We start from the raw sequence: 52,461 nt of genomic DNA on the forward strand, positions 1-52,461 counted from the left end.
AGCGCAAGCGTGGCCGCGCCATCTATCAGCATGAGCACCAGCGAGGCTAGAACATGCCACCTCAACGGCTGGACGGGTGGAGGCACGTTCTCCCCATCGAAGCGCTAGATTAACCTTTTCCCCTCAAGTCGGCGCTGGGGCAGATCTTGCTGAGCGGGCACACCGGGCATTGCGGGCTCCTGGCCTTGCACAGCTCCCTGCCCAGCTTAATGAGCAGGAGATGGGCCTCCAACCTGTACTCCTCCCTGAAAACCCTGTGGAGCGATTCTCGAACGGCCTCGTAACTGGAGCCTGTAGCAATGCCGAGCCTTTTCGCAACCCTTCTAACGTGAGTGTCGACGGGGACTACGGGGAAGCCCGAGAAGGCTAGGAGAACGTCCACCGTCTTCTCGCCGATACCCCTGATCCCCCCAAGTACCGTCCTCACCCTCTCCTCGCCCTCTTTGAGAAGCTTCCCCAGATCCCCACCGTAATCCCTCAGGACGAGCTCGGCTGCGGCCACTATGGCTTCAGCCTTCTGCTTCTGCAGACCCGCTACCCTTATCGCCTCCTCCACCCTTTTAACCCCAGCCGCTACAATCGATGCGGGGTCGACGCCTATCTCCCTCTCCAACCTTTCGAAGGCGAGGAAGGTGTTCCTCTCGTTCGTGTTCTGGGAGATTATCGTGGCGACGAGAACTCTAAACGGGTCTCCGCTCCTACCTGCCTTCAGCGCGGCGAACTCGCTTTCGTCGATCTGAAACCTCGCTCTGAGCAGTCTGAGGATCTCGTCGCCGAAGTCGTACTGCTCGGCACGCGCCGCCATCAGAAACCCCACCCATCACCTTTATTATCGCTACCTGTCGATGCTTTACCTGCAAGCTGAGGGAAAGGAGCCGCATGGGAGACTGCCCGAGCGCTTTTTAAATGGATGCTGCCAACCCCGGGGCGTGATTCCGCGGCTGGACTTGCACGTCCACAGCCAGTTTTCACCCTGCGCTAACGATGTGAGCATCGAGCGTGACGTAGAGACGGCTTTGGCTAAGGGGGTTCGCGTCATCGCCATCACGGATCACGGCACAGTCCCCTTCCCGCCATGGTTTGAGAACTACCTTCGAGAGGTGGAGTGGGCGCAGAAGAAGGTGGAGGGAAGATTAACTCTTCTGAAGGGCATGGAGGTCGACATAGTGGAGGGCGGTAGGCTGGCTGTTAGCGCGAGCCTGCTCAAGCAGCTAGACGTCGTTGTCGCCTCGCTTCATTCTATACCGGAGGGTACTGACGCGGTGGGCTACTGGAGGAGGAGCGTCATCAGAGCTATCGAGAGCGGCTTCGCGACGGTGATCGGGCATCCCACAGATGTGGGTTGGCGCAAGTTGAAGCCCGATCTTGAGGACGCGCTTGAGGTGCTCGACGTTGCGCGCTCGCACGGGGTCGCTGTAGAGCTCAACTACCACCATCGAGATCCCGAACCCTGGTTCCTGCGCTTAGCGATCGAACGGAGCGTCCTACTCGTGCCGACATCCGACGCGCACAGCTTGCACGAGATAGGCAACTTCTGGTGGCACGAGGAGAGGATTAGGTCTGCCGGGTACGATCCATCTCACGTAAAGTGGCTGGATGAGGGCAGCTTAGCGCGTGCGCAGGTGCGCGTATGAGGAACCCTGGTACGAGCGATAGTCACACTGAAGATCGGGGAAGGGAGGTTTACGCGAGTATCGCCGCGCTCTACCTTGCCTACTTCTTCTCCTTCTTCCACAGAACAGTTACCGGTATACTTTCAGACGAAATGAGAGAGATCGCTGAACGATCAGGGTGGGACCCGGCTCTCCTCAGCATCACCGTCTCCTCCGCCTACTTCTACACCTACGCTGCCATGCAGATCCCGGCCGGTATCCTAGCCGACGCGCTTGGGGCGAGGAGGTACGCCGCGCTCAGTACATCACTAATGGCCCTAGGTTCACTGCTATCCTCCATTGCTTCACCGCTGCCCTTAATCGTTGGCCGCCTCCTCGTCGGCCTTGGTGCAGCCGCGATCTGGATCTCGATGCAGAGGGTCATCGGAGTGAACGTGGGGAAGGCTCGCGGCGGCCTGCTTACGGGTCTGGGTCTGATGGTGGGCGGTTTGGGTAACATTGCAGCAACGCTGCCGGCTCGACTCTTGCTCGTGAGGTTCGGTCTAAGCGGCCTATTCCTTTCGACGGGGCTTGCCTCGCTCCTCGCGTCGATAGCGATCCTGCTCGCGGTGAATGATGAGGGGCTAGGGCTAGGTAGCGTGAAAGCTGGCCTTTCAGCCACGCTCAAGCAGTTGGGAAGCGTAGCGCGAACCCCCCATTCGCTCGCTCTAGCGGTAGCAGGCTTAGCCACGTACTCCGCTTACCTCGCTTTCATGTCGTACTGGGCGCCCTTGTACTTTGAGGAGTACACCCCTGTTACAGGGGATGCGGTGGCCAGCCTACTGCTTCTCGCGTCAATCTCCTTCACGGCTGCCGTCCCGTTCGTCGGCTACGTCAGCGACGCAAGGGGTAGAAGGAAGCCGATCCTGGTGGCGAGCTGCATCCTACACGGCGCAGCTTGGGCGTCGGCTATTGTGCTGGCCAACGCTCCCCCGGAGCGCCTCGCCCCGTACATGGTTCTACTCGGCATAATCGCCGCCACCCACTCGATCATTTCACCCATGGCTAGGGAGCTATACAGGCCGGAGTTCTCGGGAACAACTCTCTCCTTCGTGAACGGCGTAACGTTCGCGGGGGTAGCCGTGTACCAGGCAGCAGGGTACGTTATCCGCGACCCTCTCCAAGCGTTGATGGTGTTCTCAATGATCGCCGCCGTTGCTACGGTGCTGACCCACTTCGTGTGGGAGACGATGGATTAGCCTGCTGAGAGCAGACCGGGCAGTCCAACCTCTTCCTCAAGTTAAACGTCTCTACGGTCGCTTCGGCCAAGTCCAAGTAGAGTAGGCGACCTAGGAGGGGTTTTCCGAAGCCTGTCAACAGCTTCAACGCTTCGAAAGCCTCTGCCGCACCTAGCACACCGGGGAGAGGCCCAATGACCGGAATAGCGGATTTCTCAGGGGGTGCTCGGGGGAAGATGCATCTCAGGCAGGGCCCTTCGCCGGGTTTCACGACCGTCAACCACCCCGCAGCTCCCTCGACAGCCGCGTGGACGAGGGGTTTCGCAGCTCGAACGCACGCTTCGTTGAGCAGGAACCTGCTCGGCCAATTGTCCAGGCAGTCAACAACCACGTCAACACCGCTCACGAGCCTCACTGTTTGTTCCACCGAGCTGAGCTTCTCTGCGATGGGTTCCACCTCCACCTCAGGGTTCAGCATGCGCAGCTTCTCCGCGGCCGACTCCACCTTCAGCCTTCCCACATCCCGATCCCAGTGGAGCACCTGCCTGTTCAAGTCGCTCTTCTCCACCCGGTCGTGATCGACGAGCACGAGCTTACCCACTCCTGCGGCCGTGAGGTAGAGGGAGGCGGCTGAACCCAAACCACCAAGCCCGGCAACGAGCACTCTCGACGACGCAAGCGCTTCCTGAGCCTCTCCGCCCCAAACCATTATCTGCCTCAGGTACCGGCTAGCCGGCAACCTGTCACACCCGCTGCCCGCGCCTCCTCATGGTCTCAAAGAGCTTTCCCATGTAGCCCCAAGCGCCAGAGGAGTCGAGCCCCCCGTCCCAGAAGACGATCAAGTCGTCGCCTCCTAGCCTCCTGACGATCAGCGCCTGCCGCACCCAATCGACAGCAGGATGCCCCCTGAGCTCCCACCCGATGATCATCACGGGCTTGGTCTTCGAGCCCCGAAGCTCCTCGAAAACTCCCTTGACCCAATGCTCGAGAGTGCGGTCGTCTGCAGTGTAGGCCATGAAGGTGAAGCAGTCGAACACCCCCCTTCTTCCCAGCTCTACCCAGTCGATGCCGTGAACCCTCCTGTTCCTCTCCCTGCTGACCTCCGTCGCCAGCGAGACTTCCAAGCCCGGCTTAACCGATTTTACCGCTTTCACGAGTTCGCAAGCCACTTCAGCGACAACCTCGCACTTGTACTCGATCCAGTAGCTGTAGTACCTACCGCCCTCCACGGCGTCGCTGGGCCACTCCAGATCCGTGATGCCGCGCTCCTCTAGGAAGCGCGTGAAGCGCCGGTGGTTCAGCTCATCGTAGCTGAACCACTCGCCGCAGTAACCGTAGCCGAAGTCGTCCTCGAAGTTAACCCCGTCCACACTGTACCGCGCCACTAAATCGATCAGCGCCCGCCTCCAGAAGTCGACGACTTCGGGGTGGGCAGGGTTCATCACGTAGAACCTCTCGCCGCCGGGGCTGCACGGCCTCTCGAGCGTACTCCTACCGTCAGGCCAGACTGCAGCCCAATCCCGATGCTTCTCCAGCAGGGACTTGTAGCCCATGAAGCCGAACCAGGCCCAAACCTTTAACCCCGCCTCGCGAGCCTTCTCGATGAGGTAGGCGAGGAGATCCTCCTCGCAGGCCTGTCCGCAGGGGAAGAACTCGGTCCTATACGAAGCTGTAACACCTTCAGGCCCCCGCCGCGGGTTTACAAACCAGATCAGCAGGTTGAAGCCCGAGCCGGCAGCCTTCTCGACGAGCGCATCCACGGCACGCTTCGTATCAACGGAGCTGTAGACCCCGCGAATACCGAACAGCTCATGCTCAGACGCTTCACGAAGCAGTTGAAGTAGCTCCCCCATGCAGCCTCCCGATCGGGTGGAGGGGCGGCCATTAAGCCTTACGTGCTCAACGGGGTTTTTGAGCGCCACGCTGGTGACCACGCGCCTCGTCGAGGCGATCCCGCGTAGAGGCAGGTTAAAAGGCTTCGCGGCGGGCGGAGTCGCGTGGCGTTAATTGTCCTCGTTGCTGGGCTTCTCCCCTACGATTCGGGTAAAACCTGGTTCACCACAGGTGCCGCGCTCGCAGCTAGAGAGAGGGGGCTTAGGGTTAGCGTCTTTAAACCGGTAGCCGCTCACAACCTCTGGTACAGCCCGAGAACCGTGAAGAAGAGCCTTGAGCTGGGCATGCTGGTAGGCAACGATGTTCTGCTCTACTACGAGAAGGGTTTGGTTGGCGATTTAGGCGTCTCAAACCCCGTAGCCATAGCGACGGTACCACCCGATCCCTCCAAGTACTCCTCGATCGATAGTTACATGGATGATTTTGGGGATGTTGGGAGGATAGCGGTGATCTCTAGAGTCTACGACTGTGGGAGGGGGCAGCATACCCATTATGTTCACGCGGAGAATCTCAGCAAAGCCGGTCGATGGGCCAGCCGCGTCATCGGGAGGATGCTCGCAACCTTTAAGGCTGAGCAGCGCAGCTTTGCGGACTTAGCCGGCTATCTCTACTCGAGCAGCGCGGTTGACAACCTCGACCTTTGCTTGAAGAAGCTTGAGAGAGGGAGTGAAGTGGTGTTCGTTGAGAGCTTCAGCGACGCCTTCACACCCTACGGTGCTCTGCTGCGGTCGGTGGGTTTAATCGTGCTTGTCGCGCCCGGAGCTGTCTACGTCTACACGGACGTAGAAGGGCTGAGGGCTGCTGCAGAAGAAGCTGTAAGACGGATTGGGTTGGGGGGTTACAGCAGCAGGTACGTTTTACGTCTCGCTCGACCAGTACTCTTCCTCGAAACCGGTCTCTCTCGGAAGCCGGCACCGAGGAGAACGCACAGGGAATTCGTAGAAAAGGTTTTAATGCCGAACCTTACATAACTGATAGCTTAAGAGCGCCCCAGCGTTAACGATGAACAGCGCTGAACCGCAGATACCGGAGTAGCAATCGTTTTTAACCCCGCGCCCCGCAACGGCGCGTGGAAAAGCTCAAGATTGCTTTCATTGGAGCTGGAAGCGCTGTTTGGTCCAGCACGATCGTTATCGACCTTCTGATCAACGAGGGGTTGAGGAGTAGGAAGCTGGACATCTGGTTAATGGACATAAGCGATGAGAGGCTCGACATAATCTACGGTTTCGCGAAGAGGTACGTTGAGGAAATGAAGTCGAACGCAGACGTGCACAGGACAAAGGATAGGCGTGAAGCCATCAGGGACGCGGACTTCGTTATCAACTCGGCGATGGCCGGTGGCCACGGCTACTACGAGCGCATGCGCGAAGTATCGGAGGAGCACGGCTACTACCGTGGTATTAACAGCGTTGAGTGGAACATGGTGAGCGACTACCACACGATCTGGGGGTACTACCAGTTCAAACTGGCCATGGAGATCGCGAGGGACATCGAGGAGCTAGCACCAGACGCCTGGTTCATCAATGTTGCGAACCCCGTCTTCGAGCTGACGACGCTTATAACGAGGGAGACAAAAGTTAAGCACATAGGGCTGTGTCACGGCCACCTAGGCTTCCTTAAGGCTGTGGAGGTTCTAGGTATCAGGTTGGCTGAGGACAAGCTCGGAGAAAGAGTGAACGCGCTCTGTGCAGCTGGTGATCCAAGGGGTTACGCGGCCCTCATGAAGGTGGTTGACCCAAGCGAGCTCGAAGTCGAAATGTCCGGTTTCAACCACGTTATCTGGCTGACCAAGTTCAAGTACGCGGGTGAGGACGCGTACCACTACATCGACGAGTGGATCGAAGAGAACGCTGAGGAGTACTGGAGCGTGTGGCGCGAACACGTAACCAACCCCTTCGACATAGACCTGTCGCCAGCAGCTGTGGACATGTACAGGACCTACGGTCTCTTCCCCGTCGGCGACACAGTGAGGGGCGGGACTTGGAAGTACCATTGGAACCTGAAGACGAAGCAGAGGTGGTACGGGCCGATCGGTGGGCCGGACTCTGAGATCGGATGGACGATGTACCTGACGGGATTGAGGATGCGGCTTGAATCTTTCAAACGCGCGGTTGCAGATACTTCAACACCCTTGACCAGAAGGTTTCCACCGAGACCCAGCGGCGAGTCCCTGGTGGAGATCATCGAAGCGATCGTCAACGACAGGCCGAAGGAGTACTACACCCTCACGCCACCCTTCCCTGGAGCCCCCTCGATACCGGTGCCGATTCAGGTGAACGTGCCCAACATGGGCGCTCTACCGGGGATACCCGACAACGTTGCGGTTGAAATGCCCGTGAAAATCGATGGTAAAGGGGTTCACAGAAGGCCGCTAACCCCGCTTTCCAGGAGGGTGATGAACTACGTGATGCTGCCCAGGCTGATGCGCGCCGAGTGGGCGATCGAAGCTTTCCTTGAGGGTGGTAGGGACCACCTCTTCAACTGGCTGATAGTCGACCCCAGGACCAAGAGCAGCAAGCAGGTTGAGGAAACGATCGACGCCCTGCTAAAGCTGCCCGGAAACGAGGAGATGGCCAAGCACTACAGCTAGTTTGACCCTAGGGTTTCGGGTAAAACGTCCATAGGGTAGCATTTTTCTCGAGCCGTAAAATCGGCACCCCAGCTCAAGCTCTGATGCTGTCGCATTCACGTTAACCATTTTTGCCTACTGAGCACTAGACGAGCGTGAGGGTTCTCGATTGCCACGTGCATGCGACTGGGGGAGAGACTTCTGAGGAGCTGGTGAGGGAAATGGACCGTTACGGCATTGATGCGATCGTTCTCTTCTCCCCCTACCCTGGTGTACGCCGGGACGAGTACAGGGGGGCATTCGAGTACAGCTCCAGTATGCAGCGGGCTTCGGCAGAGCACGTAGCGATGCTGCAGAGGGATCACCCCGATCGTATCATAGGCTTCCTCTGGCTTGAACCTAGGCTGGCTGAAGCACTCGAAATCCTCGAGTGGGCGATCTGCAGCTTAGAGCTCCGTGGAATCAAGATGATACCCTACCACTGGTACCCCTACGATGAGAAGCTGTTGAGGATCTACGAGAAGATAGAGGAGCTAAGGGTGCCGATAATCTTCCACTCCGGATCCTCTTTGGTTTTGAAGACTCGTCCCGCTACTGCAGGCCTGTCAACTATGAGGTGCTCATCAACTTTCCGCGCCTGAAGTTCGCCCTAGCCCACGTGAGCTGGCCGTGGATCGATGAGTGCATAGCCCTCTGGGGCCGCTTCAGGTACTCGGCCGAGAGGGCTGGGAGGGATGTGCAAATGTTCATCGATGCGACACCAGGCACTCCGCAAGCCTACAGGAGAGAGGCTTTCGCCAAGTTGATGGCATACGGTGCCTACGCTCACGTGATGTTTGGCAGCGATAGTACAGCGCGGAGTCTGGCTTACTCGGCTTCGGTCAGAGAGAGGGATGTGAGGATGCTTAGAGAAGAACTGGGTATGCCCAACAGCGTTATAGAAGCTTACTTGTACTCTAACGCAGCCCGCTTCCTAGGGTTAAAGTAGCCCGCCCGATGCAACGATGGAGGGTCCAGTGTTTAACCTCGAGTACTGAGAGAATTCCGATTAATCTTTTATACATGCAAGGTAGCTGATGACCGTGGATTCAAGGGAGAGAGTCTACAGGCTTTTGAGCTTCGAGGAGGCCGACAGGGTGGCTCTTATCGACTTCCCGTGGCCGGAGACCATCGACAGGTGGAGGGTTGAGGGTTTACCCAGAACGGCTTCGATACACAGGTTCTTCGGCTTCGACATCTACCTCGTGGGCATCGACGTCTCCCCCAAGTTCGACCCTATCGTGCTCGAGGAAGCTGATGAGTGGGTGGTTTACCGGGACTCCTACGGGGTTGTCACCAAGTCGTGGAGGGGGAGGAGTGGGACGCCGATGCCGGTCGAGCCTGCAATCAGAACTTTGGAGGACTTCAAGGAGTACATCGAACCCATGCTGGACCCCGAGCTCCCCTTCCGCGCCACGAGCAGCCGCTACCCCTTCCGGGGAGACCTGGAGAAGGCTATCAAGAGGCTCCAGCAGGAGTTCTTCGTCGCAGCCAGCATCTTCGGCCCCTTCGAGTACGTGAGGCACATCGTGGGCGAGGGGGTGAACAGCGTTCTACGCCTCGTCTACCGCGATCCGGCTATGCTCGACTACATATTCGATAGGGTCGGCAGGTTCCTAGCCCGGGTGGCTGATACGTTTGAGGAGTTAGGGGCGGATGGAGTGTGGGTATGGGATGATCTGGCCTACAGGAGTGGCCCCTTCATCTCCCCCCAGCACTACAGGCGCTTCGTAAAGCCCCAGCACGAACGCATCCTGCACCCGTTTAGAAGGAGGAATAAGCCGGCAATCCTCCACACCGATGGTAACGTGAAGCTGCTGATACCTGAATTCATTGATGCTGGCTTCACAGCCCTTCAACCCTTGGAGGTGAAAGCCGGGATGGACGTGAGGGAGCTAAAGGAACTCTACGGCGATAAACTCGCGTTTATCGGCAACATCGACGCTCGGGTACTATCGAAGGATAAGGAGAGCATCAGGAGGGAGGTTGAGTCGAAGATTCCCATGGCCGCCAAGGGTGGGGGCTACATCGCGGGCTCTGACCACTCCGTCCCGCCAGACGTCCCACTAAGTAATTACCTCTATTTCGTCCAGCTCGTGAAAGAGGTAGGGCGCTACCACTAGAATAGCTGATCGCTTCGAATGGTAAGGTGGATACGTTCAGTACGTGCATCCCCCATCCGGTGAAAACCATTGTCCGGATGCTAAGCGAAATGGGAGGACGCCCCCTCCTTCACTTAAGCCGTAGATGCTTCTCGGTAAACAGGCTAATGTTTAAATAGATCCATGTATCGTGCATTATGCATGAAAACTATTACGATCAGCGATGAAGTCTACTACAAGCTTGTAGCGCTAAAAGGGGATCGGAGCTTCACCGAGGTGATTGACGAGCTGATAAGATCAAACGTTAAGGGTAGGATCCAGATGATTATCGCACTTTCGCGCAAAGCGGCCCCCGAGGGGCTCGAGGAGGTGGTAAGGTTGGTGAGGGAGGGCTTCAAGGCGAGGCTCGTTGAAGCTGCTCCTTGATACGTCCTTCATAATCGAGCTGAGAAGAGGTAGTAAAACCGCGGAGAGTAAGCTCAGGGAGCTTGCCGACACAGCCTCGGATGTGGGAATATCGGCTCTTTCCTTATACGAACTGCACTTGGGAGCCTCTCTGTACTTTCTAAGGACAGGGAGCACTAGTGAGCTAGCTTGGCTTGAAAGTTTCTTAAGTTGGGTCAGCGTGTACCCTGTCACTCGATCTTCGGCTGAAGCTGCGGCTCGAATCAAAGCAGAAGCCATGACGAAGGGATTAAATCTCCCCGATATCGACCTCTTGATTGCGACATCGGCGGGCCCTGGGACGCTCCTTCTTACGTTCGACAGCGACCATGAAGCAGCTAGGCAGTACCTATCCCGCTACGACGTGAAGGTTGTGTACCTCGAGAAGCGCTAGCCTTTTTCAACGCCAAATGCGTACCATCGCATGATACGCCGCGATCGATCAGATCACGGAAGCCTTCCCTGCATGGTGAAAAGGTTAAGCCGTACTTGTGCGCATTTTCTCTTACCATTTTCATCAAACGGTACCTGCTGCTTTTGGGCGCGTACATGTAACCGTGTATGCGCTCACCCCCTTCAACGTACATACCCCTCAGCCTTGGAATCGTGTCTGGGAATGCCTCTGAAAGCCTCCTCAGACTGTCCGGCTTGGCCTTGTAAGTGCTGCTTACAACGTGCTGAGCGCCTGCAGCTGCAGCAGCCTCCAAAACCTCCCTTATCGCCTCGGGGTGATCGTTTAAGCCGGGGAGAAGAGGATCGAGTCTTACAACGACCGGTATCCCCCTTTTCGATAGCTCCTCGATCGCTCTCAGCCTCCGATCAGGCGAGGGAGCGTGCGGCTCTAACCTGGCTGCTAAGGCTCTGTCAAGGGTCGTGATCGTTATTGAGACTATGCTGGGACCCCTAGCCAGCAGGTCCGCATCCCGCACGACGAGGTCGGACTTCGTGACGATCTCAACGACGTAATCGCCCGCGATGAGCTCCAACAGCCTCCTGGTGTAGCCGTACTCCGCCTCGAGGGGTCCGTACGGGTCGCTACTGCTGGAGATGTTGATGAGAGATCCTGCTGGCACTCTTCTGAGATCCCTCGCTACCACCTTAATGAAGTCCGCTTTAGGCCTCGGCTCGAAGAACCTCCTGATGTAGCTGCTAGCGTAGCAGTAGAGGCAGCCGTGAGCACAACCTGTGTAGGGGTTTACCGTGTACTTGAAGGGGCAAGTACACAGGCTGGTTGCGCGCCAGGGATCGAAGGGCTTCAGGTAGCTCATCTCTAACTATCTGAGCAGCAGAGGTTTTAAGTGCGTAGCTTCGCTGTACCACAGTGCTGCTCGATTTACCCCCAGCAGTGGAGGGAAGGATCATTAGAAGGGTGAACAGGTTCGTAGTGGAAGTGGTTGTAGGAGGGCTTGTTGAACGGGCGTACATCAACAACACCGGTCGGCTGTCCGAACTTCTAGTAACGGGGAGGAAGTGCTACTGCCTGCCTAAAAGCGGGGGTTTGACAAGCCTGAGGTTGATCGCCGTCGACGACGGAGTTGGAGCGGCTCTCATCGACACGGCGATTCAGATGAAGGCCTTCGAAAAGGCCCTTCAAGCGAGAGCGCTGCCGTGGGCCCCCTGCAGCATTATCTCTAGGAACCCGAGGCTGGGGCGTTCTGTTCTAGACTACCTCCTGGACTGCCGCGGCGAACCGGTATACGTCGAGCTTAAGAGCGCGGTGCTCCGAGACGGTTTTTACGCAGCCTACCCCGACTGTCCAACGGCGCGGGGGAGGAGGCACGTGATCGAGCTGGCAGAGTACGCTGAGAGGGGCGGCAAGTCGCTCATCGTCTTTATCGCGGCTCTGCGGGGGGTGAGAGCGTTTAGACCCTACGAGAAGGGCGACCCTGAGATGCCGAATCTGTTGAGGAGAGCCGCGTCCGCTGGTGTCGAGATCAGGGCATTATCAATGCACTACGATCCCGCTTCCTCCCTCGTCGTGCTCGACAACCCGGATCTGCCAGTGATCCTCTAGCTCTGCTGTGGTACATAGGTTTAGCAAGAACTAGATAACAAATGCTGAAAAGGGCTCTCAATGCAACCCGAAAAATGCGAGGATCATGCTAAAAATTTATAAGTGAGGCATCGGTAGGCCTGTGTGAACGCCACATCGGGAACCGTTGTTAAACCTACTTCTGGCGGGGGAGCGAAGGTTTTGATGATCATAGCCGTCCTGGCCGGTGTACTGCTGGCCGCAGCACTGATTTACGCGTTCTGGCTAGCACTCCAGGAGAGCCCCGACAACCCGTGGGCTGCTTTCGTGGTCTCGCAGCTGTTCTTAGGCTACCACAGTGCCGTATTCGCTGTGGGGGCTATCGTGTGGGTGCTCGGTACAGCGATCTTCGCTCTCGAGCTCTACGGTCTCACGCCGACTAGGCAAGGTCTGAAGCGCTCAGGCATGGGGATAGCAAGCTGGAGCGTCCTCGACGTAGCCCTAGCAGCGCTGAGCGCGGCAGTCTACGGTGGACTTCTCACTGCCACGGCACCCATAGTTCTGGTTCCTGGTTTCACGTGGCTTAGGCCAGCAAACGCCCTAGCACCCCTCTTCGGAATGTTCTTCGGGATCCCAGGCTGCGTTGGCGTTGCCTTCGGAAACCTCCTCGCCGACATCTTCGGAGGCTTCTTCGGCGTAGGCTCCTTCGGCGGTTTCATCGGGAACTTCCTAATCGCCTATCTCCCCTACAAGCTGGTGCGGGATCACAGCTTCTCCACCGCAACGTCCATCGGCGAGTTCTACGTCTGGGGCGTTATAACACAAGCCTTCGTCAGCGCGATCTACATATGCTGGTGGCTTGACGTGGCTCAGACGCTCGTCGGGCTCCCCCTCTTCGTGATCTGGGGCATCATAGCGCCCATCATCCTCACCAATAACATCGTCGTCAACGCCGTGCTATCGCCAGTGCTGGGAAGAGTCCTATACCCCCTGATCAAGGGTAGGGGGCTTTACTGGAAAGACCGGGTGAGAACAACCTAGACCGAAACATAAAACCCCCTTTTTCTCTCTAGCAGCACCGTGATGCTGTATGTCCTCTGGGCTTTACATCGAGAAGAGGACGTTCTTTCATAGCTTAGACCCTAGAGCGAAGCTGATCTGGGCTCTTCTCGTGCTCGCGGCTAGCGCGGCTGCCCAGTACAACGGCTTGAAGAGTCTTCCCGTCTTCGCTTCGACGTTGGCAGCTCTGAGCCTATCTGGGCTTAGCGCCGGCTTGGCCCTCCTCCTCATCGTGAACGCCTCCGTTTTCCTGGCCGTTGTGACTCTGATCTGGGCGGGGATGTACAGCACTGAGGGTGCGTTGCTGCTGGCCTGGGGCTTCTTCCGCATCACCGATGTGGGGCTTCTCGTAGCGCTCGGTAAGTTCCTCCTCATCATGAACCCCGTCCTGGCTTTCGTAGCCTTCTTCGCATCGACGAAACCCTACCACATTACCTGGAGCTTGGAGAAGCTGGGGGTGCCCTCCAAGCTCGCGATGACCTTCACTCTAGCTCTAAACATGATGCCGCAGACGGTAAGGATCGTGAGGGAGGTAACCGAGGCTCAAATCGCCAGAGGCCTCGCCCTCGACAGCGGTGGTCTAATCCAGCGCTTGAGAAACTACGCGCCGATCATCATACCCGTGATCTCGCGTTTTATCACGGATGTATGGGATCTCAGCATGGTTCTTGCATCCAGGTACACCGGCTACGCGAGGAGGACGTACCTGTTTGAACCAAGATGGAAGCTAAGGGATACGGGCTTTATGCTAGTATCAGTACTGGTCTACGGTGGGGTGATCGTGTGGAGCATGCTTCCGTGATCGTTAACAAGCTGAGGGCAAAGTACGCCGTCTCGAGTGAATGGATTCTGAAGGGCGTGAACCTAACCGTAGGGAGGGGGGAGATGTTAGTGCTCATGGGACCCAGCGGCTGCGGTAAGAGTACGCTGCTGTACGTGCTAGCGGGGCTTCTCCCATGGGTGATACCGGGTCAGGTGGAGGGCACCGTTGTTATCGAGGGTAGGGATGTCGTAAAAACTGGCTACAGGGGCTTGGCCGGGGTCGTTGGCATCGTGTACCAGAACCCGGAGATGCAGGTTGTGACGCGCTCGGTTTATGAGGAGCTCGCAATGACGCCTGAGAACCTAGGCCTGCCCAAGGAGGAGATCGTTCAGCGCGTGGAGTGGGTGGTCGAAGCCCTAGATTTGCGCAGGTACCTCGACAAGGATCCTCAGTCGCTCTCGGGCGGTGAAAAGCAGCTCATAGCGATAGCTAGCGCTCTAACGATGAAGCCGAGAGTGCTGCTCCTCGACGAGCCAACTTCCATGCTGGATCATAAGGGGACGGCCATGGTTCTCGAAACCGTGGCGCAGCTGAAAAGCGAGTACGGGCTCACAATCATAGCCGCTGAGCACCGGGTGGAGTGGGCGGTTGAAGTGGCCGATAAAATAGCGATCATGCAGGATGGGCAAGTAGTCCTCGAGGGAACCCCTGACGAGGTGTACAGCATGGTGGAGGAAGTCAAGAAGTACGGCATCAGACCGCCAGGGGCCAGTGAGGTTGCTTACGAGCTTCTCAAGAGGGGCGTCCGCCTGCGGGTACCCGTCCGCCTCAAGGACGCCTTCGAGGTGTTCGCCCAATGATTAAGCTGGAAAACGTTCACTTCAGGTACCCCAATGGCCCCGACGCTATAAGAGGTATCACGCTAGGGATCGGCAGGGGAGAGTTCATCGGGATTATCGGGCATTCGGGCGCTGGTAAGACGACACTGGCGAAGCTCATAGCCGGCCTCTTGAAACCGACTCAGGGGCGTGTTCTCATCGACGGCCTCGATACGCGGCGCGTGCCTGCCTCGACCCTCGCTAGAAAGGTCGGTTATGTTTTCCAGAATCCAGAGATGATGATTTTCTCGGCCACAATCTATGACGAGGTCGCTTTCGCTCTCAGGAACATGGGCCTGCCCAACGATGAGGTAACAATGAGGGTTCAGGAAGCGTTGAAGGTCGTTGACCTGAACAAGCCCCTTGATCACTCGCCGCACACCTTGAGCTTCGGCGAGAAGCGCAGACTGGCAATCGCCTGCATTCTCGCGATGAAGCCTGAAGTATTGATACTCGATGAGCCGACGACAGGCCTTGACTACTCTAGGAGTATAGCGCTCTTCGAGGCTCTTTCCCAACTCCACAAGTCGGGGAGGACGGTAATAGTGATCACGCACGATACGGATCTGCTAGCTCGTTTCGCCTCGCGAATCCTGGTCTTGAGGGAGGGGGTCGTTGTTAGCGATTCGGCGGCTGAGGATGTGCTTAGCGACGTCGAGTTCCTCAAGTCTCAGGGGTTCATTCCCACGCAGCTTCAATTTCTCGCTTCGAAGCTGAGGGTCGGGCGCCCGACGGTAGAAGCTGTAGCTGAGGCCATCGTCAGCCGTTTCAAGGTAAGGGTATAAACTCCAAGCCCGAAGCAGATCCGCTGTGAGAAAGGTTGGTGGCCCACACCCGATAGAGGCGATCGTCGCGGAGGTAATAGCGACCACTGAGACGAGGAGGGAGAGCTTGAGAGCGGTCATGGAGGAGTACTTCAAGAGGAGACCGTACCTCTCTGACGCTAAAGGCTTAGCGAGAGCCTACGCCGCAGGCGTCCTTCGCACTTACAGGCTGCTCGACGAGATTGCCCGCCAGCTGCTCGGCGTCGAGCCAAGCCACATGAAGCCGTTCGAGAGGAACCTGCTGCGCGCTCTTCTATACGAGGCAAAGTTCAGGCCTGCGAGCCCGAGCAGAGTTGCCGGCTTAGCAGCGCGCTTCGGCTTACCCCTAGGGCCGAGCGACGTATCGAGGGTTAGGGAGGTCGAACCCGAAGATCTAGCGCGAGGAAGGGGCGAAATCGCCTCGCTGGCTCTCGTGTACTCCCAGCCGGAATGGGTCGTCGAGTACCTCGTGAAACTGCTGGGGAAGCGCGAAGCCGAGCTGCTGCTGAAGGCCTTCAACAGGAACCCCGTTGTGTGGCTGCGCGCCAACACGCTGAAGATTAGGGTGGAGGAGCTCGTGAAGCGTCTTTCGAGAAGAGGGCTTGTAACCGAAATCGATAGAGATCTACCCTTCATGCTCAAGGTGGTAAAAGGGAGTGTAAGCCCCTCCCGAGTACCGGAGCACGCGAGCGGCCTCTTCTACGTTCAGGACAAGGCGTCAGCTCTCGCCGTCTATGCCCTGGGAGGCTCAGAGCAGGCCGTCGATCTAACTGCGGCACCCGGTGGCAAGGCAAGCCTCTACCACCAATTGTACGGCGCTGAAGTTCTGGCTCTCGATCTCCGCGCGAAGAGGCTCGCCGTGATGAAGGGGCTCCTGGAGAGGCTCGGGGCTTGGGGAGTCTACGCTATCAACGCTGACTCCACGATGCCACCGCTCCGTGCGAAGTTCAAGCGCTTGATCGTCGACCCGGATTGCTCGAGCCTCGGAAGGCTGGGGCACAGCCCCGAGATCAGGCTGTGGATCAGGCCTGAGCACGTGATGACCTACTCGGCTGAACAGAGGAGGCTTCTGAAAGCTGCCAGCGAGCTCCTCGAAAGGGGAGGAGAGCTCGTGTACTCCACGTGCACACTGACTCTTGAGGAGAATGAGGAGAACGTGCTCTGGGCCCAAGAAGCACTGGGGTTCGAGCTGATCGAGTTTGAGCCCTACCTGGGTTTGCCGGGAAAGCTCGGAGCAGCCAAAGCGCGAAGGCTTTACCCCCATCTTCACGAAACGGTGGGTTTCTTCCTCGCGAAGCTGAGGAAAGAGTGAAGCAAAACTGTTCGTATGCATTGAAGTGTTTAAACAGCAACCTCAAAAATACCGACTGGAGGGACGGCCGATGGCTCTGCCCAGGAGCTACGCGATAGCCGTGACTGCGGCTATGTCGGCTCTCGCAATAGTCCTCGCGTTGTTCAGGATTGAGTTCCCATTCTACCCGCTCACTTTCCTCAAGTTCGACCTCGCCGAGCTACCCTCAGTCCTCACTCTCGCGCTAGTTGGGCCTAAGTGGAGCTACCTGTGCGCGGCGATGCACGCTTTTGGGCTCCTGGCTAGGGGGAGCGACCCGCTGGGAGTCTCAATGAAGTTCCTTGCCGTTACCTCCATGCTGGCCGGCCTCCACGCTGCAAAGCGACGCTGGAGGTACGCGGTAGCCGTGGCCACCGCTGCTAGGGTGGCAGCCATGTCCCTGGCCAACTTCGCTGTGCTCGGTTTCCTCTTTCCGCACTGGTTGACATTCGCCCAGCGGTTGCTGAATGCTGCGGGAATCCCGGTGAAGGGTTGGACGGATACTCTCCTGGTCACGCTCGCGCTCGTAGCAGTCTTCAACACGCTCCACGTTTTGCTCTCCACGATACCTTCGGTAGCAATAGCAAGCAGGGTTCAGCGCGTCCTAGGCTCCAAAGGTCAAGGGGGTCAGTAAACCCCGGGCCTTTTCCGCACTGGTCGGTTTCGCCCTCGTTCATCACGCGAGATAACCGTGAGGTATGAACTTTAAGCTTTTTTACGGATTTCCGACGTAGGTCCGTGGAAGCCGAGATCCTCATCGACGCTACCTCGAGAGTCGCGGCTCTCAACAAAGGTATCTACGGTCAGTTTATCGAACATCTCGGCCGCTGCATCTACGGCGGCGTTTGGGTAGGCCCCACCTCGAGAATCCCCAACGTGAAAGGCTTCAGACTCGATGTCCTTAACGCGGTTCGGGAGATCAGACCGCCCATAGTTCGCTGGCCTGGAGGGAACTTCGCATCGTCCTACCACTGGGAGGACGGCATTGGCCCTCGAGAACGGAGGCCGAGAAGGTTCGAGCTCGCGTGGGAGGCAGAGGAGCCGAATGAGTTTGGTACGTGCGAGTTCATCGAGTGGGCTCGAATGGTGGGCGCGGAGCCCTTCATCGTCGTGAACGCGGGCAACGGTACGCCTGAGGAAGCAGCGCGCTGGGTGGAGTTCTGCAACTCGACGCGTAACACGCACTACGCGAACCTCCGGAGGCAGCTCGGGTACTCGGAGCCCTTCAAAGTGAAGCTCTGGGGGGTGGGCAACGAGCTTTACGGCAGCTGGCAGGTCGGGTTCTGCGAGGATGGTGAGGAGTGTGCTAGGAGGACGATCGAGTTCGTAAACGAGATGAAGCGCGTGGATCGAACCATCGAGATCGTAGCCGTGGGCTGCGACTACGACCCCCAGTGGAACATCGATATGGTGAGGGTCGCGGGCAACTACTTCGACTACCTATCCGTCCACAGGTACATCTTCACCGAGCATCAAGGCAGGAGCTACGAGGAGCTCGTCGCGTGGCCGGTTGAGATCGAGGAGTGGCTCAAGGCCACCTACCACACAGTTCAAGCGGCCAAGCGCAGGTACGGCATCAGGAAGGACATCAAGCTGGCCTTCGACGAGTGGAACGTGTGGTACCCTGAAGCTAGGCCGCCGCTGCTGAGCCAGAACACAGCCGTGCGCGACGCGATCTTCACCGCGCTCGTCCTGAACGCCCTCCAGCGGTTAAGCAGGATCGTGCCCATAGCCTGCTTCGCCCAGACTGTCAACGTACTTCCGCTCATCCTGACCGACGATGAGGGGCGGATCCTGCTAACACCGCAGTACTTCGTCTTCAAGCTCTACTCGAGCGTCCAAGAAGGTGACGTGGTTAGGACGGTTTGCTTCTCTCCATCCTACACTTCGAAGGAGGTGGGCACCGAAGTGCAGTACGTCGACGCGTCGGCTGTGCTATCGGGTGGCAAGCTGCACCTCTTCGTTGTCAACCGGCACCCCGATGAAAGGGTCAAAGCCAGAGTCTTCATCAGGGGCTTCGAGCCTTCAGCCGTTCACCACAGGTGGATCTCGGGGGCCTCCGTGGATGATAGGAATACGTTCGAGGAACCGTCGAGAGTTTCGATAAGCGAGACTAGCTACGCCTTCAAGGGCTTCGTCGAGCTGCCGCCTCACTCAGTAAACGTCCTAACGCTAAGCCCTACGGCCTAACCGCCTTTCTCTACAGCTGGCGCGACTACGCGTAGAACCCTTTTCCTCCTCCATTGAGCGTACTCGTAGGCGATTACGAACAGCACGAGCGGTATCAGCGCGAGCAGCGCAATCATCAGCATAAACTCCCCAGTCGAAATCGGCAACCCCCCGATTTCGCCGAAAATATCCAGCTGAAGTGTAACCTCCGTTGGGCCAACGACTTCAACCCTCTGCTCACCTGCTCTTCCGCCGTACTCGGCCACTACGGTGTAACTGGCTGCGGGGAGCAGCGTCTTGTACGTGCCCGAGGCGTCTGTTACACCCCTTTCAATCTCCCGGCCCTCATGAAGGATCCTGACGGTTGCGTCGGCGAGCCCCTGCCTTCTAGCTCCAACAACGTTTACAGTGAAGCGGTGGATCGCTGGCACCCTGATCGTCGTGTTCAGCGTCGTCACTAGGCAGCGGTAATCGATCGGAACGCCCTTCCAGCTGATAACTCTCACCCTGAGGATCCCCAGCGGGACTTCTCGCACTACTATTACTCCCTCAGGCCCGACCGTAAACACCTGGCGCTCACCGTCTAGCTTCTCAACTTCAACGACAGCCCCGGTCAGCGTCTCCCCGCTTGAAGCCACCAGCATTATAGGCTGGGCAAGTACGAGCTGCGCTAGCATGATCACCAGCACGACGGGCCAGGCTCTCACGTGGTTACAGTAGGCAGTGCCGCTTTAAACCTTCGCTGAAGACACCAGCTTAAGCAAGCCCTTAACGCACGGGTAGATGTGCTCACCCAGAACCACGACGTACGTTGGAGCGAGAGGGAGCTGCACCAGGGCATCGTGTAACTGGGGGACATTCGATTTCAAGTCGTAGCTCTCAACCAGCGGCAGAGTAAAACCCCTCTCACCCCTCTCGATTATCAACGCCATGTAAGCCCCGGCTCTCACAGCCTCATCACGCGCTTCCACAACGTTCCTGATTCTACCATCCAGCGCCGCAGCTACGCCTCGAAACTTCCTCCCCCAAGCTTCCACGTCCTCAAGCAGAATAGCTTCCACCAGGTGCCACTTGTCGAGGAGCCTGCGCAGCTCTTCCAAACCCTCGCGCGTCAGCCAGGTACCACCTCTGCCGACCTGCACGTAGCCCCTCTTTGCCGCTTCAGCGGTAAGGCCGCGGAGCACGCCCTCGCCTAATCCAAGCTCTCTGCTGAGGGTGTACCTACCCTTTGCCCCGCTCCTCAAAGCTAAAAGAAACGCTAGTATCCGGGCTTCGCGCTCCTCCCTCATCTAGAACTTCCAGTGCTCGAACCTCCACATAACTGTGTCCCCGTCCTTCAGAACCTGCTGGTCGGCAGCTACGGGACCTAGCACCCACTTCCGCTGCCCAGTTTCGTAGATGTACCAGAGCCAGGAGTAGCCCTCGTTTGCCGCAAGGATCTTCTCAGCTACCCCATCGATGGACGTTACGTAGGCCCCCCATGCTCCATAGGTGTACTCGACTCTGGAAGCTACCGCTAAGAGGGCTTTAAGCACAGTCGACCCTGTGGGAAGGGGTGTCGAGTTGAACCACCTTACAGTCCCGTTACCGTAATCGATGGCAATGTTCACAAGGACTACGCGTGCGCGAAGAGCACGCAGCTCCGACTCTGTCTCCGTGAGGGCAGCACGTAGTGCGGTGAGCTCTGACGAGAGGTTTTCTGCCCTCATGTAAGCAAAGGCGGCCAGCGCGCTTGCTAAAACAGCCCATGCGAGGAGTACGACAAGTAGGACATCCCCTAAGGTTCTGCGCTTACCCGAGCTCTGAGCTTGTGAGGCCACGAATCTTACTGGTTATTCATCCTAAGCTTAAGCTTTTCTCAAGAATAGCTGATAAGCCGTCCAAGGAGGTAGGCACGTGAAATGCAGGATTTGCGGCAGTGAAGCTGTAGTTAAACTTGAATACGCCAACCTGAAGTTGTGCGAGGAAGACTTCATCAGATTCTTCGAAAACAGGGTGGAGCGGACCGTTAAGAGATACAAGATGCTGCCGCGAGGCTCGAAGGTCGTCGTTGGGCTCTCAGGAGGAAAGGACAGCTCCTCGCTCTTGCACGCGCTCTGGAGGCTGAGAGATCGGCTCGGCATCGAGGTAGAAGCACTCACGATCGACTTAGGGATCGCCGGCTACAGCGAAGCTTGCCTGGATGCGGCTAAAGAGCTCTGCAGGCGGTTAGGTGTTCCTCTCAAGGTTGTAAGCCTGGAGTCCGAGTACGGCTTTACTGTGGACGATGCTGCCAAATCATTGAGGAGCAACGCATGCTCCGCCTGTGGCACCATCAAGAGGTACCTGCTGAATAGGGTAGCGAGGGAGATGAAGGCGTACGCCATCGCGACCGGCCATAACCTCGACGATACCCTTGCAGCGGTACTCCAAGCCCTCGTAAGGGGCGACGTCGATTCGCTCGCGAGGATCGGACCCGTCCTCCCGCCGACGGGCAAGTTTGTAGCAAGAGTGAAACCCTTGATCGAGACTCCTGAGAGCGACAGCAAGCTCTACGCGGACTTTCTCGATCTCGGCTACGTAGCGGCAAAGTGCCCCTACTCGCGAGGGGCTACGAGCTTCGCGTATAAGGCCGCGATCGAGTTGCTGGAGCATGAGTTCCCCAGCGTGAAGCTCCAGATGCTGAGATCCTTTCTCGATAAGGTTCAACCATCGTTAGGGGGTATCGAAGAAGGCAGGCTCACCGAATGCGTGGAGTGCGGTGAGCCCACTTCGAGGCAGCTCTGTCGATTCTGCCGAGTGAGAATTGAAGTTTTGAGGAAAAAGGTATCATCCCAGCCGACAGCGTTTATGAGCGATTCTTGATGGCAACGGTGTTAGCAGAGCTGTAGGAGTGCTAGCGCTCGGGGAAGAGGGGGCTGGCGCCCTTAAGGCGGAAGTGCTCGACAACCTTCGCCTGCTCCTCATCGCTCAGCCTCCTGAACCTCTCACCAGCGCCAACTATCTTGTCCCACAGCCTGACCTCGGCTGCCATGGAGTACGTCGTTACACCGGGCTGAGATAGCGTGTACCATACTGCGAGGTCGATATCCTCCTGGCTGTCGAAGGGCTCATACCATGTCGTAAAGGGTCTATCTCCGATCATCCTCCGCTCACCGGGCCACCTCCTCTTAGCGATAGCCTTGATCGCGATGACACCGATGTCCCTGTCCATGGCCGCCTTAAGCACCGGGCGATAATCGTTCTCAGGGCTGGGGGCGATCATGCTGGCCGCGTTAACCGGAATTAGGACTGTGTCGAAGTCGAAGCGTTCGAGCGCCTTCAAAACGATGCGCATATCGTTGTGAACCGTGATGCCGATAAACTTGATCAACCCCGTATCCCTAGCCTCCAGGAAAGCTTCGATGGCGCCGCCCCTGTCGAAGATCCTATCGAGCTCCTCCAGCGAACTGACAGCGTGGAACTGGTAGATGTCGAAGTACTTAACGTTCAGCCTAGAGAGCGACTGCTTCAGTTCCCTAAATGCGCCCTCCCTGGTTCTCTCAAGGGTCTTCTCCGCGATTACAAGCTTGTCCCTGTACCTGCTTATCAGAGGTCCCAGCCTAACCTCTGCTTCACCGTAGCTCGGCGCGATGTCGACCATGTTCAACCCCCTCTCGATTGTCATCTCGAACGCTCTGACGCCCTCCTCGGCGAAGGGGGTGAAGCCGGGGCCAGCTCCACCGACAGTCAAGATGGTAACTCTGTAACCCGTCCTCCCGAGGATCCTTTTCTCCATGTGGTACCGTGCCGTATGCTCGGATTTAACCCTGCTGGCCTAAATCGCCGCGTCCGCGTAAATCGTAGATGCTGTGCGGAGGCTGCTTCTCATCAAGCCACAAACAGCATTACAATCGAGGAGCACGTTGCTTGGGCGGCAGGTTGATTTTCGCGCCTCTCGCGCTCTGCATGTGAGACCCAGAGAGAGGGTTCTCAGAGCGGTTCTCCGGGAGGAGGTTGACGCCGTGCCGATCAGCATATGGGTGGAGTGGCCGCAGCCAGCTCGCAGCCTGATGGACGCGCTCCACGCAGATGCCGTGGAACGCATGCTGGAGAAGCTGGAGGTGGAGTACCGGGGCTTCCTCCCAAATATCAGCTGGCTGGGCGTGGGTTTGGTGGGGGGCTACGAAGAGCGATGGTTCACCGACGAGCAGGGGAGGCGCTGCCACCGGAACATGCTCGGTGTCGTTACCGCCTTCTCGAGCGATGGGCGGACGAGCATGTACGTGGAGCACCCGCTTCAGAGGATCGACGTGAGGGAGTACGCGTTCCCGGAGGTGCGGGAGGAGGACTTCGGCAGTGTTGAAAAGTTCCGGAGGCTTCACGAGGACTACTGCGTGATCGCTGCAACGCTCCAGCCTTTCGAGACGGCGTGCGCCCTCTTCGGCTACAACCTGATCTACAGGCTAATGCTACGCGAGCCCTGGAAGGTGGAGTACGTGCTGGATAGGCTCTTCGCGATCGCCGAGCAGCAGGCTAAGCTTCTGGCTGAAGCGGGTGTCGACCAGGTCTACGGGGGCGACGACGTGGGGGCTCAAACCACGATGCTGATCTCCCCCCAGCTATGGCGCCGCTTCCTGAAGCCCCGGTACAGGCGCCTCGCCGACGCGATTCACAAGCGTGGAGCCTTCTTCCACTTCCACAGCGACGGCTGGATCGAACCCATCATCCCCGATCTAATCGAAGTGGGGGTCGACGTCCTCGAGCCCCTCCAGCCCGAGTGCATGAACTTAAAGCAGATTAAGGAGCGATACGGCGACGAATTGAGCTTCGAGGGAGGCATCGGCGTTCAACGCCTACCCCTCATGAAGACCCACGAAGTCGCAGAGGAGGTTAGGCGCGTGCTTGAGGCGATGGGACCCACGGGCTTCACCCTCAGACCCAGCCACACAATTCTTCCCGAAACACCGCTGGAGAACATCCTCGCCCTCTACGAAAGCGCCAACAAACTCAGAAGACTCTCAAAGCACTAATCCCGAGTCCACCAGCAGGCTCCTTAAAGGACTCTGCAGGCATTCTAAAATCAACGCCCCGCATCTGCTCTCCAGCCTAGATCGTAATGCAGAACCAAAACGGGCTGCCGATGCTTCCACCAAGCTGCACGCGTGAAGCCCATCAAACCCTGTAACTAAAGCCAAAGCGTCGATCCCTGTACAAACGCATCCAGCATCGTCCTACTCATCGGGTTACGCAGACCCTATCGCTAAACCGAGACTTTTACTGTTTACCGAAAATCCCTCCTGCTACCCTCAGCCTAGCTGCTCGGGATATGTGCGAATTCCTCCCTAATCAAGGTAGTTTTTTATTATGTTATTTGGCTGATAGTTAAGGGGGGTAGGATAATGGCTGATGTATCTGGAAAGCCTTCGAAGTTAATTGCGTGGTTTTCTGGGGTAATGCTCGTTATGGCACTTGGTTTCTTGATCGCAGAAATTCCAGTAAGAATTAAGTCAGGACGTTTAGACATCACCTTTCTCACGGATACTACAACTGTGTTTTCCCTCATGCTTTTCAGCTACGGCCTTTCATCGCTCGTTGAACTAAAGAAACCGGAGTGGAAGCCCTACCCGTCCCTTTATGCAGCAATTTCAGTATTCGTTGTGACAACGCTGTGGTTAGGGGTTCAGGCTTACTACGCGCTAACAGGAAAGCAAGCTCACTTACTCGGAATACCTACCATCGGGTTATTTTGGCTCTTTTCGCTTCTAAGCATTATCGTGAAAGGGTACACACTAAGGTCTTCTTCTAGGGTTCAGTAGATTTTGGTCTTCCCGCTCTGTGGAGAATCCAGTGGGCGTGGGGCGAAGCGTGGATAGCGGCTTCTCTAGGGTGCTCTGGGGCTGCTGCCAATGAGAGTTGCATCTCGTTCTCCAAGTAGCTTGCAGAAGGCTTCCCCGATCACGGTTTCCTCGGTTACCGTCTTTACCAGTCGAGTTCCATTCGTGATTCAGCCTCGTTATCTGCGGATACCCTTGTGGAGTCCCGGAGGTGTGGAAGGAAGACTTCGGCTATGCCGAGAAGTTCCGGAGGATACCTTAGATGCTTAGGAATTAAAAACTTAAAATGGTCTAAAATTACATAAGCTGGTGCATCTGTATGCCTCGGTCGCGGGGCGATTATGGAAGTCTTTTCTTCACAGTGCTCTTCGTCACACTCGTAGCTGTAAATATTTTTCTTTACGTGGAAAAGGTGACTCGAACTGGGCTTTGGTTTCACCCCGGCGCTTTCACGTACCTTAGATGGGCCTTCCTGTTGTCCCTCTCAACTGTTTGGGATTTCGCGGGCTTTCTAGCTGGTGGGGATCCGCAAAGGAGAAAGTACCTGACCATTCGTACATCTTTCGCAATTCTCGTCGCTTTGACGCTGTGGGCGTTCATTGAGGGCGCCCTAGTGCGCTCTTACGGCTGGGTACTACTCCCCGACCCACCCCAAATCGTCTTTTTTCATCTTGCTGGCGCGCTCCCTCTGGTTTTCGATGCGATTCCTCGCGCCCCAAGCGCACGGCTTTTCACACTTCAAACCGTAGTGCTCGCGTGAACTAGTCACTTCCCCCTCGGTAAGGGACCGTTTTCCTTATATTGTCGATTCCTCAGCTCGCAGGCTGTATGTCGATTGTGGAGAGCACCGTAGAGGCTGCCCTCACGCTCCTTTCGAGTATGGGGCTCGCGGGGTTGTACGTGCTGGCAGTGCTAGAGCTGCTCCTCGCCCCGATACCGGGGGAAGTGGTGATGGCTCTCGCCGGCCTCCTGGCGAGCAGAGGCGATGTAGCTCTCTGGCAGGTGGTCACAGTGGGCACTTTGGGCAACCTGACTGGCTCTTTCATCCAGTATCTGCTGGGCTGGAAGATTGCCCGCCCCGTCTTAATCAAGCTGTTAAAACGCTTCTTTATAGACGAGCGGGACCTTGAGAAGGCGGAAAGGTTCTTCAGCCAGCGGAGCGGCTTCGCGGCCGTTGCCGGAGGAAGGCTGGTGCCGGGCGTGAGGTCCGTCATCAGCCTGCCGGCTGGCATGGCTAGGATGAGCCTACCGGCGTTTACCGCTGCGACACTGATTGGGAGTCTCCCTTGGAACGCGATTTTCGCTTACCTCGGCTTCGTGCTGGGGGAGAACTGGCACGTGGTACGAACGTACTCCACCTACCTGGACATCGCGGGTGCCGCGGTGCTGGCCGCGTTAACCGTCTACATTGCCCTTAAGCTGGCTGAGCGTAGTCGAAGAGCGCGCGCCAACCGCACACAGAGTACTCCTCCAGCACCCTCCGGTACACGTGAAGTAGGTACCTGACGATCTTATCCCACCTGTACAGCTCCTCCACCCTCCTCCTCCCCCTGAACCCCATCTCCCTCGCAAGCTCAGGGTTGTTCAAGAGGTGCTCGATCGCTGCAGCCAGCGCTCCAGGGTCTTCGGGTGGCACTAGCAGACCCGTAACGCCGTCCTCAACGATCTCTGCTAGCCCGCCGACTCTTGAGGCTACGACCGGCTTGGCGGCCGCCATGGCTTCGAGCGCGACTATGCCGAAAGGTTCGTAGCGGGAGGGGATGACGACGATGTCCGCCAGCCTCATGGCCTTGTACAGCTCGCTGTCGCTGATCCTGCCAGTGAACAGGACTTTGCTGCCCAACCCGTAGCTCCTGGCCATCCACTCCAGGTGCATGCGCATAGGTCCATCGCCCGCGATCACGAACTTCGCGTCCCCCCTCCTCGATAGGACCATTCGCGCAGCCTCGATGAGAACGTCCACCCCCTTATCGTAAACGTGCCGGCCGGCGAAGAAAACTATCCTCTCCCAGGGCAGCGCGTACCTGTCCCTCTCCCCGGGTGCGGGCACATGCGCATCGACCTCTTCCAGGTCGATCCCGTTGGGGAGCACCGTCAACTTGTCGGAGGGCAGGGAGAAAGCGGCCATTACTTCGCCCTTCATCGAGTGGCTGCAGACGAAGACTCTCCAAGCTTCGTAAGTGAGCCTCCACTCCCAGTAGTGTATCTGACTCTGCATCGGCGTGGATATGCTCCCTCTGCTCCTCCCATACTCCGTGGCGTGCATCGTGGCGATGAGCGGAACCTTCAGCAGGTGCTTGAGCGCTACGGATGCCGGCGCGCTGAGCCAGTCGTGGGCGTGGATGATCTTCGGCCTGAAGCCGCTTTCCAGGACTTTCGCGATCATCAGCAGGTTGAATGCGTAGACCCACGATACGAGCCCCGTGCTCCTCAGGCGGAACGGGTCGACTCTAAGCACCATCAGATTATCATTGGTCTCGTCGTAAACCCTACCAGGCAAACCGAGCGTCAGCACACAAGTAGTAGTGTGGGCAGCCATCTTCCTAGCGATGCTGGTTACCGCGCGACCAAGACCCCCAACTACGTGTGGGGGGTACTCCCAGGAAACGTGGAGAACTCCAGAGGACTTGGCTGGTGAGGGGGCTCCCGCGGCTCGCCTTCGCGATACACGGCCCTTCAGCTTCTCCACTACCTCGTCAGCCTCAGCCTCTAGGAAGGATTCGATACTTTTGACAGTTTCCGACACAAGGCCGGAGCCTCCCCGTTCCTCCTCCCGCGTGTAGATGGAGTAGCGGAAGGGAAGGTTTAGTCGCTTCGATAGGATGTACGCGACGAGGGCGCCCATCCATTCGTGCCCTTCAACAACCTTGAGCCCGCGCGGGTCAAGCCTGTAGGGAGCCTCCGCCAGGGTCGTGAACAGCTCTATAAAGGTCCACTCCACGATGTCGGATGTAGCGACGCGCGGCGCGCTCCCCCCACCGATAACCTCCACGCCGTCGATAACCGTACGCCCCTCGTAGCCGATGAGTAGGACCTTTCCCCCCTCCCTCCTCACGCTATCCCAGACCCAGCTGGCCAGCAGACCGGAACGCTTCAGCGGCTCTAGCTCTGACGTTACGTGTAGAATCGACATCGTCAGCAGAAGAAGCTGCTGACCTTGAGGATTCCTAGCTCGGACAGGAACACCCGGTTCCCCACGAGTACGACATAATTCATCTCGCGAAGAGACTTCAAAGTCTCGTTCAGTTCCTCGGGGGGTACTCCGATGATTCCGCAGAGCTTTGCCACCTCGATAGCCCTAGCCTCGTCGACGGCTGCCAACGCGTGAAGAGCCTTCAAGAGCTCAAAGGGGTCCACGGTTTTAGGTGAACACACGAACTAAAATTTTTAGCCTCAGCCTTGCGCTGCCCACGAAATATGGCAAGGGTTTTCTCAGAGTACGCGGCTTACCTTCCAGGCGAACGCGTTGTACTACGCGTAGAGAGTGGAAGGGGGGGTAAGCTGCTGTTGAAGCGTGGCGGCGAACTGGTCGCATCCTGGGAGGTCAAGCCCGGGAGGGACGTTTTCGAGTTCTCGGTCGCAGAAGAGGGTCTGTACGAAGCGACGCTAGAGCCTGAAGGTGCGCACTCCATGTTTGCGGTTCTGACGCGCCAAGATCCTCCGCCGATGCTTGCGGTGGTGTTCCACAACCACCAAGCCCCCAACTACTCCCCTGATGGGGCGGTACGCGAGCCTTGGGCCTACAAGCACGTTTGGGAGGACGAGTTTGCCCCCTACTACGATGGGGGAGCCTACCTCGTCCAAGCACGTCTGCTGGAGAAGTGGGGGGTTCGCTGGAATGCGAATCTCTCGCCCAGCCTCCTGCACCAGTGGGCGAGGCTGCTCGAGCGGGGTGCGGTCATCAGCCAAGATGGAGCCTACCTATGCGTCGAACCGGATAGCTGGAGGAGCAGGAGGGTCGCTGAGAGCTTGGAGATCTTCAAGCGGCTGGCGAGGAATCAGCTGGAGGTGCTCACCAGCTTCTACTCGCACCCTATAGCCGGCTACATAGCCGAGGTGTACGGTTGGGCGGATCTGCTGAAGGAGGAGCTGAGGCTGGGGAAAGAGATCACCGAGAGAGTGCTTGAGGTGGAGCCGCTGGGCGCCTGGCTCCCCGAGATGTCGTTCTCGACGAGGCTTGTCCCCATCCTGATCGAGCACGGAATCCGCTACACGGTTTTAGACGCTCTCAACCACTTCTCGGGCGCGGTGGGCGACAAGGGGGGAATCTACGAGCCATACAGCCTCGGAGAGCTGGTCATCTTCTTCCGCCACACGGGCCTCTCAGACCTCTGGAGCTTCAAGTACAGCAACGTTCCCAGCCCAGAGGCAGCGGAGGTGGCTGCGAGAGACTTCACCCTGCGCCTTGTTCTGGAAGCCTACACGAACAAGGCGAAGCCGCTCACCGTCGCGTTGGACGGAGAGAACTGGATGATCCTGCCCCATCCGAAGCCTCCGGCGGCCGTGTTCTTTGATAGGATGCTCGAGCAGCTGAGGGCTGCCGTCGATCGGGGGTTGATTAGGCTAGTCAAGTTGAGCGAGGTACTGGAGGAGGTGGAGCCGAGGAGGCTGATCTCCGTGCCGGCGAGGAGCTGGATGGGGGGTTACGCCAAGTGGACGAGCGAGAAGCGGCAGGAGCAGGAGAAGATATGGGCGAACATCATAGAAGCCTACGAAGTGTATAAAGCGCTTGAAAACAGCGTGGGCGCTGGTGAGGAGGATCTGCTCGCTCTGTTTCACGCCGTCAACAGCGACCACATCTGGGCTGAGTTCGCGGACGAGGGTTTCTCGCGCGAGTGGCTCGAATACCTCCGCAGCAGGTTAGCAACGATCCTAAGCTCAATAAAGCTCGAGGGCTTCGCCGACAGCAAGCTAAAGATCCGGAACACGCTCGACAGGGAGGTTAAAGTTTTGGTAACCGAGAACGGACATGCAACAGAGGTGACACTACCACCGGGCGTGAGCGAGATACCCGTTCAGGGCTCAGTCGTCGAGATCTCTATTAAAGGCTGGACGAGCGTGTTTAGGCTTGGGAAACCTCTTGTGAGGGAGCGCAGGAGCAGCGATTAACGCGCGTCGACGTGCAGCTAAGACAGGCATCGGTGAGAGGAGGGGGTGATCGGGACCGCATCGAGCACATCTATCCATCGTGTTTCGCCCCCCTAGCTGCGAGGGGGAGCAGTTGGGCATGAGGCACGTCCCTAAGCCCCTTTCCCCTGCTCGCACGGATAGGACTTGGGGTGGTGAAGCATCGTGCTCGGCCCTATCGCGCTACGGATAAAAGCCGCCGGGTCTTGAGGAGATGATTACTGTGGATTTCGTGCTTTACCTCGAGATGCATCAGCCGCTTGTCTTGAGGAGGGAGCCCCCCGCTAAGGTGGAGTCCTGGTGGGATTTAACGGACGTTGAAGCCAGCAAGGCCGCCTTCGAGCGGGCTCTGGGCTCATGCTACTTGCCGCTCCTCAGGACGTTTGAGGAGCTTGCCCCATCCGGCTTGAAGGTGGGGTTGCGCGTCAGTGGCGTCCTTCTCGAGTCGGCGGAGCTGTGGGGTAAGAGCCTCCTGGAGAGCTTGGCCTCCCTAGTCTCCATCGAAGCGGTGGAGCTTGTAGCCGGTCCTTACTTCAACTTGCCCCCTCTCATCTTTCCGGCTGACGAGCTGGTGGAGCAGGTGAAGCTGCACAGAGCAAAGCTGAAGGAGCTCTTCGGAGTCGAAGCCGAAGTCTTCGCTGCGCCCTATCTCGCTTACTCGGATGAGATTGGCAGACTAGTGAAGGACGAGCTGAACCTGAGGGTTGTGCTGGCTGAGGGGGCGACGCACGTGCTAGCCTGGAGGACGCCGCACTTCGTTTACAAGCATCCCTCGAGGGATCTTTCGATCCTCGTGAGGGATCAGGAGATCAGCAACCAGGTGGCCTTCGGGCTTGGGAAGTGGCTGACGGCCGCCTACATCGCTGAGAGGGCTTCAAGGATCGAGGGGACGACGTTGGTCGTCGCGGTACCAGCCGAAACATTTGGGCTCTCCGTACCCGCAAGCGCCGGTGCTTTCGAGTTCCTGCGCTGGCTGCCAAAGGAGCTCGCGAAGCACCCGTGGATTCGCTTCGCCACACCCAGCGACGCGGCAGGTAAGGAGTATGTGGATGTGCTAAACGTCCCCCAGCCCGTAACGTGGCTCGAATCGAAGGACTTGCGCCCGTTGACGGAGAGCGCGGCTCAGCAGATGCTGCTGGCGCTACTGACGGAGCTGAAGGGAAGGGTGCAGTGCGAGCTGCTCGGGGCCTGGCGCTTCCTAGCGCAAGCTGACCTGCTGCTGGCTTCGAGAAGCATGGATGCCGCGCTCCGGTTAGCGAAGGCCCTCTGCGCACTGAGAGCCTCGGTGGGCAGTTGAGAAGGATTCCAATAACCTCTCGCACAACGCCTTGTACAGCCTCTCTCTCAGTTCCTCGCCCCTCAACCCTCGCATGCCCTCCACCTTCTCGGCTGCAATCACGTCACCCACTACGGATCGCAGCCACTCGGCCAAATGCCCGTTCTCGACGTGGAACTCCAAGCTCTGCGCAGGCACCCTCTTGACGATCTCGATCAGGTCGAGCCCGCTCCTGGCTACGTACGGGAGGGGCTCGCCCTCGCGTGCGAAGAAGCGGAACGCCTCCGACTCCGGAAGCGGCTTCACCCACCTCGCTACCTCCTCCTGCCGTGCAAGTCTGCTGAAGAGCTCCGCCTCGAGGCAGGCGATGGCTTCGGTGAAGGCGGCGAAGGCGTGGTAGGGGCTCGGGTAGGGGCTAAAGTAGCTGTGTACCTCGCCTGGACCCCCGCCCTTCGTACTCATGTAGTAGTAGTGGTCGCTTATCGAGAGGAGCCTCCACAGCCTGAGGGCGGCTGGGTCGCCGAGAGCTTTCACCAAGGGCTCGAGCCGAGCCTCCCTGGCGAGCGACATCTGCTGCATCATGTTGCCCAGCCAAGCTGAAGCATCCCTCTCCACGTCCGCCCAGGATATCGTCTCCGGGACATCTATCTCGTCAACAGGTGCATGCATCTCGATCGCCTCGCTTGGAGTCGCGAAGCGGAGCCCTCGCTTCTCAGCCTCGACGGGCAGCCACTCGAAGAAATCGAATATGCCGGTCTCCCTGGGGTAGTGCTCGCCCACCGTCTCGTAGTCGATGAAGATGCAGATGAGCTGGCCGGGTGTCGCGGCGAGCCACGTTGCGTACTTCTCAGCGGTGAGCGGGTACTCCTCCCACTTGACCGAGGCGAAGCGGAAGCCTACGTCGTCGCTCAACCTGTAGTTCCTGAGGAGCACCTTAATGTCAACACCCTTCGCCATGTACACGTAATTGGGCGACCTCCACCCCAACACCCTCTCAACGCCCTCTGTCACTACGGCACGGAACCCCAGCTCCCTGGCGATTCTGGCTACGTTGTTGTCGTAGATCAGCTCCGTGTTCTCGAAGACTCGCGGCTCGACGCCCAGCAGGTCCCGCACTCTCCGCCTGTGCATTTCGACCTGTTCTATGAACTCTATACGGGAGATGAAGTAGGCGAGCGAGTGGAAGTACGTCTGGCACAGCACCTCGCACTGCTTATGTCTGGCAGCCTGCTTGAACAGCTCGAGAAGATCCGGATCCCAGCGCTCAGCCTGCTCCAGCAGGACACCGGAGATGCTGTACGAGACCCTGAACCCCGGGTGTTCGTCGAGCAGCCTGAGGAACATCGACGTGGCGGGCTTGTAGCACCGCGACGAAACCCTCTCGAAGATCCTCTTCGTCAGCTCCTTGTCAAAGAATGCCTCTTCCAGCGCCTCGAACGTCTCTACCTTACCGAAAGTCCTCCTCAGTAGAGGCTGCTGGGCCAGCCTGTAGGGCTGGTGCACTTCGAAGATGAGAACGATGTCGGGGCGCCCGGTCTGCATCCCAACCATGATGAATTACGGGTTGTCGTTATATTAGGGTTGTCTCCACAAGCTCCCGTGAGAGTCTGGGTCATCAGCTTCGAGTGCGGGGGCGTCGCAAAGGCTGGCGGCTTGGGGGAGGCTGTGAGGGGCTACGCCTCGCGGCTGGCGGAGAGGGGCCACGCGACTAGGATCCTGATGCCCAGCCACGGATTGCGAAGCGAGAGCAGCGTAAGGCTGGGGGAGTTCACCTTCTACAGGAGGACTGTGGATGGCGCCGAAGTCATAATGGCTTCAAATCCCGTTTTAGACGAACCATCGATCTACGCTGGCGGGCTGACCGAGGCCAAGGCCGCCGCTCTTGCTAGAGCCGCTAAAGCCCTGGTTGAAGCGGAAGGACCCCCCGACGTTATCCACGCGAACGACTGGCACGCGGTTCCAGCTGCGCTATCCGTGCTCTCCTCCGCTCCAGGGACGGCCTTCATCTTCCACGTTCACCTGTACCTGGGCTGGTGGGTGAGCTGGGATTACCTCTTTCGAGACTGCGGCCTGGACCCCGGGAGCAGGTTGAGGGGCCTCAGCTTGGGTGAGGCTTACGGGAGGGCAAACGGCGTCATCGAGGTGCTGGCCGCGCAGCTCGCCGATTCAGTCGTGACGGTTAGCCGCGCGTACATGGAGGAGGTTTTGAGGCCGGCGGTCTGGTGGGCTGTCGGCGACCGGCTGACTTTCGTATATAACGGGACGGACTGGAGCTTCGGGAAGCTCGTTGAGGAGGCGAAACGGCACCACGCTCTACCGGAGCTGGGCGACGTCCGCTGCAGCCGGAGGGAGCTCCGGAGGTACCTTTTAACAGAGGCGATCGCTCGCGCGATCCCTAGGGTGAGCGACCCCAGCATGGCTTGGGCCGCCAGGGGTGCGCAAGCGTTCCCCTCGGACGGGCCTCTCGTGCTAGCCACGGGCAGGGCTAGCTGGCAGAAGGGCTTCGACGTCCTGCTTCAGGCGTCCGATCTTCTGGCCAGCGTCGTGCCGGGCGTGAGGTTCCTGCTCCTCCTGCTTCCAGCGAGGGGCGAGGAGGGCCACCTCTCCTGGCTGATTGGGGAGGCTGAGCGGAGGCCGCACGTGAGGCTCATCGTCGGCCACGCGGCGGAAATCTACGCTCTGGCCCACCTGGCTGCCGATGCCTTTGCCGTCCCCAGCCGTTGGGAACCCTTCGGCCTCTCAGCGGTCGAAGCTATGGCCGCCGGCGTACCGGTGGCCGCAAGCGGTGTGGGTGGATTGAAGGAGACCATCGTCGACCTGAGGAGCGACCCCTCGGGAGGGACGGGCTACCTCGTCCCCCCGGAAAACCCGGCCGAGCTGGCGCGAGCTCTCGCATCCTTACTGGCTGTAACTGCGCGCGAGGATCTGGCAGCCTCCGGGGTGCTGGAGAGGGCGGAGTCGTTCGGCCTGCCCAAACCCTCCCTCTCAGATAGCGAGCTTAGAGCGCGGTGCGCAGCGAGAGCCGCGGAGTTCAGCTGGGCTAAGGCGGCTGAGCGGCTAGAAGAGATCTACCGTGACGCGTTGATCAGGGCTAGGGGCGCTTAACCTGCAGGTGGCCCCCTACCTGGAAGCGCTCGAATCCGGGCTTTACTTCAACTCTCATATTTTTCTCCCCCAAAGTCTGGCAGAGGACCCAGACGTAGCAGATCCTGCTACCGGGTGAGGCGACGTTCGGGTGGTACCCCCTCAAGATGACCACGGCGTCTCCGTCTCTGACGATGTAGGAGTCGGCGCCCCCCTCGTCCTCTACGATCTGGACGCCGAAGCCATCCCCCAAGCCGTAGTACACGTAGACCTCAACCTTGTCATCGTGCTTGTGAGGCGGGAAGCTCGTCCACTCGCCCGGGAAACCTTCGGTGAACCCCGCTAGCAGGCTCGTGCCTGGATCGTTCACCCCCAACAGCGTGTAAACAAACCGCCTATAGCCCTCACCACCCACTAAGATGGGTTGAGCATCACCTGCGCGCTTTACCATCCACAAACCACTCAGCCTTGAGGGGGCCTCGGCTGCGACCAGCAGGCACCCCCGCCCCGCAAGCTGTACTTCGGTAGGACCTGCGACGTACAGTAGATCCCGCGCCCCCAGCTCAGTGGAGCCGAGCTCGCTCTCAACCCCGCACGATCCGAACGCGCACACGATTGCCGCTTCTCTCCCTTTGCCAACGCATACTTGGCCCTCCCCCTCCAGCAGCCCCCACGAGAAGGTGCGAGTCCCATCGCTCCACAGCACTTCGAACCAGCCAGGCTGCCTTAATGCTCGGCGGAAGATCGACCGTACCACAACCCTGCCGAAGCGTCCATCTCTAAAAATGGTTGCTGGTATAGTGTTGGCTGTGTATTCGCTCTCTCAAGTAGATCACGCCTTTTCAGGTTCGAACCTGGCTTTCTTGCGCTGTAATGGGCGACTGTCGCCGGAAGTCACGGGTACCCGATTATGCGCATGGTCAGTTCGATCTCCGCTGTACTTCAGTTAGGGGTTCGTAGCGTTACACTTTCATATGCGCGGAGTAGGGGAAGTCCTATGGATGAACATTTGAAGAGTTTCAAGTACAGGTACGCTGGCATCGAGCTCTACTTCGGCCCCGGTGCGATCAGTGGGCTGGAGGATTGGTTAAAGAGGCACGAGAGGGTTCTAATTGTGACGGGGAGGAGGTCGGCGAAGGAGAGCGGGGCTCTTGACGATGCGCTCAAGATCCTCTCTCGGCACGGTGTAGCGTACGAAGTCTTCAGCGACGTTACCCCGAACCCGTGGGCCAGCCAGGCTGACAGGATGGCAGAGCGCGCCTGGTCGATGGGTGCTGAAGCTATACTGGCCATTGGAGGGGGCAGCGTGATTGACGCGGCGAAGGTCGCCGCGATGATCGCGGTGAGCGGCGGTAGAGCATCCGACTACGTTTACGGGCGGAGGAGGGCGAGGGGGTGCCTCCCGGTTTACGCGATCAACCTTACTCACGGCACGGGTACTGAGGTCGACCGTTACAGCGTCCTGACGGTCGATGAGACGAGGGAGAAGCGGGGGATGGTTTCGATCTACCCGACAGCCTCTGTCGACGACCCGCTCTACACTCTGACGCTTCCGAGGGACCAGACCATCTACGTTTCGCTCGACGTGTTCTACCACGCCTACGAGTCTGCCACGCAGCGCGATTCGCCGCCAATCGTTGAGCTCCTGAGCGCTGAAGCCGTCAGGTTGCTCGGCATGTGGCTGCCTCGAGCCGTTGAGAACCTCAACGATCTTGAGGCGAGGTACTGGCTCCTCTACGCTTCGATGCTGGCCGGCGTGGCGATAGACATTTCGGGAACCCACGTCAACCACTTGCTGGAGCACGAGCTGAGCGGGGCTAACCCCAGGCTGGCGCACGGCTGCGGCCTGGCTCTCCTCGGGCCGCGGGTGGTTTACTACACTCACAAGCTTGCGCCGCAAGCCTCTGCTGCTGTGCTCAGGGCTCTGGAACCATCGATAAGGCCCGTGCCTGACGACGCGGAGAAGGCCATGAGGGTTGTGAAGGAGTTCCAGGAAAGCGTGGGGTTCCGAGAGAGGTTGAGCGATTACGGATTCTCGGAGAGCGACCTCAGAGCGATCGCTCGCAAGCACGCTGGCCTCATGGGCTTCAGCGAGGAGCAGCTGTTCGACATCCTCAAGTCAGCCGCTTGACAAGTGCCTTTCAACCATAGCTTCCAGGAACCTTTTCGCCTCCAGTACCTCTTCGTCCAGCCGCCCTCTTAGATCCGGGCCTCCCACGTCAACCGCCATTGGGCCGCTGAACCGGTGCTTTCTCAGCGCCTCGAATAGGCCATCCCAGTCTACCGTGCCGCGGCCAGGAGCCCAGTGGTAGTTGTCGCGCCCATCGTTGTCGGAGGCGTGGACGTAGAAGATCCTGTCCGCGAGCTTCTCGACCGATAGGGGTATCAGCTCCTTGGCAGCGTGGAGGTGTCCCACGTCCAGCACCGCGCCGAAGTTGGCTTCGCCAACCTCGTCGATGAGGCGGAGCATCGCGTCGCTGTTGCTGATGGTCTCCCCGATGCGGGGCTCGACGGCTAGCTTCAGCCCCCTATCAGCCGCCACCTTCGCAGCCCTTCTCATACCATCTACAACAATTGACCAGAACCGGCGCCAGGAGAAGCTTGGGTCAACCTTGACCCTGTATCGCTCGCCGAACACTACCGCGCTGGAGTAAGGGCGTGGGCCGACAAACTCGAGCGGCGGGGTGAAGGTGTCGGTCTGCATCAGCTCAGCGCCAAAGTAGACGGCCAAGTCTGCCGCTCGCGCGAGTAGTTCAATCGCTTTCGCCCTCTCAGCCTCGACCGGCGATACGAGCTCGCGGAAGATCCCAGCGAAGTTGACAACCTCCAAACCCAGCGCATCCAGCGTTTTCCGCAGCTCGCTCCGCCTACTCTCGATCTCCTGCAGGTTTGCCTCCCCGACTGCTTCGATCTCAACGTACTTGAAGCCCAGTCGTGCTGCGTCCTCGAAGGCTTTCACCATACCATCGACGGGGGTCGGGTAACCGTACTTCGTGATCGCGTAAAGCCAGGCGAGGCAGATTTTCGCGTGCCGCACACGATCAAGCCTGCGGGGTTTCTTATAAGCTCGCTCCACCGCGAAGGGCTACTTAAGGGAGAGACCGCGGTTGGACGCGGTCCAATGGAAGAGGTCGATGCAACGGAGCGCAACCGGGCTCCGCGGTCAAAATCGCGTTTCGAGGATCTCAAGGAGAGGGTTGGGCAACCACTGAGCGAGCGATTCTTTCCGCGCAGAGTACCACCTCAACTGCGCTCGCGCCGAAGATGTAAGTCACAGGCTCAATCCCACGGCCCCCTGTATCGGCGACGACCCTCGGCAGTGTCCCTTTCCGCCTCCTTTCGTGTACTGCAGCAGCCGCCGGGTTTGGGGAGGGGTAGTCCTCGCTGGAGAACCAGGTCCACTCTAAACCTAGCTCTTCGAGAGCTCTTTCCACGCGTTCGTCAAACCTGATGTCGATGCAGGCTGAGTAGCCGGAGGCTAAAAGCACCTCTGCAAGGTGTTTCGAAGCCCCGAACGCTGGTTTGCGTCTCGCAATCAGCCTTCCACCAACCTTAGCCAACCTCCCCGGTACGGCTGCAACATCCCTCACGCTCACTGCCCCCGGCACCGCTCGAGCTATGTTCACCATCACTTCGGGAGCCACCGATGCCAAGCGCGTCGACGATTCGGCCAGAACGATTGCCCTCTCGAGGTCCGCGAGAGCCATCCCCCTGTGCGCCGTCAACCTCGGGTACAAGGCAAGGGTGCAGGCGGTGCAGCTCATGAGGGACCAGTTGTTGCGCTTATGCAGCCGGCAGGCGCCACCCGACGCGGCTACAAGCAGCCAATACCTGTGCGCGAGAGCGGATGCTTCCACTACCCTGCCTGAAGCGAGAAGCTCGAGGAGCCTACCGACCAGAAGCTCCGCCTCCAGCTCGTCGATTCCCAGCTCAGCGAGCTTCAAACCTCTCTCCTCGTTCAGCAGCTTACTGACAGCCGCCTGGCTGACGCCAAGAACCCTCGAGATCGCCCTCTGCCCCCACCCTTTCCCTCTCAGTTCCTTCGCGAGCATGGCCCGCAGGGGTGAAAGGTAGTACTCCTTGAGCTCGTCCGCAGGTATCATGGTATAACCAGGTTATAAATTTGCTTAAAAGTTTTTCTATCAATGGCGGTCTGCTTCAGGTAATATTTAAAACCTGGTTATAGATAGGGGCGCGTGGCCAGCTCGACGGTGGCCCGGGAAAAGAGAGTGGAAGCCGGAAGAGTCAGAATCCTCGCCGAAGCAGCCGTCATGCTGGCGCTAGCCACCGTGCTGAGCCTCTTCAAGATCTTCCGGATGCCGCAGGGAGGCTCAGTGACTCCAGCCTCGATGGTCCCGATCATCCTTTTCGCGATGCGAAGGGGCCTTAAGTACGGGATCGCGGCCGGCGTCGTCTTCGGCTTAATCCGGTTATACTTAGGTTTCTACGTCGTTCACCCGGTACAGATGCTCCTGGACTACCCCCTGGCCTTCGGGGCTCTAGGCCTTGCCGGCCTCCTCAGGGGGAGGGAAAGCCCTCAAGCAGCCGCTGCGGGCTCTGCGCTCGGGATCGGTGGGCGCTTCTTCTGCCACTGGCTCTCGGGCGTCATCTTCTTCGCCGAGTACGCGCCAGCTGGCCAGCACCCGGCCCTTTACTCGCTGATCTACAACGGCGGCTACCTTGGTGTCGAGCTAGTGGTCAGCGCTCTCATAATGGCTCTGCTCGCGAAGGCCGGTGTGATGAAGGTCTTCCTCTAGGTCTGGCTGGGCCTCAATACGACCTTGACTACATCCTCTTTCTTCTCGTCAACCATCCTGAACGCTTCGACACCCCTTTCGAGTGGGAGTACGTGGCTGATGATGGGGCGCAGCATGACCCTGCCCGAGGAAGCGATCCTCACGGCACGCTGGAAGGTGTAGGGGCTCCTGTAGGAGGCTACCATCATCAACTCCTTGTCGTAGAGCTCGAAGGGCCTCAACTGGAGCACATCGCTTTCGGGCGCCACTCCGAAGATCAGCACTCTACCGCCCCTTCTCGCCATCTTCACGGCCAACTCGATGGCCTTAGAGCTGCCCACGGCCTCTATCGCGACGTCCACGCCGATGCCCTCGGTGTCGCCGCGCAAGACCTCGACGGGATCCTCCCTACCAGCGTTGATGGCTACGTCGGCCCCCAGCTGCCTCGCTAGACTCAGCCTGCGGTCGATCAGGTCCACCGCGTAGACGCGGGAGGCCCCCCACATCTTAGCCAGTTGCACCATCAGGAGGCCGATCGGCCCCGCTCCCACGACTGCCACAGTGTCGCCCGGCTCCAGCCCCACGTTGTAGAGCCCTCTCACGCAGCAGGCTATGGGCTCAACGAGAGCCGCTTCCTCGAAGCTCATCCAGCGCGGCACGCTGTACACGTTAGCGGCCGGTACTTTCACGTACTCGGCGAAGGCTCCGGCCACGTCGACACCCACCGCCCTGATGTTGGGGCAGTAGAAGTTCCGCCTCTCCATCCTGCAGTAGTAGCAGTGGCCGCACGTGACGTTCGGCTCCGCGACTACGTGCTCGCCCTCCTCTATCCAGTCCACACCCGGCCCGACCTCCTCGACGACGCCTGAGAACTCGTGACCCGGGATGAGCGGGGTCTTGACTCTCCACTCACCCCTGTAGAAGTGGATATCGGTACCGCAGATCCCGCAGGCGCCCACCCTGAGGAGAACTTCACCCTCGCCCACTTCCGGGGTGGGGACTTCCTCGAACCTCAGATCCCTCACGCCGTGCAGTACTAGGGCTTTCACGCCGCAGCCGGTTAAAGTGGTGCTAATATCTCCGCTCCGGGCTTAATCTGAGCAGTCGATCGCAGAAGCCGAGGCCATCCGATCCAGCTGCGAGACTGGAGATGAGCCTCCATAGGGCCGAAGTGTTCATCAGCGCGTACTCGATCTGCTTCACGTTCCTGGCCAGGAAGGGGCCGTAATCGGCAGTTAGCGTTAGCAGTACCTCATTCCCGTTGATGGGGAGGAGCGCAGCTTCCACCCTTAATCTCCACCTCACCGCGGCTGCGGGGTTCTCCTGAGCCACTGAGCCGATGACGGCCGCGATCTCGCTCGGCGTAGCCGACGAGGAGATGCGCCTAAGCAGCTCAACCCGCAGAGACTTAACCGCCTCCTCGCTCGCCCCCTTCACCTTCAAGTCCTTTAGAGGGTCGAGGCAGAGCGGAGACGGGGAGAAGCTCTCCGGGTGATTGCGGACAGCCTCCTCCGCTTCATCCTTCGCAACGTACCTCCTGTTCGAAGCCCCCAGCCGGATGTAGATCTCTCGCATCCCGGCCTCAATCTGGCTCTGCAGCTGTGCGTAGGCTTCGTCGAGGTCGTAGAAGTAGTATATCGCCCCAACCCTCGCCCCCTCCTCCAGCTCTCTCAAAACCCTCCTTCTAACCCGTGCGCTCTGGGCAAGGGTGCCCAGAAGGAGCTCGCCCGTAACCCCGCTGACGCCGATGGCTTGCGCCACCTCCTTCACCTTCCTCGCCATGAGCAGCCCCTCGCCGAGGACCTGCGAGCCCACATCGTCGAAGATTCCTGAGACGTCAATGCCCTCACGAGCCAGAGCTACGAGGCTCTCGGGAAGCGCGTCGTAGTCCCTGGTGCCGGGCGTCACTATGAAGACCGCGTACTTTATCCGGTCAGGCGATGGGCGCAGCGCCCTACCCAATCTCTGGTAGAGGCGGAGGGGTGACGAGACGTGTGACCAGAACACGAGCAGGTCGACCTCGGGAATGTCGATTCCCTCGTCCCCCGCCGACGTGGCGATTATCAGCTTCGTCTCCGGCTTCCTCGCCTCCTCCAGCAGCCCCCTCCTCGCCTCAGGGTCGGCTGCCTCACGCCCCCCTATGATCTTCACAGGCCGCAGGTGCTGGAAGTGCTCCTCGAGCAAGTCTGCCGTGCAGCGGCGGTTGACGAAGACGAGGGCCTTCTCGAAATTCCCCTCGTAGTCCTTGAGCACGCTCTCCAGCACTGGTAGCTTGTGGGGAGTGGGCGGGATAGGGGTCCACGGGATCGCCGTCTGTAGGAAGGAAGCGAACGCGGTCGGCCTCGACGCCGAGTCGAGGAGCGCGTTGCTGCCGTCCCTGCTGAGCGTCGTAAGAGCGAGAGCGGCGAAGTGGGAGTAATGGCTGCCCTCCAGCCAGAGGCTGTAGAGGCGGGCGTAGAGCTCCTCCTCCTCAGGCCTGAAGGGTGCCTCGTACACCTCAGCTATCATGTAGGGCTTCACGTAACCCTTCCCCTGGAGCTCCGAGAAGTCCCACCTCCTGATCGGTCCGATGTAGCGCTCGATCTCCACCATCCTGCCCCTGGGGATGAGGGCGGAAAGCCCGAGCTTGATGGAGTCGGCCAGGAAGGCCATCGCTTGGGCGAAGGGGTCTCTACCTACGGTGTGGTGGCACTCGTCTATAATGACTACGGGGAACTCGCGCGAAGCCTGCTCCGCAGAGCTGGGGGTTTCGCCGTAACGCTGCTGGAGGTAGCTGAGGGCGGACTCAGGCGTCGCGACGACGATTTGGCGGCTCCAGTCCCTCTCCTTCACGCCGGAGTGGATCATGGCAGCGTCGAAACCCTCGTAGCGGAATCTCTTTGCGGTCTGCTCGACGAGGAAGCGTGTGGGCTCGAGCACTAGCACTCTCAACCCCTTCCTGAGGTAGTGCTCCGCGAAGGCAACGCCGACGAGGGTCTTCCCTGTGCCTGTCGGTAGGCTCACTACGCAGCCGCCGCGTAGCTCCGCTACCCTCAGGGCCCAGTCGAGGGCCTCGCGCTGGTAGGGTCTCAGCTTCGTTTTCATGCGCTCCTTCTCCTCTGTTCCGGGGCTCTTATACCACTCGCTTGCCTCACTCTACGTACAGTTCGTTCAACCTTCGCACGGCTGCAACGAGGTTCCTGAGCTTGCCAACCGCGATCTCGTAAGCACCCTCTTTGCCCCTTAAGCCGCCCAAGCCGCAATCTCCACTGAACAGGTTTACGTACTCGAACCCTACGGCCTTGAGCACCCTGGTAGCAAGCTCGAGGATCTCATCACTGCTCTCGATGCTAGCGCTCTTCGTGCTAAACACTCCTGGGCTCAGGAACTTGTCTCCCTTCTCTAGCATCCTCCGCCACGGGAGGGAGAGGTTGGCTGGCGTGTCGTGAAACTCGTGGTTGAGGAAGCCGAGGCTCTCCGATTCGCAGAGGAGCGATGCGAGTCTCTCACTTACCTGGCCGCAGACGTGAGTTCCTCGGAGCAGTCCCTTCGCCGGCTTCAGCTCCCTAGCGTAGACCTCAAGGACATCCTCCTCCCTGTAGCCGAAGAGCGTCACTCTCGCCCCCACCACCGTGCCGAGCACAGGCTCGTCCACAACCACGATTGCTCCGGGCAGCTCGGACGCGGCTCTCACCACCTTTGAAACGTACTCCGCCAGCGGTCCCACCACGAGCTCCCTCTCCGCCAGTGCTGTGCTACGCATCCCCCGAGCGGGGTCGCCGACGTACACCCTAGAAGCTAGCGTGAACGCCCCCGTGACGGGTACGCGAACCCGCTCGATCTTGAGGCTCCTAGCAATCTCGCCGGCTAGGGAGAACTCGGGTACGAGCGGAGTTACTCGTACAGCCTCCTCGAGAGCCTCGGGAGACCCCCTGTAGAGCGTTCCGACACGTTCCAACAGCCCAGCTTCAGCTAGCGGCTGCAGGTACATTGAGATGAAGTCCCTCATCTGGGGGACTGGTGGAACATCGAGGCCGAGCTCCACCAGATCGTTGAAGGCTTTACGGAAGTTCTCTTCGCTGTAGTCCAGCGGCAGGCTGCCAACGTGGCTCGAAACGTACCTGTCGAAGTACCTGTCCCAAGGCACGGATTCAGCCGCCAACACCCACTCTTAAAGCTCTGCGCGGCACAAGGAATAACAGCTCTAACTCTCCCTGCGCAAGTGGCGTGGCGTCTCGCATCCCTCTCGGCTAGGATTACGCTCGTGCAGGAGCTCAGGAGGAGGGGTTTCTACGTCCGCTGGCACGCCTACGAGTTCATCCTTTACAAGCGCGGACCGGTCGGAGTCCTGCTTCTGGAGCCCAGCAAAGCCAGGGCGGAACTAATCTGCCAGGTCGGCGAAGTAGAGGAAGTTGCTCGGGAAGTTGATGAGGCGCTGAGAACAGTCGCTCCTGCGGTGCAGCTGCACGTGAGGGTCGCTGAGGGAGGTGTTAAGGGTGGATCTACCTAGAAGCGCGGGAGTCTACGCGCTCCTACTCAGAGTGAGTGCACCGCTGCATTTGAGTATCCGCGGTCTCCAGCACAGGCTGGAGCCGGGCTACTACGTCTACGTGGGGTCTGCCAGAGGGCCCGGCGGGCTGAGGGCTAGAGTGGAGCGCCACTTGAGGCGCGCCAAGAGGTTGAGGTGGCACATCGATCAGATCACCGGAGGGGCCGATGCGGTAATGGTCTTCTACGCGGAGACGCGGGAGAGCGAGTGCGTGCTTGTGCCCCCGCTGGAGGCCGACGGCTTTGAGCACCCCATTCCGGGTTTTGGCGCAAGCGACTGCCGCCGAAAGTGCCGCTCCCACCTGCTCAAGTGCAGCGGAGACCTTGAAGCCTGCACTGCTAGGATCCTGTCAGCGTTCGAGAGGGCCGGCTTGAAACCGAAAACGGTTAAAATCACTGCTTGAGGGCGGATCGTGGAGCCCCGCGTACTGGGCGACGAGCTTCTGGCAGTCGGTAGGCGCTTGAAGCTGCTGAGGAGGAGGGTTGAGGCTGGAGGCGTCGTCTTCGAAAGGGACGTGGTAGCCTTCGGCGAGGCGGTGATCGTCGTCCCGATTCTAGGCGGCGGAAGGGTGCTGATGGTAAAGCAGTGGAGAGCCCCGATACAGTCATGGGTGCTTGAGGTCCCAGCCGGCAAGCTGGAGCAGGGTGAAGACCCCCGCGAGGCGGCGGTCAGGGAGCTGGAGGAGGAGACCGGTTACATCGCCGGCTCCCTCGTTGAGCTGGGCAGCTTCTACGCTACGCCCGGCTACAGCGACGAAGTGATGCACTTCTACGCTGCGCTCCAGCTTTCGAAGGGGAGGGCCCACCCAGAGCCGGGCGAAGTACTGAAGGTTGTGGAAGTCGACGCTGACGAGTACCTCTACGGAGCCGGCAGTACCCCGCGCGACTTGAAGACCGTAGCCTCCCTCCTCCTCTGCAAGGCGAGGGGTCTGCTTTGAGCTTGAGAAGGATCGGCGCCGCCTTCTACCTGGTGAAGCTCTACAGCATCTTAACGGGCGCCCTTTTCATCCTCCTCATCACTCGCAACCTCAGCGTAAGCGAGTTTGGGGCTTGGAGCACGATCTCCAACCTGCTAGGTTACGCTGCAGCCCTAACCTTCATCAATTTCTGGACGACGAGGCTGAGAGCCTCCGGGGCCGTCGAAGCCACACCGACAGCTCTCTACCTCTCCTCGGCATTCGCTCTCCCCGCAACCGTTGTGTACGTGGCGGCCTCGCTGCAGGTTGCCAGCACCTTCCACTTACCGCTTGACGCGCTTCTGGTCTCAGCCTGGTACGTCCCCACGCTCTACGCCAACTCCGCCCTCTATGCGGCTGCCTTAGGCGCCAAACCCGTGTATGCCGCCGCCTCCGAGGCCGCGTTCGAGACCGTCAAGCTCCTCTCCGCAGTCGCGGTAGTGGCCCTTCGAAGGGTCAGCTTGGCAGCGGCTTTGCTCGCCGTGCTGGCGGGGTACATCGCTCAGGTAGCGGTGCTGGCGTGGCTCATGCGCGGCGACTTGAGGAAGGGGTTCAGCCGCAGGATAGCCGTCAGGATCCTGTCTCTCTCCCCCGCGAATGCTCTATCCCTACTGCCCCCGCTGATCGGTGGGATGGACGTCCTCCTCCTATCGGCTTTCGTATCGAACGACGCTGTCGCGTACTACACCGTGGTCCTCCCCTTCACGAACGCTGTCTCTTACTCCTACTTCTTGGCCAGGGGCCTCTACCCCGCGCTGCTAGCAGGATCGATAGAAGGCGAGAGGCTCATCGAGGAAGCCGTCCGGCTGGTCACCCTGCTAGCAATACCCAGCTCAATCGGCGCGGCCGTCACGGCTCCCTACCTGCTGTACGTTTTGAGACCCGAGTACAGCGTAGCGTCCACCGTCCTAGCGATTTCAGCCTTCGCAGCCGCTGTCAGCTCGGTCGGCTCAGTGTTCTCGGACGCAGTGCAGGGCCTTGAGCGGAGGGACCTGGAAGGGGCGGGGCTGAGGGAGATGCTCCGATCCAGGATACTCCGCGTCCAGTTGCTCGCCTGCGCCAGGACCTCGGCCGGCATCGCTCTCATCGCACTGATCGCGCTGGCGGTGAAGGACCCGGTCAAGGCTGCCGCGCTTTGCAGGAGCGCGTGGCTGGCCTTACTGATCGTCGAAACCTCGATCCTGGCATCCTGGGCTAGAGCGGGTCGCGCGCTGGCGAGAGCCTCCGGAAGCGCTCTACGCTTCACACTAGCGGCGCTAGCGGCGGCAGCTGCCGCGTACATGATTCGGCCGATGAGGATCCGTGAACTAGCAGTATCCCTAACCGCGGCCGCCCTCACGTACTTCGCTCTCACCTATCTGCTAGACCCATGGTTCAGGCAGCTCACCGCCAAAACCCTCCCCCGCCTTCGCTCGATGCTTACGCTTAAGCAGAACGGTAAGAAGGGTTAGCAGCGCTGCTGCTGCTATGAGCTCGGGCGAAGGCGCTACGATCAGGCTGACCGTTGCGGCGGCTGGCTCGTAACCTCGGGGGGAGGTGGAAGCAGCAACTTTGAGCACGCAGGGGAGGAGTAGTGGACCGACGCGAAGGACGGCTGTGCCGTCCGGGCCTGTTTCCGCGGTGAACCTCCCCGCGAAATCGCAAGCTTCGACTTCGACTAGAACTCGCGCCCCGCTCACAGGCGGTACGGTTTCCACGATGATTGCCGCTTGCCGCAGGAGCATCGCATCGACGACTCTAACTGTAAGGTTGAGGGGCCTGGGCTTCACTTGAATCGTCCAGCTCCCGTAGAAGGGCTCGCACCCTGCCGCCCACGCGAAGATACCGATCGACCACGATCCTGTCTCGTTGAGCTCAACCTCGATCGGCCTGCCGCAGCTGAGAGAAAGCAGGTATGCTGACGCGGGGCTCCGGATGCTTACCTCGCAGTTGGCCCCCCTAACGGTAGCTTCAGGCTTGAGCAGCAGCACCTCCCCGTAGAGGGCCTGGGAGGGCACCGCCGCATCCACGGTGAAACGCTTCAACTGCGGCTGCAACGGCGCCATGGAGGCCGTGTAGCTCAGAGTGGCGTGGAGCGATCCCGAGTAGGTCAGTAGGAAGAGTGATGGCCCCCTCCGTTCGCCCGCCAGCTCCACTGGGCTGTCGGATCCCCTGACCACCGCGATGTACCCGAGCGCGGGCGGTGTGAGGCCTAGAGTCGAGCCGGGGTACTGCGGCTCCACTGGAAGCCAGCCGTAGCCCGGCACGTAAACCTCGACGTAAGCGTGCGCGTAGCGCTCTCCAGAAACCGCGGGGGGTTTCGCATCGAAGCCCTCCACTACGCGCGCCGGAATCCCCGCAGCCCGAGCTAGGGCGACGTAGAGGCGGGCGAATTGGACGCACGCGCCCTTCCTCGCGTGTAGCGCCCAGAGGGCACCCAGGGCGCGGTAGTTGGGTAGCTCGCTGATGCTTTCATCGTACACCAGGTGGGTGGATACGAAGTCAGATATCCTGGTGAGAGCCTCCCGGTAAGTTGTAGCCCCGCTCACCAGCCTCTCTGCGAGCGAGACGATCTCGGGCGCATTCGACTCGATGTAGGGGCTCGGCTCTAGAAACCTTCTCGCCTCCGGGGGGAGCGGAGCTCCAAGGGCGGCGTCGACCGCGACCCATCTCATTCTTTGAAGCGCGAAAAGGGTCACCGTGATCCTGAGCGTGCGCTCCACCTTCAAGTCCTCAAAGAGAGCGTAACGGTTCCCCAACTCGTCTACGACTATTGAGGAGGGCGAAGGGGTGATTATCGGGCCGGCTATGACCTCTAGCGTTGGGTCGTTGGGCAGAGCCAGCAGGAGAGTTTTCACAAAACCAGCCCCGCTAACCTCCAGCGCGTACTCCAGCTCCAATCGATTCTCAAGCGTGGCTGGGGCGAGGAGGAGGAAGGCCGCCTCGTAGCCAGCCTCCACCCCCGCTAGCGAGGCTTTAACGAAGACCCTGTAGTAGCCCGAGGGGAGTCGTTGGTCAACCCTGAACTTGAAGAGGACGTCCCAACTGCTGGAGCCCGCTGGCACCTCAAGCTGGGAGGAAGCTTCGGAAAGCACGGGCCCGAGCGGGTGAACGAGAGCGCCCCTAACGACGAGCGTGCCGCCCGAGGTGGATGAGGCGAATACCGTAACTTTCACTACCACTGCTTCGCCGCTGCCGAAAACCCTTGAGGGCCTCGGCAGAAACTGGTCCCCTACGAGGCTCCCAAACTCGACGCTAGCGATCCTCACGAGCCCGGGAGCCCCGCTGACGACCGGTACCGCCAGCAGGAGGCAGAGGGCAGCAGTCAATAGCAGATCCAACCGCTCCAGAGCCAACTTCTCTCTAAGTAGAATCGCTGCACGAAACTTAAGCGTAGCGCTCCCGGCTCGCCGGCGATCCAGGGGATAGGTTTCTCGCCTCAACCTCCTAAGCTTCCCCCGCAACCTTCGCGAGGGCTGTGTAGAGAACCCCCTTCGCGGCTTCAACGGGCTCCCTCCAGATCTGCCCCTCCTCCGGCTTCACTTCGAAACCCACAGCCCCCCTGTAGCCGATCTCGAGAAGCACCCTGATGAGCTCGGCCACTTCTTCAACACCGTTTATGGCGCCCGGCCTGTAGAAGCCCGGGTGCGAGTCCACGAGCCGCCCGTCGGGGAGCCGCTTGGCGCAGCCGATGTGCACGTGAGCCAAGTGGTCGCGAGCCCGCTTGAGATCGTGGGGGCTCTCGTTGAGCATCGGCGCGTGGCTGAGGTCCCAGAGGAGGCCGAAGTTCCCGAACTCCGCTTTCACCTCCTCAGCCACCTTAACTGCGTCTGAGAGCGGGCCGATCAGCCTCCTCCGGTCCCAATCCCTATCGAAAGTCTCGAGGATCAGCTTTACTCCCAGTCTCCCAGCTTCAACCGCAACCTCCTTGATGCTCCTAACGAGGGAGTCGATTGCTGCCCCCCTATCGGCCGGGCCCGGGTCGGGGCCGCTGCAGAACGCGAGGGCCCTAGCCCCGCGTGAGGCGGTCAGCTTCGCGGATTCGATCAGCATCTCCACAGCCTTCCTCCGCTCGCCCTCGTCGAGGGCCGACGGGTTGAAGCCCCGGTTGATGATGATGGGTTGGACGCCGAAGACAACCTCAACTCCGCCCGCTTGGATCGCGGGCTCAGCCAGCCTCCAGGCTTGCTCGCTCATCGGGTGCAGCTCAATCACGTCGAAGAAGGGGTCGCTCGCGAGCACCCTAATCGTCTCATCAACCTGCTCCTCCCTCTGGAGGAGGGGGTTCGCCATGAACGCGACGATGCTGATCTTCCAGGGCAGCCTCACAGAACCCTCCAGAAGCCCCCGCCTAAAACCGGCCGCAAGCACGGGTTTCGTCAGCCGGTGCAGTTAATAAAAGTGCCTGCGAGGTGGGGATTGTGCGAGCGGCACCGAAGCTTCGGCAAGTGGGAGCGGTAGCGGTCACCCTCTTAGCAGCCTCTGCCGCTCTCTTTCTCCTGCTGGAGGCGAAAAGGCCCGTGGAGGCCGGGCGGGGGCTCGTGAAGCTCTCGGGGAGGTGGGACTGCATCGACGTGATGGGGGGCGAGTACAGGGTTTGCAACAACGTCTGGGGTACGGGCGCGGGAGTGGGCAGGCAGGTTATCGAGGTTGATCCAGACTCAACCTACTTCAAGGTCGTGGAAGCAACGCACAACTCGCAGAACGTGGCCGCCTACCCGTTCATCTACAAGGGCTGCCACTGGGGAAGCTGCACAAAGGGTAGCGGGCTGCCGGTCCGGGTGAAGGAGCTGCGTGCGGCGAGGTCCACATGGAGCATCGGCGTGGAGAGTGTGGGAGGGGTTTGGAATGCCGCCTACGATATCTGGTTCAGCAGAGCGGGGGCTAGCAGCCCGGAGGGCGGGGCTGAGCTGATGATCTGGATCAACAGGGGTGGGGGAGCGAGGCCTGCCGGGAGGCGTGTGGCAACCTTGGAGATAGGAGGGGTAGTATGGGAGGTCTACTACGCCAACTTAAGCTGGAACTACATCGCGTTCCTCGCCGCCCAGCCGCTGGAGAGCGTGGATTTGGACATTAAGGCCTTCATCGACGAAGCTGTTAGGATGGGCTACATCGATCCGGAGTGGTTCCTCGACGCGATAGAGGCCGGATTCGAGATTTGGCGGGGTGGTGTAGGCCTGACAACGCTCAGCTTCTCCGCCTCAATCGAGCGCTGAAGTTATCAGCTGGCCGCCGCTCTCCCAGTGTGCGGGTGGTCGTGGGGAGCAGAAACCCCGCGAAGCTGAAGGGGGTTGAAAGAGCCTTCAGGAGCTTCTACGGCCCCGTGGAAATCGTAGCCGTAGAGGTGGATCCGCTCGTTCCCCCACAGCCGGTGGGAATCGACGAGGTGCTCCGCGGCGCTTTGAACAGAGCTTACGGGGCGCTCCGCAGGGAAGCCGGCGACTACGGCGTGGGGGTTGAAGCGGGCTTCTTCCACCTGACCGGCACATCGATCGAGGTACAGGTTGCGGCAGTCGTTGATGGGAGTGGCAGGGTTGGCGTTGGGCTTTCACCAGGTTTCCCGCTACCTCCCGCTTTCGTTAATGCGCTGGAGAGGGGTGAGGCTGTCGAGCTGGAGGAAGTGGTGGACAGATGGTTCGGTACCAGGAGTATAGGGGAGGCGGGTGGGCTCGTCAGTCTGCTAACCGGCGGAAGAGTGACCAGGGAGGATTTGACCTACTACGCGGTCGTCATGGCCCTGATACCCTTCATCAACGAGCCGCTGTGGCGCGCGCCAGCCGCCTGACGTTCGTTAGGATCTGGGCCAGCGCCGCCGCGTGGTCATCGTACTCGAGCTTCTGAACCTCAACCTCGAGCTTCAGCCCAAGCCTAGGTGACGCGGCGATGGTGCGGTCGACGCGTTCAGCCAGGATGTAGCTCCGGCGCAGCGCGGCTAGAACCCCCTCGATCCTCTTGAGAGCGCTTCGCTCGGGCTCGCCGCCCACCGCGATGCTGTCCACAACGGAGGCGAGGGGCCCCGCTAGCGCCGCGATCGCGTACAACCCGCCACCGCTCAAGCTCTTCACCGTCGCAGCAGCATCCCCGAAGACGAACAGCCTGCCGCGCCCCAGGGCGCGGGGGTAACCCCTCAGCACGTAACCACCCCTCAAACCCCCCTCGAGCTCCGCTTCAACACCCGCCTGCTTCCTCAACAGCACGGCAGCGCGGCGAAGAAGACCCCACGCCTCCCGTCTTCCCGCTACAACCCCCAGCGAGCAGCGTTTCTCGTCAACCGGGGCCATCCAGGCGAAGCCCCCCAGGAGCTTCGGCGAGTAGACTACGTAGAGGGTGCTGCTGGAGACCCCGGTCGCGCGCGCGGAGGCGTGGACCCCGAGCCTCTCCTCCACGTGCGGCGAAAGGTTGCACTGCCTCGCCAGAATCGGCGGGTAGCCCTCAGCGATGACTGCCGCATCGTACACACGCTCGCCACCGCACCACCGCAGCCTCACGCAGTCCCTCAACGGCTCAGCACGGTACACGCGCGTTCTCTCTCTGAGCTCAACCCCCCTTGCCTCGAGGAGCTCAGCCAGCCTCTCTTCGTGAGCCCTCCTATCGATCTTGTACGCGAAGACCCCCCTCGAGGTGATGGAGACCCTGAGAGCGAGCTCTGGCACGGCCAGCTCCATCGAATCGTACGCCTGCTCCACGAACCTCCACCCTTCGGGCAGCTTAGCCAGGGTGTCCGCTGACACGATGCCGGGGCACCGCCCCCCGCGCAAGCCCGGCCTGCCGCTCTCAAAGACCACCACGTTACTTCTCAGGTTCAACGCGAGGAGAAGGCCGGCAACGCCTGCCCCAACTACCGCGACGTCACCCATGCTGAGCCGCCTCCGGGCCACCCGTCGTCGGGGCTGAGTTCCTGCAAAGCCGGATGACATCCACGATGGAATCGGGGGGTACGTAGGGCGCAACGTAGACGTGCTTGCCCGCATGGAAGAGCTTGACCCTCCCCTTCATCGTCTGAGGGTCGATGACCAGCACAACAGGGTCGCTGTGGATCCTGGCTCTAGCCGCGGCATCCTCGAAGACGGCCGTGAGGTGGACGAACCTCCTCCTCATGGGCAGAAGACCCCGCCTCATGATCGAGTCGAGTTTGGATAGGGAAGTACCGTGGTAGAGGAGAGCGTTCGGATACGCTTCCGGGTAACGGATCCTCACGGGAACGCTGTGACCGTAGCGGGCCCTAATCCTACCCCCTGAGATCTCGAAGCGACCCTTCGGGTCCGCCTGCGCAAGCGCCACGATGTGCTCTACGCGGACCCACTCGTACCCCTCCCTTTTCCTCACCGCCTCCGCCAACGCTTCCAGGCTCACGAACCCCTCCTTATCGAGCGTGAGGCCCAACTTCCCGGGGAAGTGCCGAAGCACCCCGCTGATCAGCTTGCTCAACCTAACCCTATCCGCGGCGCGTATCAGCAGCTCCGTTGCTACGCCGCAGTGCACGCTCTCCTCAACGGGAGCACCGCAGATACGGCACTTCCGCAGGTCCTTCACCAGCCTTCAGCAAAGTTGAACTAAAGTTGTTTAAAAGGTGCCTTCCCGTGGTAGGTCCGTGGAGCGCGCTGACGCTACCGACGAGCTCGTCGAGCTGGAGGACCTCTCCAGCGCTCGGACTGCAGACGTTGTTCGCAGCTTCAACCGGGAGGTTGAAGAGCTGCTAAGCGCTGAAGCCGCGCGCCACTACGAGAGGTTGCGGGAGTACGCGTGCGCCCCCCGAGTCGTCAGCGCGGCTCTGCTGAGGGAGGGGGTGGCGTTGCTCTACAAGGGCCTCGAGGATGAAGTGGTGCTGCTCCGCCGGGATGGGGGGCGAGCGGTGCTGCTGAAGCCCCGCGAGGGTGAGGTCTTCACCTCGCTGAGCCGTGTCAAGGGCTCCAACGATTGGATAGCGGTTCGAGCCTCCATCGAGGGATCCGATGAGGGGCGCACGTACATCATCGACGCAGGGACGGGAGTTATCCTCCACACGATCGAAGGTGTTGCGCACGGCTTCTGCAGCGTTGGCGGCTCACTGGTGTACGTTAGGAGCTACAGGAGGGTTCCGCCACCTGACGGCGGTGAAAGACCCACGGATCGGCTCGTCACCCTCGAAGA

Annotated in this window: 55 protein-coding genes; 34 read left to right on the forward strand and 21 right to left on the reverse strand. The window is 59.7% G+C overall.

The features are described from left to right. Positions 1-109: 109 nt before the first annotated feature. Complete coding sequence (gene nth / locus QXF46_05740) at positions 110-805, reverse strand: endonuclease III (GenBank protein MEM0226359.1); 696 nt, start codon at positions 803-805, stop codon at positions 110-112. A gap of 124 nt (positions 806-929) precedes the next feature. Here nth and QXF46_05745 point away from each other — a divergent pair, with 124 nt between their 5' ends. Further along, entirely contained in the window at positions 930-1,634 is a 705-nt protein-coding gene (locus QXF46_05745) for a PHP domain-containing protein (protein ID MEM0226360.1), read from the forward strand. After that, a complete protein-coding gene (locus QXF46_05750) occupies positions 1,631-2,851 on the forward strand; it encodes an MFS transporter (GenBank protein ID MEM0226361.1) in 1,221 nt (406 codons plus the stop codon). The genes QXF46_05745 and QXF46_05750 overlap by 4 nt, the downstream gene beginning before the upstream one ends. Here QXF46_05750 and QXF46_05755 read toward each other — a convergent pair. Together QXF46_05755 and QXF46_05760 are read right to left on the reverse strand one after the other, a co-directional pair. Next, entirely contained in the window at positions 2,811-3,569 is a 759-nt protein-coding gene (locus QXF46_05755; GenBank protein MEM0226362.1) for a HesA/MoeB/ThiF family protein, read from the reverse strand. The genes QXF46_05750 and QXF46_05755 overlap by 41 nt on opposite strands. Before the next feature lie 4 nt (positions 3,570-3,573). After that, complete coding sequence (locus tag QXF46_05760) at positions 3,574-4,683, reverse strand: family 10 glycosylhydrolase (protein ID MEM0226363.1); 1,110 nt, start codon at positions 4,681-4,683, stop codon at positions 3,574-3,576. 144 nt (positions 4,684-4,827) lie between these two features. On the opposite strand from QXF46_05760, the gene QXF46_05765 reads away from it, so the two are divergent. From QXF46_05765 to QXF46_05795, 7 genes are all read left to right on the forward strand, one after another. Beyond that, positions 4,828-5,694, forward strand: a complete 867-nt coding sequence (locus QXF46_05765; GenBank protein ID MEM0226364.1) for a hypothetical protein — start codon at positions 4,828-4,830, stop codon at positions 5,692-5,694. 98 nt (positions 5,695-5,792) lie between these two features. Continuing rightward, positions 5,793-7,313, forward strand: a complete 1,521-nt coding sequence (locus QXF46_05770; GenBank protein ID MEM0226365.1) for an alpha-glucosidase/alpha-galactosidase — start codon at positions 5,793-5,795, stop codon at positions 7,311-7,313. A gap of 134 nt (positions 7,314-7,447) precedes the next feature. Further along, positions 7,448-7,933 (forward strand): amidohydrolase family protein, encoded by a 486-nt coding sequence (locus tag QXF46_05775; protein ID MEM0226366.1) that lies wholly within the window; start codon positions 7,448-7,450, stop codon positions 7,931-7,933. Next, positions 7,909-8,280: an amidohydrolase family protein gene (locus QXF46_05780; GenBank protein MEM0226367.1), complete on the forward strand. Its 372-nt coding sequence runs from the start codon at positions 7,909-7,911 to the stop codon at positions 8,278-8,280. Before QXF46_05775 ends, QXF46_05780 begins: the two co-directional genes overlap by 25 nt. A gap of 94 nt (positions 8,281-8,374) precedes the next feature. Continuing rightward, a complete protein-coding gene (locus tag QXF46_05785; protein MEM0226368.1) occupies positions 8,375-9,454 on the forward strand; it encodes a uroporphyrinogen decarboxylase family protein in 1,080 nt (359 codons plus the stop codon). A gap of 180 nt (positions 9,455-9,634) precedes the next feature. After that, positions 9,635-9,859 (forward strand): antitoxin VapB family protein, encoded by a 225-nt coding sequence (locus QXF46_05790; protein MEM0226369.1) that lies wholly within the window; start codon positions 9,635-9,637, stop codon positions 9,857-9,859. Beyond that, positions 9,843-10,271 carry a type II toxin-antitoxin system VapC family toxin gene (locus QXF46_05795; protein ID MEM0226370.1) on the forward strand — a complete coding sequence of 143 codons (429 nt, stop codon included), beginning with the start codon at positions 9,843-9,845 and terminating at the stop codon, positions 10,269-10,271. Before QXF46_05790 ends, QXF46_05795 begins: the two co-directional genes overlap by 17 nt. On the opposite strand, the gene QXF46_05800 is transcribed toward QXF46_05795, so the two are convergent. Further along, positions 10,216-11,145 (reverse strand): radical SAM protein, encoded by a 930-nt coding sequence (locus QXF46_05800; GenBank protein ID MEM0226371.1) that lies wholly within the window; start codon positions 11,143-11,145, stop codon positions 10,216-10,218. The two genes, QXF46_05795 and QXF46_05800, sit on opposite strands and share 56 nt — an antisense overlap. A 53-nt stretch (positions 11,146-11,198) precedes the next feature. Here QXF46_05800 and sfsA point away from each other — a divergent pair, with 53 nt between their 5' ends. The 8 genes from sfsA (at position 11,199) to QXF46_05840 (ending at position 18,872) form a co-directional block, all read left to right on the forward strand. Then, a complete protein-coding gene (gene sfsA / locus QXF46_05805) occupies positions 11,199-11,891 on the forward strand; it encodes a DNA/RNA nuclease SfsA (protein MEM0226372.1) in 693 nt (230 codons plus the stop codon). A 123-nt stretch (positions 11,892-12,014) separates the two neighbouring features. Next, complete coding sequence (locus QXF46_05810) at positions 12,015-12,890, forward strand: QueT transporter family protein (protein ID MEM0226373.1); 876 nt, start codon at positions 12,015-12,017, stop codon at positions 12,888-12,890. A gap of 49 nt (positions 12,891-12,939) precedes the next feature. Continuing rightward, positions 12,940-13,710: an energy-coupling factor transporter transmembrane component T gene (locus QXF46_05815; GenBank protein MEM0226374.1), complete on the forward strand. Its 771-nt coding sequence runs from the start codon at positions 12,940-12,942 to the stop codon at positions 13,708-13,710. Continuing rightward, entirely contained in the window at positions 13,692-14,531 is an 840-nt protein-coding gene (locus QXF46_05820; GenBank protein ID MEM0226375.1) for an ABC transporter ATP-binding protein, read from the forward strand. The genes QXF46_05815 and QXF46_05820 overlap by 19 nt, the downstream gene beginning before the upstream one ends. Then, positions 14,528-15,334, forward strand: coding sequence for an ABC transporter ATP-binding protein (locus QXF46_05825; protein ID MEM0226376.1), 807 nt, complete (start codon positions 14,528-14,530; stop codon positions 15,332-15,334). The genes QXF46_05820 and QXF46_05825 overlap by 4 nt, the downstream gene beginning before the upstream one ends. A gap of 25 nt (positions 15,335-15,359) precedes the next feature. Next, positions 15,360-16,664 carry an RsmB/NOP family class I SAM-dependent RNA methyltransferase gene (locus QXF46_05830; GenBank protein MEM0226377.1) on the forward strand — a complete coding sequence of 435 codons (1,305 nt, stop codon included), beginning with the start codon at positions 15,360-15,362 and terminating at the stop codon, positions 16,662-16,664. Between the two features lie 70 nt (positions 16,665-16,734). Then, positions 16,735-17,316 (forward strand): hypothetical protein, encoded by a 582-nt coding sequence (locus QXF46_05835; GenBank protein ID MEM0226378.1) that lies wholly within the window; start codon positions 16,735-16,737, stop codon positions 17,314-17,316. Positions 17,317-17,420: 104 nt separating this feature from the next. Then, on the forward strand, positions 17,421-18,872 hold the full coding sequence (locus QXF46_05840) for an alpha-L-arabinofuranosidase C-terminal domain-containing protein (GenBank protein MEM0226379.1): 1,452 nt from the start codon (positions 17,421-17,423) through the stop codon (positions 18,870-18,872). Here the strand turns inward: QXF46_05840 and QXF46_05845 are convergent. Genes QXF46_05845 through QXF46_05855 form a run of 3 tightly spaced genes read right to left on the reverse strand, consistent with a single transcriptional unit; the run spans position 18,869 to position 20,671 of the window. Then, positions 18,869-19,558: a carboxypeptidase-like regulatory domain-containing protein gene (locus QXF46_05845; protein MEM0226380.1), complete on the reverse strand. Its 690-nt coding sequence runs from the start codon at positions 19,556-19,558 to the stop codon at positions 18,869-18,871. The two genes, QXF46_05840 and QXF46_05845, sit on opposite strands and share 4 nt — an antisense overlap. Before the next feature lie 24 nt (positions 19,559-19,582). Beyond that, entirely contained in the window at positions 19,583-20,140 is a 558-nt protein-coding gene (locus tag QXF46_05850; GenBank protein MEM0226381.1) for a hypothetical protein, read from the reverse strand. After that, positions 20,141-20,671: a DUF4430 domain-containing protein gene (locus QXF46_05855; GenBank protein MEM0226382.1), complete on the reverse strand. Its 531-nt coding sequence runs from the start codon at positions 20,669-20,671 to the stop codon at positions 20,141-20,143. A gap of 76 nt (positions 20,672-20,747) precedes the next feature. Here QXF46_05855 and QXF46_05860 point away from each other — a divergent pair, with 76 nt between their 5' ends. Continuing rightward, positions 20,748-21,695: a TIGR00269 family protein gene (locus tag QXF46_05860; protein ID MEM0226383.1), complete on the forward strand. Its 948-nt coding sequence runs from the start codon at positions 20,748-20,750 to the stop codon at positions 21,693-21,695. A 31-nt stretch (positions 21,696-21,726) separates the two neighbouring features. On the opposite strand, the gene QXF46_05865 is transcribed toward QXF46_05860, so the two are convergent. Then, on the reverse strand, positions 21,727-22,608 hold the full coding sequence (locus QXF46_05865; GenBank protein ID MEM0226384.1) for an aldo/keto reductase: 882 nt from the start codon (positions 22,606-22,608) through the stop codon (positions 21,727-21,729). Between the two features lie 172 nt (positions 22,609-22,780). Here QXF46_05865 and QXF46_05870 point away from each other — a divergent pair, with 172 nt between their 5' ends. The 4 genes from QXF46_05870 to QXF46_05885 all read left to right on the forward strand — a co-directional run bounded on the left by QXF46_05870 (position 22,781) and on the right by QXF46_05885 (position 26,152). Continuing rightward, a complete protein-coding gene (locus QXF46_05870; GenBank protein ID MEM0226385.1) occupies positions 22,781-23,842 on the forward strand; it encodes a uroporphyrinogen decarboxylase family protein in 1,062 nt (353 codons plus the stop codon). A gap of 369 nt (positions 23,843-24,211) precedes the next feature. Further along, complete coding sequence (locus QXF46_05875) at positions 24,212-24,628, forward strand: hypothetical protein (GenBank protein ID MEM0226386.1); 417 nt, start codon at positions 24,212-24,214, stop codon at positions 24,626-24,628. Between the two features lie 337 nt (positions 24,629-24,965). Further along, positions 24,966-25,406: a hypothetical protein gene (locus QXF46_05880; protein MEM0226387.1), complete on the forward strand. Its 441-nt coding sequence runs from the start codon at positions 24,966-24,968 to the stop codon at positions 25,404-25,406. A gap of 68 nt (positions 25,407-25,474) precedes the next feature. Beyond that, positions 25,475-26,152, forward strand: a complete 678-nt coding sequence (locus tag QXF46_05885; GenBank protein MEM0226388.1) for a DedA family protein — start codon at positions 25,475-25,477, stop codon at positions 26,150-26,152. Here QXF46_05885 and QXF46_05890 read toward each other — a convergent pair. Both QXF46_05890 and QXF46_05895 read right to left on the reverse strand, forming a co-directional pair. Then, on the reverse strand, positions 26,061-27,779 hold the full coding sequence (locus QXF46_05890; GenBank protein MEM0226389.1) for a glycosyltransferase family 4 protein: 1,719 nt from the start codon (positions 27,777-27,779) through the stop codon (positions 26,061-26,063). The two genes, QXF46_05885 and QXF46_05890, sit on opposite strands and share 92 nt — an antisense overlap. A gap of 2 nt (positions 27,780-27,781) precedes the next feature. Continuing rightward, positions 27,782-28,003 (reverse strand): hypothetical protein, encoded by a 222-nt coding sequence (locus QXF46_05895; protein MEM0226390.1) that lies wholly within the window; start codon positions 28,001-28,003, stop codon positions 27,782-27,784. Between the two features lie 60 nt (positions 28,004-28,063). On the opposite strand from QXF46_05895, the gene QXF46_05900 reads away from it, so the two are divergent. Then, a complete protein-coding gene (locus tag QXF46_05900) occupies positions 28,064-29,755 on the forward strand; it encodes a hypothetical protein (GenBank protein ID MEM0226391.1) in 1,692 nt (563 codons plus the stop codon). Between the two features lie 241 nt (positions 29,756-29,996). Beyond that, positions 29,997-31,070, forward strand: a complete 1,074-nt coding sequence (locus QXF46_05905; protein ID MEM0226392.1) for a hypothetical protein — start codon at positions 29,997-29,999, stop codon at positions 31,068-31,070. Here the strand turns inward: QXF46_05905 and QXF46_05910 are convergent. After that, positions 31,026-32,600: a glycoside hydrolase family 57 protein gene (locus QXF46_05910; protein ID MEM0226393.1), complete on the reverse strand. Its 1,575-nt coding sequence runs from the start codon at positions 32,598-32,600 to the stop codon at positions 31,026-31,028. The genes QXF46_05905 and QXF46_05910 overlap by 45 nt on opposite strands. Before the next feature lie 48 nt (positions 32,601-32,648). Between QXF46_05910 and QXF46_05915 the strand changes: the two genes are divergently transcribed. Continuing rightward, positions 32,649-34,154, forward strand: a complete 1,506-nt coding sequence (locus QXF46_05915; protein ID MEM0226394.1) for a glycogen/starch synthase — start codon at positions 32,649-32,651, stop codon at positions 34,152-34,154. Here the strand turns inward: QXF46_05915 and QXF46_05920 are convergent. Then, the gene (locus tag QXF46_05920; protein ID MEM0226395.1) at positions 34,141-34,890 is read right to left on the reverse strand and encodes a 5-deoxy-glucuronate isomerase; all 750 of its coding nucleotides are present in this window, start codon (positions 34,888-34,890) and stop codon (positions 34,141-34,143) included. The genes QXF46_05915 and QXF46_05920 overlap by 14 nt on opposite strands. 240 nt (positions 34,891-35,130) lie before the next feature. On the opposite strand from QXF46_05920, the gene QXF46_05925 reads away from it, so the two are divergent. Further along, positions 35,131-36,264, forward strand: coding sequence for an iron-containing alcohol dehydrogenase (locus QXF46_05925; GenBank protein MEM0226396.1), 1,134 nt, complete (start codon positions 35,131-35,133; stop codon positions 36,262-36,264). Here QXF46_05925 and QXF46_05930 read toward each other — a convergent pair. Next, positions 36,253-37,170, reverse strand: coding sequence for a sugar phosphate isomerase/epimerase family protein (locus QXF46_05930; protein ID MEM0226397.1), 918 nt, complete (start codon positions 37,168-37,170; stop codon positions 36,253-36,255). The two genes, QXF46_05925 and QXF46_05930, sit on opposite strands and share 12 nt — an antisense overlap. Positions 37,171-37,318: 148 nt before the next feature. Further along, positions 37,319-38,236, reverse strand: coding sequence for a thiamine-phosphate synthase family protein (locus QXF46_05935; GenBank protein ID MEM0226398.1), 918 nt, complete (start codon positions 38,234-38,236; stop codon positions 37,319-37,321). Positions 38,237-38,329: 93 nt separating this feature from the next. On the opposite strand from QXF46_05935, the gene thiT reads away from it, so the two are divergent. Next, positions 38,330-38,890 (forward strand): energy-coupled thiamine transporter ThiT, encoded by a 561-nt coding sequence (gene thiT / locus QXF46_05940; protein ID MEM0226399.1) that lies wholly within the window; start codon positions 38,330-38,332, stop codon positions 38,888-38,890. On the opposite strand, the gene QXF46_05945 is transcribed toward thiT, so the two are convergent. The 3 genes from QXF46_05945 to QXF46_05955 are packed head-to-tail and all read right to left on the reverse strand — an operon-like array spanning position 38,887 to position 42,995. After that, positions 38,887-39,918: a zinc-dependent alcohol dehydrogenase family protein gene (locus QXF46_05945; protein MEM0226400.1), complete on the reverse strand. Its 1,032-nt coding sequence runs from the start codon at positions 39,916-39,918 to the stop codon at positions 38,887-38,889. The two genes, thiT and QXF46_05945, sit on opposite strands and share 4 nt — an antisense overlap. A gap of 22 nt (positions 39,919-39,940) precedes the next feature. Beyond that, positions 39,941-41,953, reverse strand: coding sequence for a DEAD/DEAH box helicase family protein (locus tag QXF46_05950; protein MEM0226401.1), 2,013 nt, complete (start codon positions 41,951-41,953; stop codon positions 39,941-39,943). A 46-nt stretch (positions 41,954-41,999) separates the two neighbouring features. Then, complete coding sequence (locus QXF46_05955; GenBank protein MEM0226402.1) at positions 42,000-42,995, reverse strand: hypothetical protein; 996 nt, start codon at positions 42,993-42,995, stop codon at positions 42,000-42,002. 75 nt (positions 42,996-43,070) lie between these two features. Here QXF46_05955 and QXF46_05960 point away from each other — a divergent pair, with 75 nt between their 5' ends. From QXF46_05960 to QXF46_05975, 4 genes are read left to right on the forward strand one after another with little or no spacing between them, the layout of a single operon-like run. After that, positions 43,071-43,358 carry a hypothetical protein gene (locus tag QXF46_05960; protein ID MEM0226403.1) on the forward strand — a complete coding sequence of 96 codons (288 nt, stop codon included), beginning with the start codon at positions 43,071-43,073 and terminating at the stop codon, positions 43,356-43,358. Further along, complete coding sequence (locus QXF46_05965) at positions 43,345-43,800, forward strand: GIY-YIG nuclease family protein (protein MEM0226404.1); 456 nt, start codon at positions 43,345-43,347, stop codon at positions 43,798-43,800. Before QXF46_05960 ends, QXF46_05965 begins: the two co-directional genes overlap by 14 nt. Before the next feature lie 9 nt (positions 43,801-43,809). Continuing rightward, positions 43,810-44,334: an NUDIX hydrolase gene (locus QXF46_05970; GenBank protein ID MEM0226405.1), complete on the forward strand. Its 525-nt coding sequence runs from the start codon at positions 43,810-43,812 to the stop codon at positions 44,332-44,334. Further along, positions 44,331-45,803, forward strand: coding sequence for a hypothetical protein (locus QXF46_05975; protein MEM0226406.1), 1,473 nt, complete (start codon positions 44,331-44,333; stop codon positions 45,801-45,803). The genes QXF46_05970 and QXF46_05975 overlap by 4 nt, the downstream gene beginning before the upstream one ends. Here the strand turns inward: QXF46_05975 and QXF46_05980 are convergent. Together QXF46_05980 and QXF46_05985 are read right to left on the reverse strand one after the other, a co-directional pair. Continuing rightward, positions 45,714-47,687, reverse strand: coding sequence for a transglutaminase domain-containing protein (locus QXF46_05980; GenBank protein ID MEM0226407.1), 1,974 nt, complete (start codon positions 47,685-47,687; stop codon positions 45,714-45,716). The genes QXF46_05975 and QXF46_05980 overlap by 90 nt on opposite strands. 91 nt (positions 47,688-47,778) lie before the next feature. Next, positions 47,779-48,702: a sugar phosphate isomerase/epimerase family protein gene (locus QXF46_05985; GenBank protein ID MEM0226408.1), complete on the reverse strand. Its 924-nt coding sequence runs from the start codon at positions 48,700-48,702 to the stop codon at positions 47,779-47,781. Positions 48,703-48,752: 50 nt separating this feature from the next. Between QXF46_05985 and QXF46_05990 the strand changes: the two genes are divergently transcribed. Together QXF46_05990 and yjjX are read left to right on the forward strand one after the other, a co-directional pair. Continuing rightward, positions 48,753-49,547 (forward strand): hypothetical protein, encoded by a 795-nt coding sequence (locus tag QXF46_05990; GenBank protein MEM0226409.1) that lies wholly within the window; start codon positions 48,753-48,755, stop codon positions 49,545-49,547. A 29-nt stretch (positions 49,548-49,576) separates the two neighbouring features. Continuing rightward, entirely contained in the window at positions 49,577-50,116 is a 540-nt protein-coding gene (yjjX, locus tag QXF46_05995; protein MEM0226410.1) for an inosine/xanthosine triphosphatase, read from the forward strand. On the opposite strand, the gene QXF46_06000 is transcribed toward yjjX, so the two are convergent. Both QXF46_06000 and QXF46_06005 read right to left on the reverse strand, forming a co-directional pair. Continuing rightward, on the reverse strand, positions 50,082-51,188 hold the full coding sequence (locus QXF46_06000; protein ID MEM0226411.1) for an FAD-dependent oxidoreductase: 1,107 nt from the start codon (positions 51,186-51,188) through the stop codon (positions 50,082-50,084). The two genes, yjjX and QXF46_06000, sit on opposite strands and share 35 nt — an antisense overlap. Continuing rightward, positions 51,181-51,864, reverse strand: a complete 684-nt coding sequence (locus tag QXF46_06005; GenBank protein MEM0226412.1) for an RNA 2'-phosphotransferase — start codon at positions 51,862-51,864, stop codon at positions 51,181-51,183. Before QXF46_06005 ends, QXF46_06000 begins: the two co-directional genes overlap by 8 nt. A 58-nt stretch (positions 51,865-51,922) precedes the next feature. Between QXF46_06005 and QXF46_06010 the strand changes: the two genes are divergently transcribed. Next, positions 51,923-52,461 (forward strand): hypothetical protein (locus QXF46_06010; GenBank protein MEM0226413.1); only part of this gene is annotated, 539 nt, incomplete at its 3' end.

The sequence above is a fragment of the Thermofilaceae archaeon genome (genome assembly GCA_038731975.1).
Lineage (GTDB): Archaea > Thermoproteota > Thermoprotei > Thermofilales > Thermofilaceae > JANXEW01.

Excerpts from the sequence above, each read along its gene's own strand:
- nth (MEM0226359.1), bottom strand. The coding sequence starts at position 805 with ATGGCGGCGCGTGCCGAGCAGTACGACTTCGGCGACGAGATCCTCAGA.
- QXF46_05750 (MEM0226361.1), top strand. The coding sequence starts at position 1,631 with ATGAGGAACCCTGGTACGAGCGATAGTCACACTGAAGATCGGGGAAGG.
- QXF46_05760 (MEM0226363.1), bottom strand. The coding sequence starts at position 4,683 with ATGGGGGAGCTACTTCAACTGCTTCGTGAAGCGTCTGAGCATGAGCTG.
- QXF46_05790 (MEM0226369.1), top strand. The coding sequence starts at position 9,635 with ATGAAAACTATTACGATCAGCGATGAAGTCTACTACAAGCTTGTAGCG.
- QXF46_05800 (MEM0226371.1), bottom strand. The coding sequence starts at position 11,145 with ATGAGCTACCTGAAGCCCTTCGATCCCTGGCGCGCAACCAGCCTGTGT.
- QXF46_05815 (MEM0226374.1), top strand. The coding sequence starts at position 12,940 with ATGTCCTCTGGGCTTTACATCGAGAAGAGGACGTTCTTTCATAGCTTA.
- QXF46_05825 (MEM0226376.1), top strand. The coding sequence starts at position 14,528 with ATGATTAAGCTGGAAAACGTTCACTTCAGGTACCCCAATGGCCCCGAC.
- QXF46_05835 (MEM0226378.1), top strand. The coding sequence starts at position 16,735 with ATGGCTCTGCCCAGGAGCTACGCGATAGCCGTGACTGCGGCTATGTCG.
- QXF46_05850 (MEM0226381.1), bottom strand. The coding sequence starts at position 20,140 with ATGAGGGAGGAGCGCGAAGCCCGGATACTAGCGTTTCTTTTAGCTTTG.
- QXF46_05865 (MEM0226384.1), bottom strand. The coding sequence starts at position 22,608 with ATGGAGAAAAGGATCCTCGGGAGGACGGGTTACAGAGTTACCATCTTG.
- QXF46_05875 (MEM0226386.1), top strand. The coding sequence starts at position 24,212 with ATGGCTGATGTATCTGGAAAGCCTTCGAAGTTAATTGCGTGGTTTTCT.
- QXF46_05880 (MEM0226387.1), top strand. The coding sequence starts at position 24,966 with ATGCCTCGGTCGCGGGGCGATTATGGAAGTCTTTTCTTCACAGTGCTC.
- QXF46_05885 (MEM0226388.1), top strand. The coding sequence starts at position 25,475 with ATGTCGATTGTGGAGAGCACCGTAGAGGCTGCCCTCACGCTCCTTTCG.
- QXF46_05890 (MEM0226389.1), bottom strand. The coding sequence starts at position 27,779 with ATGTCGATTCTACACGTAACGTCAGAGCTAGAGCCGCTGAAGCGTTCC.
- QXF46_05900 (MEM0226391.1), top strand. The coding sequence starts at position 28,064 with ATGGCAAGGGTTTTCTCAGAGTACGCGGCTTACCTTCCAGGCGAACGC.
- QXF46_05910 (MEM0226393.1), bottom strand. The coding sequence starts at position 32,600 with ATGGTTGGGATGCAGACCGGGCGCCCCGACATCGTTCTCATCTTCGAA.
- QXF46_05925 (MEM0226396.1), top strand. The coding sequence starts at position 35,131 with ATGGATGAACATTTGAAGAGTTTCAAGTACAGGTACGCTGGCATCGAG.
- QXF46_05935 (MEM0226398.1), bottom strand. The coding sequence starts at position 38,236 with ATGATACCTGCGGACGAGCTCAAGGAGTACTACCTTTCACCCCTGCGG.
- QXF46_05950 (MEM0226401.1), bottom strand. The coding sequence starts at position 41,953 with ATGAAAACGAAGCTGAGACCCTACCAGCGCGAGGCCCTCGACTGGGCC.
- QXF46_06000 (MEM0226411.1), bottom strand. The coding sequence starts at position 51,188 with ATGGGTGACGTCGCGGTAGTTGGGGCAGGCGTTGCCGGCCTTCTCCTC.